This is a genomic window from Caulobacter sp. BP25 (assembly GCF_002737755.1).
In the GTDB taxonomy this organism is placed as follows: domain Bacteria; phylum Pseudomonadota; class Alphaproteobacteria; order Caulobacterales; family Caulobacteraceae; genus Caulobacter.
The window spans coordinates 57,090-114,080 of record NZ_PEGH01000001.1 but is presented as its reverse complement, the minus strand read 5'-3'; the positions used below and the strand labels follow the sequence as shown (position 1 = coordinate 114,080).

The following is a 56,991-nucleotide window of genomic DNA, read 5'->3' as shown; positions in this document are numbered from 1 at the left end:
AAAGTATTATCGGTTGAGCCGTCGTTTATAACTATTATTTCGATGTTATCGAAAATTTGGTTCTGAGCGCTGGCAATAGTTTTGATTATTGTACGAGAGGCGTTGTAAGCGGGTATAACGACGCTCACAAGCGGCCGGGCCTCCTGGCCTTCCGTCTCGGCGCCCTTGCCCGTCAGTTTCGGCTCCGCACCTGCCGGGGGCATCCGTTTCTCCGCCGTGCGCCGACCTGTCGCATCAAGATGGGGCGCAGCGCGCGATCCCATCCGCTCCCTTAGCAACCGCATAGTCCGAAGTCGGCGAATGCGTCAACAATCCCCAGGAAATCGGCAGGAAATCTAAAATGGAGGTTTCAGTCTATTCGCCATTCTGGATTTGATTTGGAGTTGTTAAGGTTGAAATTCAGGTGAAGCTCATGAATAGGTGGTCCCATGAGCATCAGCGTCTTAGTGGCCGGAGGGGCCGGTTTCATCGGGTCGCACCTCGTTGATCGTCTTCTGCGGCGGTCTGATGTCGAGCGGATCGAGATTGTCGACAATCTATGGACGGGGCGCAGGGAGAACCTGTCCCATATCGACGACCCGAGGGTCTCGCTGACGATCCAGGACATCGAGCGCGCCGACCTTGGTCGATATGACGAGATCTATCATCTGGCCTCTCCGGCCACGCCGCTCTCGTACATGGCGGAGCCCGTTCGCACGATATCGGCGAATGTCTGCGGCGCCATCCACATGCTCCGGGCCTTAAAGCCTGGTGGATTGATCTGCTACACGTCGACGTCCGAGGTTTACGGAGACGCCGAGGTCTCGCCCCAACCGGAGTCCTACCGAGGATCCGTCGATTGCACGGGTCCCCGCGCCTCCTACGACGAGTCAAAGCGCTGCACAGAGGCCTTGCTTCTGGAGGCGAGCCGGGTTCACGGCGTTCGGGTGAAGATCGCCCGCGTCTTCAACACCTTTGGTCCCCGCACGCGACCTGACGATGGTCGAGCGGTCTCCAACTTCATCGCCCAGGCGCTCCGAGGCGAACCCTTGACCGTCTATGGCGACGGCCAGCAGACGCGATGCTGGGGTTATGTGGATGACATCGTGGATGCTCTGGAGCGCTTCTTTTGGCGCGATGGCGTCGAGTTCCCAGGCCCGTTGAATATCGGAAACGACCGGCAAATCTCGGTGGCGGATGTCGCGCGCTACATCGCGGCCAATTACGGCGGACAAGCAGGGGTGAATTTCCTCCCCCCTGTTCCCCAGGATCCTGACAATCGGCTGCCAGACCTCGCCCTGGCGCGCGCGCATCTGGCCGGTTGGCGTTGCCAAGTTTCATATGAAGAGGGAATAGACCGGACGGTGGAATGGTTCCGGCGCGAGCTCGCCGCGACGTGTGATCCGCGTTCGGGCCTGCATAGGGTCGGCGGGATCGTTTGAGCTCCAACTGGCCTGACGGATCACTCCCAGCATGACATCCTTGGCGCCCAAACTGGTCAGCGTGGTCATCCCCGCTTACAACGCTGCGTCAACTCTGGACCGTACGCTCAAGTCGGTCTGTGATCAGACATACGCCGCGCTGGAAATTCTCGTTGTCGACGACGGGTCTCAAGATGAGACCGCCCAGATCGCTCATCGGTGGGCGGCGCGCGACGGCCGGGTTCGCCTCCTGACGCAGCCAAACAGCGGCGTAGCGGCGGCTCGTAATCTGGGCGTTGCGGAGGCCAAGGGCGATCTCATCGCGCCTGTCGACGCGGACGATCTATGGGCGCCGGAAAAGATCGAGAAGCAGCTGGCGGCCCTTGAGGCCTTGCCGGAAGCGGCGTTGGCTTACTGCTGGTTTGCCCTGATAGACGCTCATGACAAACCCATTAGGGGCAACTCCACGCCGACCTATAGCGGCGATGTCCTGCGCCATATCTGTCGGGGCAACTTCATTGGCAACGGCAGCGCGCCGCTTATTCGCAAGGCGGCGATACTAGAGGCGGGCGGCTATGACTCCAGTCTAAGAGCCCAGCGGGCTCAGGGCTGTGAGGACTACTTGCTCTACTATCGCATTGCGCGGAGCCACCCTTTCGCCTGTGTGCCGGAAGTTCTCCTGGGTTATCGGCAAACCCCCGACAACATGTCGGGGGACGTTCTGCAAATGCTCCGCTCATGGGACCTTGTGCGCGAAGAAATGCTGCGCGAGTCAGGTTCGCAAAAGCGCGATATCAAGGCTGCGGACGCGAGTCTGAAGATCTGGCTTTTCGCTCGGGCCGTGTCGGCGCGACGCTTCGATGCGGCCAGCAAGATTGCTCAGGGCCTCCTGCGATCGGCTCCGTCTCTCTTGCTCTGGTTCTTGGCGAAGAGAGCCCTTGGTCGCATCCTGCGGCCATTGCGGGGCCTTCGGTCCAAGACCGCGTGGCCTCTAGGGAGGTCGACATAAGCGATTTCGGCAAAGCGCCCTCCCTCGCATGGCTAGAGGCGATACGGCCGCTTTTGCGGCTGAACGCGCGCGAGGTCGGCCTTCTGCCTCTGGTTCTTCTGTTGGGCGTCGCCGCGTCACTCGCCGAGAGCCTCGGGATCAGCTTCGTCGTCGTCTTTCTCTACGTCGCGATCGGCGATGGCGCCGGGGCTTCTGGCTCGGCGAACCCTCTTCTTCGCGAGGCCATGGCCCTCACCCACGGATTGGGCGGAGGGGCCGCCGCCATTATCGGCCTGATCCTGGTCTTCATGCTGGCCCGGATACTGTTCACGCTCGCCTACAACCTCGTCACGAGCCGCATCAGAAACAGGATCAGCCAGAAGACGCGTGAGGAAATATACCGGCAGTATCTGACGGTGTCGTATCAGGACATCGCAAGATCCCGCAGGGGAGACCTTATCAACACGTTGGCCACCGAAAGCTTCGTGGCCGCTGAAGCCTATTTCTGCGCCGCTCAGATTGGCATCAGTCTCGGCGCGGCTTTGGTGTTCTGCGCGTTCCTGTGCGTTCTCTCATGGCAGATCGCCGTGATCGCGCTGCCCACGGCTCTGCTGGTGTTGTTGGCCGTGCGCCTCATATCGTTCAGGACCCGTCGTCTGGACGAGACGATTTCTCAGTCCTACCGCAACCTCTCTGGCCAGATGGTTTCGGCCATTCATGGCATGAAGACCTTGCGAGTCTTCGCTTTGGAAAAGCGATATGAGGCGTCCTTCAAGGAGGCGTCCGGCGAGGCGCGCCGATCCGCGGTGGCCGCCGAACAGCTACGCGCGATGCTCTATCCGTTGGGCGAGATCAGCTATCTGGTCTTGCTCGGCGCGATAGCTCTTGCCGGTGGACGCCTGGGCATAACGACCTCCGTCATCATCGGATCGGTGGCGCTTCTGTACCGACTCCAGCCGCATCTCCGGGAGCTCGAGCAAAGTCTGATGCGCTTGCTTGAGATCCGCTCCGTACTCACAAGGCTCAGTGACGCTGTAGGAGGTATCGGCAGGCGATATCCGGAGCCGGGGCGCTTGTCTTATGCCGGCTTTCAAGAGGACGTATCTTTCGAGGGCGTGACGTTTCGCTATCCCGGCGCCGAAGAAGACGCTCTGCGCGAGGTCGGGTTTTCGATCCGGCGCGGCGAGGTGACAGCTTTGGCCGGGCCTAGCGGCGCCGGCAAGACCACGATCGTCAACCTGCTGATGCGTCTTTACGATCTGCAGGCTGGCGTTATCCGGGCGGACGGGACGCCTCTCACCGAGATCAAGCGCGAGGACTGGCTGTGTCGTATCGCCGTGGCAGGCCAGGATGTCGAGCTGATGGACGACACGGTCGTCGAGAACATCCGCCTTGCAAGGCCCGACGCCAGTTTCGAGGACGTGCGGCGCGCCGCGGCGGATGCGGGCGCGCTAGAGTTTATTGAAGCCCTGCCGGACGGCTTCGACCAGTGGATCGGAGAAGGTGGCTCCAGCCTATCGGGGGGGCAACGTCAGCGCTTGGGACTCGCCAGGGCTCTGCTGGCGGAGCCTGATATCCTGGTGCTTGATGAAGCCCTGAATGCGGTGGACGGCGCGCTCGAGGACAGGATTCGAGAGGCGGTGATCGCCCGTTTCCGCGAACGCGGCGCCGTATTGCTGATTACCCACCGTCTGGACAGCCTGCTGGACGCCGACCGCGTTGTCTGCCTCGATCACGGGCGTGTCGTGGAGGATGGCGCGCCCAGAGCACTGCTCGCCAGGCCAGGCCCATTCAGTCGCATGTTGGGGCGAAGCGCTTAATCTAAGTCTCGAGCAACGCCACCCGAACGTCGCTTTGCCGGACGCGCACCATCCGTGTTTGGCTTGGATGAGTTTGGCTTGGTCGCGCCCATCGGTCGCGAGGGCCTGGCGGGATTGCTGCATCCGGGCTGGAGACGATTGCCTGCCGCTGGAGGTGGCTCGGTTTTGAGTTTGAGGACAGCGTTAGCGGGTCGCGTTGGTCAGTTTCAATGGGGTGGAGCCGGACTGTATTGAGTCGTCGCTACAGTGCGGAGGCCTTGACAGCGCGGCGCGAACGCCGATGGACGTCCGATCAATAGATCTTGGATGGTTCGATAATGATACCGCTCAGACAAGTTATCGTTGTCGCAAGTGGAACAGAGCCGCGAAGTTCTTTTCGTCTGAAACGTGCATTTTATCACAATTCGCGGGCGAAAAGGATGATTTTTAGACTTAACGAGCCTGCCCGCCATGCGTGTGGGCGCCTGCCAATAGGGCTTCGGGTGTCGCCAGATCGCGCAAAAAAACATCTGATCGCGAAAAAAGGTTGGTTAACAACCCACGCGAGCGGTTGTTCGATGAGCGTCGATTTAGTAAAGGCTTTCTAAATCATCGGGCAAAGACCCGGACGCAGAGACTGGTGGGGACCACGTGCTGATCGTATCTAATCCGACAGCGGAACAGCTATCGCGCGCCGTGCAGGCGTCGCCGGTCGCGAAGGATCCGCTTAAGCGAGCGATGGACATCCTGGTGGCGGGGGGCGCGTTGCTCTTTTTCGCGCCGCTGCTCGCGCTCGTCGCCGTCCTGATCAAGCTGGAGTCGCCGGGTCCGGTGCTCTTCCGCCAATCGCGGGGCGGCCTGAATGGCCAGGCCTTCACGATCTTCAAGTTCCGCTCGATGCGGTGCCAGGAGAACGGCTCCAAGGTCGTCCAGGCCAAGCGCGACGACGACCGGATCACCACGGTCGGCCGGATCATCCGCAAGACCAGCATCGACGAGCTGCCGCAGCTGCTGAACGTCCTGCGCGGCGACATGTCGATCGTCGGGCCGCGTCCTCACGCCCTGGCGCACGACGAGCACTACGGCGCCCAGATCGCCAACTATCACCTGCGCTTCCGCGCGCGTCCCGGCCTGACGGGCCTGGCGCAGATCAAGGGTCTTCGCGGCGGCACCACCGAGGTGGAAGCCATGGCCGCGCGCATCGACGCCGATAACGAGTATATCGAACGCTGGACGCTGAGCGGCGACATCAAGATCCTTCTGATGACGGTGCCGCACCTCCTGATGGCTGAAAACGCCTACTAGGCGCTAAGCCGTGATGGCGGGCGCCATCACGGTCGGGGGAATAGCATGCAAAGCGTATTGGTAACCGGCGGCGCGGGCTATGTCGGCTCGCACTGCTGTATGGCCTTGGCCGAGGCGGGGTTTAGACCCGTCGTGTTCGATGACCTCTCCAACGGCCATCGCGAGCACGTCCAGTGGGGACCGCTAGAGCTCGGCGACATCCGGGACGCCGCGCGTCTGGACGCGGTGTTCGCCGCCCACGCGCCCGTGGCCGTCCTGCACTTCGCCGCCCGCATCGAGGTCGGCGAGTCGGTGAGGAATCCCGGCGCCTTCTTCGACAACAATGTCGGCGGCGCAATTACCCTGATCGAGGCCGCTCGCCGCGCCGGCGTCAACGCCATAGTCTTCTCCTCGACCTGCGCCACCTTCGGCGATCCCGTGAGCTTGCCGATGGCCGAGAGCCATCCTCAAGCGCCGCTGAATCCCTATGGCCGCAGCAAGCTGATGGTCGAGCAGGCCCTGGCCGACTACGACCGCTATGTCGGCTTCCGCAGCGCCGTGATGCGCTACTTCAACGCCGCCGGCGCAGATCCTGAGGGCCGCATCGGCGAATGGCATGAGCCAGAGACCCACGCCATTCCGCTGGCGATCCAGGTGGCTCTGGGCCAACGGTCTCACTTCACGATCTTCGGCGACGACTACGACACGCGCGACGGCACCGCGGTGCGCGACTACGTACACGTCCTAGACCTGGCTGACGCCCATGTGGCCGCCTTGAAGCGCCTACTGGCCGGCGGATCGTCCGAGGCGTTCAACCTCGGCACGGGGACCGGCACGACGGTGCGCGAGCTGGTCGATGGCGTTGGACGCGTCACGGGCAAGCCGTTGCCGTTGCAGATGGCGCCGCGCCGGCCGGGCGACGCGCCGATCCTTGTCGGCGACAACGCCAAGGCGCGCGAGAAGCTGGCCTGGTCGCCGTCTCGCGATCTCGACACCATCCTCTCCAGCGCCTGGCGCTGGCACCGAGAACAGGTCGTCAAATAATGGCGATACAGACACTCAATTGCCTCAACAAGACGAGCGCTGACGCTTGGCGTCGCTCAAATCAGATCAGGAAGCATCGATGCGCGTAGCGATGATTGGCACGGGTTATGTGGGCCTGGTGTCTGGGGCGTGTTTCGCCGACTTCGGTCACGTGGTGACGTGCATCGACAAGGACCCCCGAAAGATCGAGCGGCTTGAGCGGGGCGAGATCCCGATCTTCGAGCCGGGGCTGGATGACCTGGTGGCCCGCAATGTGCGTGAAGGCCGCCTGTTCTTCACGCTGGACGGCGCCCAGGCGATCAAGGACGCCGACGCGGTGTTCATCGCGGTCGGTACGCCGACCCGTCGCGGCGATGGCCATGCGGACCTGTCCTACGTCTATGCCGCGGCCGAGGAGATCGCCGGCCTGATCGACGGCTTCACCGTCGTGGTGACCAAGTCGACCGTGCCGGTGGGCACCGGCGACGAGGTCGAGGCGATCATCAAGAAGGTCCGTCCCGACGCCCAGTTCGCCGTGGTGTCGAACCCCGAGTTCCTGCGCGAGGGCGCGGCGATCGAGGACTTCAAGCGTCCCGATCGCGTGGTCGTGGGCACCGACGACGAGCGGGCCCAGGCGGTGATGCGCGACCTCTACCGTCCGCTGTCGCTGAACGAGACCCCGATCGTCTTCACGGGCCGTCGGACCAGCGAGCTGATCAAGTACGCGGCCAACGCCTTCCTGGCGATGAAGATCACCTTCATCAACGAGATGGCCGACCTCTGCGAAAAGGTCGGGGCCGACGTCCAGTCGGTGGCCAAGGGCATTGGCCTTGATAAGCGGATCGGATCGAAGTTCCTGAACGCTGGTCCCGGCTATGGCGGCAGCTGCTTTCCCAAGGACACCATCGCTCTCGTCAAGACCGCCCAGCAATACGGCGCGCCGACCCGGCTGATCGAGACCACGGTCGAGGTCAACGACGCCCGCAAGAAAGCCATGGCCACGAAGGTCGCCGACGCCATCGGCTCGACCGACCTGTCGGGCAAGACGATCGGCGTGCTGGGCGTGACCTTCAAGCCCAACACCGACGACATGCGCGACGCGCCCAGCCTCGACATCCTGCCGGCCCTGCAGGCCATGGGCGCCAAGGTCCAGGCCTTCGATCCGGAAGGCGCCAAGGAAGCCGCGCACATGCTTGAGGGCGTTGAGTTCAAGGCCGGCGCCTATGAAGCCGCCGAGGGCGCCGACGCCCTGGTCATCCTGACCGAATGGGATCAGTTCCGCGCCCTGGACCTGGACCGTCTGAAGCTGCTGCTGAAGGCTCCGGTCGTGGTCGACCTGCGCAACGTCTACAAGCCCGCCGAGATGGTTCGGCACGGTTTCACCTACGCCAGCATTGGGCGCGGCTAGCTATGTTACGAGTGCTTCTGATCACAGAGCCATCAGGTGGGGGCTCTGGACGTCACGTCGTTGATCTAGCTGAGGGCCTATGCGCCCTAGGTCACGAAGTCTCTGTAATATACTCTTCAACTCGCGCTGAGCCACGCTTTAACAGCGAGCTACACGCGTTGCCTCTCCGTTCGATTCGAGACCTACCAATGAAGCGGTCCGTTGGGCCGTGGGACCTAGGCGCGGCATATCGCCTTGCGCAAATGATACGTAAATCGGGTCCGTTCGATATTGTGCATGCCCATAGCTCAAAAGCGGGAGCGTTGCTTCGATTGGTGGCTCCCCGTGGCAGCACGCGAATTTATACTCCTCATGCCTTCAGAACTATGGACCCAACAATGGGGGCAAAGGGGCGCGTCGTTTTCGGCACTATTGAGGCTATTTTGGCTCGATACTTTACCGACGCCTTGATCGCGGTGGCGCCAGAAGAAGTCCAACACGCTCATTCGCTGGGCGTTCCTCCCGACAAGATACATCTTGTAGTCAACGGGGTTACGCCAGCCCGCGAAATTGATCGAGAGGCTGCGCGCTCCGAACTTGGTATCGCGCCGGGCGAGCTTGCTGTTGGGTTCGTTGGGCGTCTAGCGGACCAAAAAGATCCTCTTCGCTTTGCTCAGGCTTTGAAAATTGCCCGCGAGTCCAACTCACGGCTCCGAGGCATAATCCTCGGGAGCGGAGAACTGGCGTCAGCGGTCAAGTCAGCCGGCGGTGATGCTGTGACTATTTTTGAGGGCTGCAACGCGAGGGATTTTCTTCCGGCCTTCGATCTATTCGCTATGACCAGCAAGTATGAGGCGATGCCGTACGTCCTGCTCGAGGCATTGCAAGCGGGTTTGCCGATCGTTTCTACGCAGGTCGGCGGAGTGTCGATAACAGTACGAAATGGTGAGAACGGATTCGTGGTCCCGGTTAGCGCGTCTCCGGAAGAGCTAGTAGGGGCAATCTTGAGCGCTGCGGCCGACGAGCAGCGTAAAAAATTCGCCGCCGTTTCAAGCGAAATGGCGTCGCAATTTGGTGCTGATAAAATGGCGAAAGAAACCAATGCGGTTTATAGCAGCGCTATTCGGGCCAGGGCCAAGTCATGACTGTCAATTTAGTCGTAAATGCACGTTTTGCGACACGACAGCTATCGGGCGTCGATCGGGTCGCGGTGGAGCTGACTAAGGCGCTACTAGCGCTAGGCAGCGAGGGCGTGTCCCTGAGCGCAACGGGCCCAAATGCTGACGTGGTTACGCCGCTTCCCATTAACATCGAACGTGGCAGATTCCGGGGGCATATCTGGGAGCAGATCGAGCTGCCTATCAGGCACTCGAAGGACTACTTGCTGAATTTATGCAATACAGGTCCGGCTGCCTTCAGAAATCAAGCCGTAATAATTCACGATGCTCAAACATATCTGGAGCCAGGCGCCTATTCTTGGGCGTTCCGGTCTTGGTATAAATTGTTACTTCCGAGGTTGGCGCGCCGAGCGCAATTGGTATTAACTATTTCCGAATATTCTCGAGCGAAACTCGAACAGTTTGGTGTAATTCCGCCGGGTAAAGCTCGGATCTTGCCAAATGGCGCTGATCATATTCTCTCCATCGAGTCTGATCCTAATACGCTTGCGCGCTATGGGCTCGAGAGGGGGGCTACCTTCTCGCGATTGGCAATCTTAGCCCCCACAAGAACTTGGCGATGTTGATGCGAGCTGCAGCGGACCGTCCTGCAGGTGCTCCACCTCTAATTGTCGCGGGGGGCGGTAATAGTCGCGTGTTTGCGGATGCAGGCCTTAGTCCACCGCCTGGCGTCCGCCTTATTGGTCGGGTTTCTGATGAAGAGCTTCGTTCGCTTTATACAAATGCAATAGCATTCGTATTCCCCTCTCTTACCGAGGGGTTTGGATTGCCGCCCCTAGAAGCGATGCTTTGTGATTGTCCCGCCATCGTTTCGAGCGCTGCGGCAATACCGGAGGTCTGTGGCGAGGCGGCTCTCTATGTAGATCCGCAGGACCAGGCAGCATGGACACGGGCGATGATTGACATTGCTCAATCGGCTGATCGCCGTGAGGCGCTGATTGTGGCGGGGCGAGAAAGGGCGGGCCAGTTCACTTGGGATAGGTCAGCGAGGCTTCTTCTAAAGTATCTGGAAGAGGTTACTGAATAATACAATGTTTGTATTTGCTCTATAGCTGCGCGGGAGGATATTTTGTCTCCGGAAACATCTGACGGAAAATCGGCTGGGCAGATTATTTCTGTGCAGCAGATGCGTTTTCTCGCTGCGGCTCTTGTTCTTATCGGTCATACGCTTCACGAGGTCTATGACCAATTCGGCATGTCCCAGAACTACGAAAAAATGTTTGAGTGGGGAGTTGGGGTCGACATATTTTTTGTAATAAGTGGATTCATTATGTATTTGACTTCCGCCAGTTTCGTAGGAGTCAGGGGTTATCCGGTTGAATTTCTAAAAAGAAGGTTCGAAAGAATTGTTCCGCTGTACTGGCTGTTCACTTCTTTGATGATAATTTCATCTTTTGCTGTGCCGTCTGCTGTGACGCATGGTAATTTGTCAATATTTCATGTGATTTCTTCGTATTCATTTGTGCCTTGGCCTAGAGCCGATGGCGCGATCAGGCCGGTTCTAGCGCTTGGCTGGACACTAAATTATGAGATGTTCTTCTACATAATGTTTGCAGCGATGTTGACCTTTAAGAGGTCAGTATTTTTATATGTTCTTTCATTGATATTTGTAGTGCTTTCTGTTTGCCATAACTTCGTGCCTGAGCAACTTTGGATTATTGATTTTTGGACCAATCCTATCGTTCTGGAGTTCCTTGCCGGCGTCTGGTTAGGTTGGGCATTCAAGAGAGGGTTGCGTATTCCGGGTATCGCTGGCCTAGCTCTAATGCTTTTAGGTATATTGGGATTGGTCGTAGCGCACTCATGGCCCATTGAGCGCGTTCTGAAAGCTGGTCTACCAGCGGTGCTAATTTTTGCAGGATGGACGTTCCGTCCGAATAGCGGGAATAGTATTGTCGGGCGATTTGCGGCTTATGGGGGCGACTTATCCTACGCTATATATCTTTCGCATCCATTTTCTCTAAACGTTGCCGCTCTAATATTTCATAGATTAGATATGAATAGCCCTTGGCTCTTTTTCTTCTCTTCAATTGCGGCGGCGGTGTGCGCGGGTGCCCTTGTTCACCATACAATTGAGCACCCCTTAATAAATTTCTTCCGGCTAAGAAGGCAAAGAGATCGTCCGTCCGGTGCGCGACTTGAAGAGATGGGTCGGTAAACTGAATGCGTATTCTGTTACTAAATGCTCTTTATCCGACACCGATGCACCCGAAGGTTGTCGGCGGTGCGGAGCGATCGGTGCGCAATCTTGCGGAAGCGCTAGTTGCCCATGGACACGACGTGGAGGTTATTAGAGCGGCGGCTCCTTCCGGTGTGCTTACTCGAGAGGTAGTGAATGGCGTTGTCGTTTATGCTGCCCCCAGTAAAAATCTTTACTGGCCTTTCGACGGGAAGGAGAGGTCTCCTTGGTTGAAGTTTTTATGGCACTTGATCGATGATTGGGGGTGTGCTCCTCCGATCGTTACGGAGCGTCTTAGAGAATTCAAGCCTGATGTTATGCATACCAATACCTTAACTGGACTGACCACGAATGTGTGGAGTCTGGCAAAAAGATTTAATGTGCGCGTCGTTCATACTTTGAGAGACTATTATTTAATTTGTCCAAGGTCCAAGTACTATAAGAATGGGTCAAATTGCGACGGTCCCTGCAAAGACTGTTCGCTTCTGACAAGTCGCCGGCGCCAAAAAACTCGTGTGCCTGATGCGGTAGTCGGGAACAGCCTAGCGACACTCAATCTACATACAGCCCTGGGGCTGTTCGGCGGCGCGCGAATTCGAACCGCGATCGGTAGCCTAGAGGAATCTGGCGCGAGGCCTTTGCCGCCTCGAGATCGTAGTGGGGATTCGAAGCTCCTTTTCGGCTATATTGGACGGGTGACTGAGGAGAAGGGCGTTGAGCAGCTGGCGAAGGCGTACGGCCTTTTGCCGCAGGGAAGCGCGGGGTTGGTGATTGCCGGTGAGGGGGACGCTGGGGTGCAAGACCGACTTATGCGGCTCTCTGGTGGCCGGGAAATCAATTTCATGGGGTTTGTGCCGCCTCGCGAGTTCTATGAGGCGGTCGATATCGTTGTGGCACCTTCACTTTGGCACGAGCCATTGCCGCGATCGGTGATCGACGCCATAAGTTATGCTCGGCCTGTCATTGGTTCCAACCGCGGGGGCACTCCGGAGGCGATGGGGGAGCCCCCTTATGGCTGGATTTACGATCCATCAGAGGAGGATGGGCTGTTGAAAGCTTTGGAGGCCTCTTTGGCCGGGGGGCTTCCCGTCCTTGAACGAAAACGAGAAGATAATCTTCTCTCTTACCTGCGCGTCTATAGTGATGAACAATAAAATCATTCACCCAATTCTTTTTAGTCTTGGGCTGGCGCTGAGTGCAACTTTTGCCTCCTTGTTCCCTCATCCGCTATTTTCTCTAACAGCATTTGTTCTGTTTGGCCTATTTGTATCTTCTATATACATGGTTGATAAGTATTATGTAGTATGCATGTCCCCGCTTTTATTCTTCTGGGTGACTGAATTGTTCTCGGGCATGTTCATCGAAAGTGGGGCGGTAATGGTGGAGACGCGATCCATTGGTGTTTCTACTGGCGCGTTTTCTAGGCTGGCTTTTTTCTATTCAGGATTCCTTATTCTTAGCTATTTTGTATGGTCGATATTTGCTGCGAATTTCAAGACTCGTGTCGAGTTGGCTTCGAAGAAAGAATTTTTGGCGATTCCGGGTGAGCGAGTTTTTCTACTCTGTGTGATATTGCTCCTCTCGATCTTCTTTGTGATTGGGTTCCTGAGGGGCTTTCCTGTATTTTTGGGGGCGGATCGCTTTGCTTACCGCGCAGGTTTCGGATCCACGGCTCTTTCATCATTTCTAGATAACCGAATTATTATATTCGCAGTTCTAGGGGGTATTTTCGCTTTTGGGAAAGAGAGGGCTTTTTCGGCGGTTATTTTTGGTGCAACGATAGTTGTATCTATTCTATTTGGCGAGAAATTTACTTCTATCGTCCAGGGGTTCTTGTTCTTCCTTATTCCGAGCGCACTTGCTCGCCTGGCCCGTCGGGGAAGGCTGCCCTTGACCCAGATAGTAATGCCGTCGTTGGGGGTGTTGCTCGTTACTGTTCCAGCTGTGCTAGTCAATTATGGTCTCTTGGACGAGGGGGCGGATATCGCTTACCAGCGCATGTTCAATCGCGCTGCACTCCAAGGGCAGCTCTGGTTTCTAGCGGATCAGAACTTTGCGAAACTCATCAACTTTGACGCTGCCTCGATCTCTTCTGCCTTAAGGTCGATCGTCAATGTTGCTTACCAATCGCCTGGAATGGCACCTGATCACGGCATGTATTACGTCATGAGGCCGTTCACGGACTCATGGACGATGTATTGGGTGCAGTATGCACAGGGTGGTTTCGTCTTTGCTCACATGCCCTATTGGCTCATGTCGTCCGGATATTTCGGCATGTCGGTGGTCGGATTTCTTAGCGTTCTGATGTTTTCTTGGTGCTCGTACAGAGCATTTTTGGCACTCGTGGACCAGAATTTGATCGAGTCAATTATCTGGTTTAAGGTTTTTATCTGGCTTTGTGCTGGATTCACTATGGGAAATATATGGTTCATATTTGGAGTGAAGTCGATTGTATTGATCGTTGCTGCGCTCGCTTTCCGCCGCATATCTAGTGGAAGCACAGTTGAGCTTGCAGTGAAGCCTTTTGGGGCCACACATAATGTTTAGCGCCAATATCGCGGCCGATTTCAGGGCAAACTCTTACTCGCCCTCCTTGCTTGGTTTTCTGAGAGGGTGGTTCTTTTCGCCCGCGTTGCGATTGCTCATCCTGTTCCGACTGGCTCGTTACCTTCAGAATGAGCGTATCCCACTAATCCCAAAGGTTCTTTGGCGTTGGTCTGTATCCAGCTCTGGCTGCTATTTTTCTTTGGAAGCTGAGATCGGTGGAGGAATCTGTCTGCCGCATCCAACCGGAATTGTGATTGGAGAGGGTGTGGTGATAGGTACGGGGGCGACTGTCTATCAGAACGTCACCATGGGGCGCGCGCAGGTCGACGAGCCAAGCTATCCGGTGCTGGGCGATCAAGTCGTTGTGTATCCGGGCGCAGTTTTGATTGGCCCAATAAATGTCGGTACAAGAGCCATAATAGCAGCCAATGCAGTTGTTCGACAGGATGTTCCTGCTAGATCATTGGCTGTTGGCGTGCCAGCTCGGATTATTACTCGAGAATGAAATGATGCGCCGAGGGCGTAATTGTTGATGCGAAAGGCTGTCGGTTGGGAGTTTTTATTGAGGATTTGGACTGTTGGGTACGCCGAAGCGGTAGGGAGCCGTCTGTTCTGAATCGCGTGCGAACCTTTCTTCTCACGCCGGGACTCCACTTCATAGCTGCGCATCGTTTGGTAGGCTTGGTCCGCAAAGTTCCGATCATCGGTCGGCCGCTCAGCTCGATTACTTGGGTGTTGACTTGTAATATCTTTCGCTGCGAGGTCGCCCTTGGGACACAGCTCGGCCCAGCCGCCTACATCCCCCATCCGTACGGGATAGTGGTCGGTGATGCGACAATTGGGCGAAATGTCACGATTCTTCAGAACGTGACTATCGGTACTGCCAGTCGTTCCCGCCGAGACACTCCAATCATTGGAGATGACGTTTTCATAGGTGCGGGAGCAGTGATTATCGGCGCGGTGAAAATCGGTCCTGGTGCATCGATAGGTGCGAACGCAGTTGTCGTGAAAGATGTTCCGGCTGGAGCGTCAGCGATCGGTGTGCCGGCACGAGTGAAGGAGTGACGTGACCCCCTGAAACTCCTCCAGGAATAATTAGAGTCCGCCCCAGGAAAGGGACGGACGAATGAAGCGATCACGGTTCACGGAAGAACAGATCATCGGGATTCTGCGCGAGCAGGAGGCGGGCGTGCCGGTGGCGGACCTGTGCCGCAAGCACGGGCTCAGCTCGCCGACCTTCTACAAGTGGAAGGCCAAGTACGGCGGGCTGGACGTGTCGGAGGCGCGGCGGCTCAAGGCGCTGGAAGACGAGAACGCCAAGCTCAAGCGGATGCTGGCCGAGGCGATGCTCGACAACGTCGCGCTGAAGGATCTTCTGGGAAAAAAGTGGTGACGCCCGCCGCGCATCGGGAGGCCGCAGCCTATCTGCGGTCGGCCTACGAGATGAGCGAGCGGCGGGCGTGCCGGGTGCTGGGCGTGGATCGGACGAGCGTGCGCTATCAAGCCACGCGGCCCGACGACGGCGTCCTGCGCGAGCGGCTGAAGGCCCTGGCCCAGGAGCGACGCCGGTTCGGCTATCGCCGGCTGCACGTGCTGCTCAAACGCGAGGGCCACGCGGTCAACAAGAAGCGGGTCCAGCGACTGTATCGCGAGGAGAAGCTGACCGTGCGTCGGCGCGGCGGGCGCAAGCGCGCGATCGGAACGCGGCGGCCCCTGGAGGTCCCGCTGGCGCCCAACCAGCGCTGGAGCCTGGACTTCGTGTCCGACCAGATGACCGACGGCCGCCGGTTCCGGATCCTGACGGTGATCGACAACTGCACGCGCGAGTGCCTGGCCCTGGTGGCCGACACCTCGCTGTCGGGTCGGCGGGTGGCGCGCGAACTGGACGCCATCATCGCCCAGCGTGGCCGGCGGCCCGACACCATCGTCAGCGACAACGGCACGGAATACACCTCCAACGCCATCCTGGCCTGGGCCGACGACAGCGGCGTGGGCTGGCACTACATCGCCCCGGGCAAGCCCCAGCAGAATGGCTACAATGAGAGCTTCAACGGCCGGCTGCGCGACGAACTGCTCAACGAGACCCTGTTCCGATCCTTGCCGCACGCCCGCGCCGTGCTGGAAACCTGGCGGCGCGACTACAACGAGCGGCGGCCGCACTCCAAGCTCGGCTGGATGACACCCAAGGAGTACGCCAGCGCCTTCTGCGGAGAGACCGGCCGGCACGCTGCGCAGGCTGATCGCTCCGCGCACCGGCCTCTTGCCACCCACCAACACCAAGGCTCAAATCAACCCAGGACTCTCGTTATGGCTGGATGAGAAATGGGGGTCACGTCACGCCTAACCGGCGAGAAATCCCGGCCCGACCTGGTCCAAGGTTGGGGGCAAGGTCAGGTGGAGGTCGTCCACGCCATCACGTCGGAGAGCGAGTCAGTTGAGCGTTGCTCGATAGGAGCCGGAGTGTGATCCCGCTGGCAAGTATGATGGTGATAGAGCTTGAAGCCAAGAACGCGGCAATTACAGATGGCGCATCTTTGTGCCCAATCGCGAACGTAAGAGCGACGAGAGCCGACATAAGGATAATGTCAAAAGTCGCTGTTAACATTATTAGCGAAATTTTCTTAGCAAGGTGAGCTGCGAGCGGGGCCAGGTTAATCAAGATGGCTCTCACGGCAAACAGGATCGCAGCTAATATGCCCGGCAGGGCAAAGCTGGGCTGGAACGCCGGTGGAGCAATTATCGAGATAATTTGAGGCAGTAGTAGGGTGGCGACGATAGTGCTGCCAAGTACTACGATGCAGGCGATTTCAACAATATAAAGGCGTTGAAGCATCGGTTTGGCATAAGCGAAGCCTCCTTTGTCGTATGCAGCAACTACGGGGGGATAGAGTACGCCGTGTAATGCTGCAGTGACGACCGAGAATGGGCGTTGCATTAGATCAAACGCCATGAGCGCGCTTGCGCCAGTCACGCCCGGTGCGATCAGTGTTATCGCGTATCGAGCGGCAAGGGTCGCGCCGAGGTGTAATACTGACGCTGCCGCAGCTGGAGCACCATATTTGACATGCGCCAGTATCAATGCCTTTGACGCTTCGCCCCAGGGCGTTTCCCTGAGTGGGCGGTCAGATGCCAGAGCAATGAAAAGTGTAACTAAGTAGCCGCTCAGCACGCCGCACAAGGCTCCGATGGCCGTGTGAGTAAGCGTTGCGCCCGTAATACCGCCAACCAAAAGTAGGGAGGCCCGTATCGCTTGCCCCCTGGAGAAGAGGCTTAGGTCGCCACGAAAGCGCGCTAGCGTAAGCTGGAGATCAGTCGCTCCTTGAGAAACTGCGAGTAGCGCGCCAATGATTATCACGTCTGCGGAAATACCGCCCAGCAATGCTGACGCAGCTGCAAATAAACCTACAAGCGCCGAAATCGCAAATGCTGTAGCGAGACTTGCGAGCTGCTTTGGGGACTCTTTAGCGGCGGGGCCTGGGTAGAACCTCGTCGCGGCGAGCCGAACCCACTCAAAGGCACCTATCGCGGCAAACTGCGCCGTAGCCATAGTTAGTGAGAAGTGTGCGTACTCAGCATTCTTCAGAAACCGCCCCACTAGGAGGACAAGCGCGAGTGCAGCGATGGCTTGATAGCCATACGATGCCATGGCGGCAAATCGCCTGCCCAATCTACCAAAAAACTTCATTGCGGGGAAAAATCTAGTTTCCAATCAACAAATCTTTTTAGCCCTTCAGCGAGTTTAACTTTCGGCTTGTAGGCACATAGGGCGTGAATTTTGTCTATATTGGCGAAGGTTGCGGGAACGTCGCCAGGTTGCATCGGGCGGAATATCTTCTTTGCTTCGATGCCAAGAGCGGTTTCCAGAGTAGTTATCATATCCATCAGGCCAACTGGATCGTTGTCACCAATGTTATAAACTTCGTGAATACCTGGGGATGGGGGGTGATCTAGAACGCCTAAAATACCGTCTACAATGTCGTCGATATAAGTAAAATCACGTGCCATCTTGCCTTGCCCGTAGACTTCAATGGCCTCGCCTTTCAGCATCTTCTCAGTAAAGCCAAAATAGGCCATATCCGGCCGGCCCCAGGGGCCATAAACCGTAAAAAAGCGCAAACCTGATTGCGGGAAGCCATAAAGGCGCGCGTAGCTCTGGCTGAGTAGCTCGCATGATCGTTTTGTCGCTGCGTACAGTGATACGGGCGTCTCAGCTGGATCGGTCTCGCGAAAACCATCGGAGTTGAGGGGGCGATCACCGTAAACGCTACTCGATGACGCGTAGACCAGATGTTCAACTGGGGCATGACGGCAAGCTTCAAGCACGGATAGGTGACCAGCTAGGTTGCTGCGTTCATATGCGAAGGGGTTTTCAATCGAGTAGCGGACGCCCGCTTGAGCGGCCAAGTGGACTATACGTTTGGCACCCGAGGCTTTCACCAGTGAGGCGAAGGCTTCATGCTCTGCGATGTCCATGCGGACCATTTTGAAGCCCCTACGTGCTTCTAGACGGCCAGCTCGAGCATTCTTCAGAGCCGGGTCATAGTAAGAGTTGAAGATATCAACACCTATTACTGTCTCGCCTCTATCCAGCAGGCGCTCCGCGACGTGCATACCGATAAAACCTGCAGCACCAGTCAGCACGATTGGCGGGTTCATTATGTCAACTCCAAGTGGGCGGACGTCATTTTTGTTAGACAAACGACCGTTGCGTCGCGTCGGCCCATCTGCGCAGGCCATTTCGAAAAGCCTGGTCGGCAAGCAAGCCGTTCTCAGTGGCCCACCCCGGATACACATAGGTCGAGCGCACGAGCTTGGTCACGCGATCGGGGTGAATGCCCAGGCCAAAGCCCTTGAACGTCGCCAGGGTCTTGGCCGCGCCCATCACCACGCCTTGGGGGACGTCGTAAAGCTTGGCGGACGGGAAATAGTTGTCGCGCAGGCTGGTGACGATGGTCTCCAGCGTCGGGCACTCGGGATAAGCCCCATTGAGCAATTCGTAGGACGAATCCGTCGCGCCGGCGGCCAGCACGAGGTCGAGCAGGTCCTCGACGTAGATGCACGACTTGATCGTGTCTCGGCGGCCGGGGAAGACGAAAAAGCCCTTCTTCAACAGGGCGGCCATGCGCGCGAAGTTACCGCCTTCGCCGGCGCCGAACACGACGGCGGGACGGACGATGGTGAGCTTGCGATCGGCGGCCTGGCGCAGCCAGCCCCGATGGATCTCTTCGGCCATCAGCTTGGACTTGCCATAGGCCGACACGGGCGCGGGTTCGCTGGTTTCGACCTTCTTCTCTTCCGAGGGGCCGTAGATCGAGATTGAGCTGGTGAAGGTGATATGCTGGACGTTGTCCCGCTCAGCCAGCTTCACGGCTTCGAGCGCTCCCCAGACATTGGTGTCGTAGTACTCGTGATCCGGGTGTCCGGGCGTTGTGTGGACGGCGGCCAAATTGTAGATGCGATCTATCTTGGGCAGGTTGAGCGCGCTTAAGCGCCGCACATCGTCCCGCACGTATAGGGCCCCGGGCAGTTCTTCGCGCGGAGGCTTGAGATCGAGGCAGACGAGCTCAGCGCCCATATCGGCCAAGCGTCGAGCCAGATGGGTTCCGATGAAGCCGGACGCGCCAGTGACGAGGGCGCGTTGGCCCTGCAGATTAGTCATGGTTCTGTTAGTCCCCACCGCCGGTTTGGCTGATTTCTAGCCGCGCACTTGTCGCGCGCCTTTATGACGCCATTACTCGAAGTTCAGCGACAAGCGCGACAAAAAAACGAACATGCTGGCCCTCTTCGAGCCATTTGCCGCCGAGATAAGACTCGGAGGCTAATCCGAGGCAAATGCTAGGGGCGCTAAACCAGAGACAAGCTGCCCATAGGTCCAGGCCCACCGGGGTAGATCTTCTCGATTTGATCCGGGCGCATTCCGTACACTCGCTGGATGATCGAAGAGATCATGGCCCGGTTGTCGGTCAAGACTGGCAGGTCGCGGCTTTCATTGAGAGACTTTGGCGCGAAAGCCACCTGCTCTCCCGCAAATCGCCCTCCTTTCACCGCGCCGCCGAGCACCCAATAGACACTGCCGTGTCCATGGTCGGTGCCCCTGTCGCCGTTCTCCTTGAAGGTGCGGCCGAATTCCGAGATCACCACCACGGTCGTCTTCGACCAGGCCTCCGGGCCGAGGTCTTCAGCCAGCGCCGCGAGGCCGCGACCCAGTTGACCGATCCGGTCCGCCAGCACCCCTGTAACCCCGCCCTGATTGACGTGCGTGTCCCAGCCGCCGACATCGAGGAAGGCAAGGTTGTAGTCCGTCTTCATCAGCCGGGCGACGCGGCGGGCGGCCAGTTCGAAGCCGCTGGGAGAGACTGCGTTGCGGTTGGCCGCCGCCATTTCGCCGGCCAAGGCCGCGTAGGCCTTGTCTCGAGCGGAGAAGCCCTCAGCGACCGCCGCCCGCAGGTCATGGTCGCGGTACATCTCCTGGATCAGCTTGGCCTGCCGATCGTCGACGCCGGGCTTGCCAACCGACGTGATCGCGATGTTGGGCACGGACAACGGCCCCTGGAACGCCAGGGGCGGCTGAGCGGTGAACGCGATCGGGCGCCCGCCTGATAGCTCTTGGGCCAGGCGACCCATGAAGCCGGAACGATAGTTTCTGGGACCGCCCACCGGCTGGCCCAGTTCGATGGTGTCCTGGGTCTCGAAGTGGCTGCGGGTCATGTCATCGGTCCCCGCGAAGGGCACGAAGGCGATCTGCTTTTTCACCCAGAGCGGATAGATGCTGTCCTTCAGCGCGGGGTGCAGGCTCCAGTCGGCGTCGAGGGGCAGGGCGGCGTTGGGATTGGCCGGATCCGGACGCGCGATCGCGATGGTCGGGCGGCTTTCGTAGTAGAAGTCGCTGGAGGTGGGGATCACCACATTGATGGCGTCGTAGCCGCCGCGCAGGAAGATCACGAGCAGGCGCTGGTCAGTGGCCGGCGCGCTCCATGCGCGACCGCCCACTGCGGTCGTCGTCGCGGCGAGGCTCCCGGTCAGAAAGTGTCGACGATGCATGGCGGCGGTCTCATCGATGCAGGAACTCGGGTGACGACAGGAAAAGGGTGTTCCACTCCGCCGGCGACCGAGCCTGGGCCAGGGCCGACCGTGTTTGAGGGGAGAGGTTCTTTTCCAGCGTGGCGTAGAAGAGCGCGTTCTGAAGCTGAGGAAAGGCGGGTTGATCCTCGGCGCCCGGAGCGCTCGGTTTGAAGAGACCCGCCGAGTTGGAGCCGATCTGGCGGGCCACCTCGAACATGGTCGTGAGCTGGCCCGGGCCAGACCACGCCGCGTCCTCCAGCGGATAGCCGTCGGGCGTATCGCGGTTGTAGAGGCCTTGGCCCATTCGGTTGATCCAGCCCTGCAGCGGCGCCGTGTTGGCGATCGGGCGGCCGTCATAGGCCAGCCGCACGGCCGAGACCGCGTAGTGGATCGGATCCTTGATCTTCTGGCCCAGCGAGGCCTTGAACGCCGAGGACTCAAACAGCACGCCGAGCACCTCCGCGATGTCGCCATCGTCGCGCAGGAACGTCTTCGACATGCGATCAATCAGCTCTGGCGGCGCCTCGCCCATGAAATAGAGCGCCAGCTTGCGCGACAAGTGCCGGGCGGTCGCGGGGTGAATGGCGAGCGCGTCCAGCATCTGTTCGAATTCCGAAAGTCCCGCTCCGCCGACCTTGCGGCCCAGGATCACCTTGTCACCAAAGTCGTGGCGCGCCGGATTGAATTCCATCAGGCCGCGCCGGACATAGAGCGCCTGCTGTTCAGGCTTCAGCTTGGGCGTCTCGGGCAAGAGGCTGACGCCGACGCCCGTCAGCACGCGCGCCATTTCCTCGACGTCCTTCTGGCTGTAGCCGGAGCCCACGCCCATCGTGTGCAGCTCCAGGATCTCGCGGGCGTAGTTCTCATTGACCCGGCCGACGGCGTTCTGGTCATTGTCGAGATAACGCAGCATCGCCGGATGCAGATCGGCGGCTTTCAGAAGATCGCGGAACTTGCCGAGGGCGTGGGGACGGATCGCCTGATCCTCGTAGTCGCCGATCATCGCCCGGATGTCGCGCTTATCGGCCTGGACGTTGAAATGGTTCATCCAGAACCAGGTCATCTGCTCCTGGAGCTGATGGGGCGAATAGAGGTCGCGCAGCAACGACCGCGCGGCTGCCTGCTGCTTCAGGTCGTTCATCGTCTTCCCATAGGCCTGCTGGGCCGCCTGGCGCGCGCCGGGGTCTTGCAGCTTGGCGGCCGCCTTGTTCTCGGCGTCCATCGCCACGGCGATCTGCGCCATGGACTCGCGGGATATGCGCAAGCCGTCGATCTGAGCCTGGATCTCTGGAGGGAGCTGAGCGGGGCTCTTGGGGCGAAGCTGGCTCTTCAGCCAGCGATCGGGCCCCAGGCGCTCGATGTCGGCCGCTTCCCGAGACGTCTGCCCCCAGGTCAGGCGGTTGATGAGAGCGACATTGTCCAGCGCGCCGGCGACGGCGGGCATGCTCGACGTGGCGGCGAAGAAGCAAGCAGCGATGACAAGCCAGAGGTGGCGCATGCATGGGCCTCGATCAGCGGCTGCATGTTCTAACGCGCCAAGGGCTGTTTCAAGGCGGAGCGTGGCCACCGACTGGACGTGATCTGGGCTCGGGCCCTTATCCCATGTCGACTGGAAAATCGTTGTCGCCGCCACGGCAGAGATCGGGCGGCCGCTAACCTGATGAAGGCCTTTGACGCTATGGTGCATCGAGGAATGAGGATTCGATGCCAACTGTGCTCGTTACCGGCGGAGCCGGCTATCTAGGCTCTCACGTTTGTCTGGCGCTGTCCGAGGCCGGCTTCACGCCCGTGACGTTCGATGATCTTTCCAACGGTCACCGCGAGCATGTTCAGTGGGGGCCGCTGGAGCTGGGAGATATCGGCGACGCGGCGCGTTTGGATGATGTCTTCGCCCGGTACCAGCCCGTGGCGGTTCTGCATTTCGCCGCCCGTATCGAGGTGAGCGAGTCAACGCGCGATCCGGGCCCATTCTACAAGACCAACGTCGCGGGCACGATCACGCTGATCGAGGCCGCGCGTCGGGCCGGGGTTAACGCCCTGGTTTTCTCGTCGACCTGCGCCACGTTCGGCGATCCTGGGACGCTGCCGATGGGTGAAAGTCATCCTCAGGCGCCGCTAAACCCTTACGGCCGTAGCAAACTGATGATCGAGCAGGCGCTCGCCGACTATGATCGCTACACCGGCTTCAAGAGCACGGTGCTGCGATACTTCAATGCCGCTGGGGCCGACTCCGAGGGCCGGATCGGGGAGTGGCACGAGCCCGAGACCCACGCCATCCCGCTGGCCTTCGAGGTCGCTCTTGGCAAACGCCGCCGGTTCACGATCTTCGGCGACGACTACGATACGCGTGATGGGACGGCCTTGCGCGACTATGTCCATGTGCAGGATCTCGCGGACGGCCATTTGGCCGCATTGCGGCGACTGCTGGCCGGCGGCGCATCCACCACATTCAATCTGGGGACGGGCGCGGGGACGACCGTGCGTGAATTGATCGAAGGTGTCGAGCGGGTGATTGGTCGGGCCCTGCCCACGGAAATCGCCCCTCGGCGGGATGGGGACTCGCCAATCCTGATCGCCGACAGCGCCAAGGCGCGCGCTGAGTTGGGCTGGACGGCAAGGCGGGATCTGGACGCGATCCTGTCGTCCGCTTGGAACTGGCATCGCTCGCTCGCCGAACGGGACTTGGTCTCCTAGGCGTCCATCCGATCGCATGGTGGCGATCTATCCGCGTTGCCCATCTCTCTCCCGCTGGTCGGCCGCAAGCCACCGGACGTCGTGGCGATCGCTGCGGCGATAGGGGGGCGCCGCCACCGCGCTCTGTCGTGTCTGCCCTCGGCCGTGGAGGCCGGCGAGCCTTAAGATGCCTATGCGGCGGGGTCCTCATCCCAACGGAAGGGGGCGTGAAACGGGCCCGCTTCGAGCTGCGCCATCCGTGCGCCCGAGGCTGCGGCGGCAGATGGCGCTGAGGCCCCAGCAGGCGCCGCCCCGCGACCGTCGTCGGCACTAAGCGACCACCCCTCGAACGCCTTGAGATCCTGCTCGCGATTCACGCGCCGCATCAGGGTCTCAAACAGGCCGCGCCATGCCGGGTCCTTCTCCGCCGCATCGACCAGCAGGCTGCCAATGATGACCTTGCGCCGCGTGTCTCTTTTGCGCTCGGCGGTCGTCTCCCGCGCGGCGGCGTTGTCGCTTCGGGCCTTGGCCTGAGCCGCCAGCCGTTCGCGGCGCTCGAGCCTCTCAGCTTCAGTTCTGGCCATCCTCGGTCTCCGATCTAGCGGCGAGACGACACGCTATCGAGCCGTCCAATAACCACTTCTGAACCAAGATCGTCAACCGCAACACGAGAAAGATATTTTGAGTGCGCGCTTATACGTCGTTGGAACGACGTCGCTTGAAGGCTAAGGTTCGCGGGTGGCGATCTATCATTTCAGCGTCAAGATCATCAGCCGCGCCAATGGCCGTAGCGCCGTGGCGGCCGCCGCCTATCGCGCGGCGTCAGCGCTGCATGATCTGCGCATCGGCCGCACCCATGACTTCACCAACAAGACCGGCGTGGTGTGTTCCGAGATCCTGGCGCCGGCCGGATCGCCGGCGCGCTGGAGTGACCGCGAGACGCTCTGGAATGAGGTCGAGAAGCAGGAGGCGCGCAAGGATGCGCAGCTGACGCGCGAGGTGGAATTTGCTCTGCCTCGTGAGCTCGATCAGGCCCAGGGCGTAGCCCTGGCGCGGTCGTTCGTAGAGCGTGAATTCGTCGCCCGAGGCATGGTCGCTGACCTGAACGTTCACTGGGATTTCGATGACCAGGGCCAGCCCAAGCCGCACGCCCACGTCATGCTCAGCCTGCGCGAGGCGACGCCTGAAGGGTTCGGGCTGAAGGTCAGAGCCTGGAACGATCGCGGCATGCTGGAGTCCTGGCGCGAAAGTTGGGCCAACCACGTCAATCAGCGGCTGGCCGAACTCGACATTGATGCGCGCGTCGATCACCGGAGCCTCGAGGCTCAGGGCCTTGATCTGGAACCTCAGCAGAAGATTGGCGCCGCCGATGCCGGCCGTGCGGCGCGCGGGGAGGAGGCCGACCAGGCGCTGCGTCATCGCGAGATCGCTCGGCGCAATGGCGAGCGGATGATCGCCGATCCGAGTCTGGCGCTGGAAGCCATCACCCAGCAGCAGAGCACCTTCACGGATCTGGACCTGCAGCGGTTCGTGCACCGCCATAGCGACGACAAGGCTCAGTTCGATCAACTGGTCAGGGCGGTGAAGGGCGCGCCGAACCTGGTCGCCCTAGGCAAGGATGGCGCGGGGCACGAGCGTTACACCAGCCGGGCGATGCTTGAGGTGGAGCGTCGCCTTGAGCAGGACGCGACGATGCTGGCCGAGCGCAAGGGGCATCGAGTGTCGCCAGCCGCGTCGCTGCGCGCGCGCGAGGGCTTGGGCGTCACGATGAGCCATACCCAGGCGGCGGCCTTCGACCACGTGCTGGGCGCGCAGGATCTTGCCCTGGTGGTGGGCTATGCCGGATCGGGCAAGAGCACGATGCTAGGCGCGGCGCAGCGGGCCTGGACGGCCCAAGGCTACCGCGTGCGTGGCGCGGCGCTGTCGGGTATGGCGGCCGAGGGGCTGCAGAATGGGTCCGGCATTCCGGCCCGCACCATCGCTAGCCTGGAACATGCCTGGGCGCAGGGGCGTGATCCCCTGACCGCTGGCGATGTTCTCGTTATCGACGAGGCCGGCCTGATCGGCTCTCGCCAGATGCAGCGGGTGCTCGCCGAGGCCACGCAGGCTGGCGCCAAGGTTGTGCTGGTGGGCGACGCCGAGCAGTTGCAGGCCATCGAGGCTGGGGCGGCGTTCCGGGCGCTGACCGAGCGCCACGGCGCCGTGGAGGTCACCGAGATCCAGCGCCAGCGCGAGGGCTGGCAACGTGACGCGACCAAGGCCCTGGCGACCGGCCGTACGCGGGAGGCGCTGGAGGGTTACAAGTCCGCCGGCATGGTGCGCGGCTACGCCACGCGTGAGGATGCCGCCAGCGGGCTGGTCGCCAGCTGGGCCCACGGCCGCCACGAGCAGCCTGAGCTCAGCCAAGTGATGCTGGCCCACACCCGCGCCGACGTGGCGCGCCTCAATGAGTTGGCGCGCGAGCAGCTCGCCGGCGAAGGCGTCCTGGGCGCTGGCCAGCTCGTGGCGACGGAACGCGGGGCTCGCACCTTTGCTCAAGGCGACCGGGTGATGTTCCTGCGCAACGAGCGTTCGCTGGGCGTCAAGAACGGGTCCTTGGCGACGCTGGTGTCGATCGCTGACGATCGAATGGTGGTGCGTCTGGATGGCGAGGATAACCGACGCCTTGAGGTCGATCTCAAGGCTTACAACCACATCGACCACGGCTATGCGGCAACTCTGCACAAGAGCCAGGGGATGACCGTCGATTGGGCGCATCTGCTGGTGACCGACGGCCTGGATCGTCATGCCGCCTATGTCGGCCTCAGCCGCCACCGCCAAGCCGTCACCGTGCACTACGGCGCCGACGACTTCCGATCCTGGGACGAGGTGGTGCGGACGCTGGGGCGAGACCGGTCCAAGGACACGTCGCTGGACTATGCCGCCACCTTCGCCGAGCGGCGCTGGTTGCCGGCCGAGCCCATCCGGATCGTTAAGTCGATGGTTGCCGAGCTGTGGGAGCGCGCCAGCCGCTTCGGTGAGGGGATCGGACTTGGCGCCGCGGAAGTCCGATTGCAGGCACCTACGAGCCATAACGCCAGCGAGGTCTCCGAGAGTCCACATGACGAGGTGCTGGGGGCGCGTGAGCAGATCGGGTCCGATCTGCCACTTCCGAAGCAGGCTGACGCTTTCGTGGATGAGTGGTCGAAGCTCAATAGGGCTTGGGATGCTTCGCCGGACGACCCGGCGGTCGAGGCTAAGGTCATGAGGTTGATCGGCGAACTTGAGAAGGATCCCGCCCTGCAAGGCGCTTTAGCGTCGCGCCGCGCCGAGCTGGGACTTGCCGGGCCGAAGGGGTGGGGCAGCTTGTGGGGCGAGCTGAAGCGCAAGGTCGAGAACGAGCGGGACAACGATCTGGAGATCTGACGAGCGTCTCTTGGAAAGGGAGAAGGTGAGGGAGGGGGAGAGCGCAATCGCGCTTTTCAAAGGACCCTCGGATGAAAGTTCCTCCAACCCTCTGGCCTGCACCCGACGCCGACTGGCGTCTGCCGGTCGATCTGATCGAAACGATCCAGAAGACCATCACCCAGCCGATGCCGGCTGACCTGTCCAAGCAGCAACGCCACGACCTGGTGCAGAGGCGGGTGACCCAGCTGGGGCGTGACCTTGGCTACGAGGCCAGGATCGAGGTGTGCACGGGGCACCGCGCCATGATCTACCAGGGTCGGTTCGACGTGGTCTGGTTCGCGCCTGAGGCGCGGAAGACCATCGTCTTCGAGATCGACAGCTGCTGGAGGGAGGAGTCGATCGTGAAGCTGGCGCGGGTGCCCGACGACCGGCTGCGGCTCTGGATCTACTACGGCAACAGGTTCATCCCCGCCGATCCGGTCGATCCGGGCCTGCGCAAGCTGAATATCCTGCGGATCGACCCCGAGCACATCGGCTTGCCAGGGCCGCGGAAGGCCGAGCGCCTTAGCGCTGGCAAGTGGCCGGAGGCGCTCTATCCTGGATATGCCGATCACAGCGCGCGCGGCGGTCGGCCTGGCATGGTGATGTGAGCATGGAGCATGACATGATGGACTCGCGATCCAATCCTAACATGGCCACCCGCTCGGAACTCCCGGGCGACCGGATGATCGCCGCTCTGGAGGCTTCAACGGATCGGATGATTGCGTGGAAGGGCCCCATCTGGCGCCTCTGCTTCGGCGCTGTCGCGATGACGACAATCGCGTTGGCGGTTCTTGTTTTCGTGAGCCGTGCGTAGGCCGGGCAACTGCCGCCTTAGGCTTTTCAACAGGGGTGAGGTTTCGACCCATGGTTACAAAGCATGACGAAGACGAGGCCTGGATGGGGGCGGCCGATGCCTTCCTCGACCAACGGGTGTTTCGACTTGCCTCGGAGCACTTTGACGCTTTCGCGCAAGCGCTAGATAGCCCGCCGGAGCCAGGTCCAAAGCTCAAACGTTTGTTGACCAGGACGCCGCCCTGGAAGCGTTAAGCTTCCATCTTGGTCGCTTCACATCTTGGCTTGGCTGCAGGCCGCCATGAACATGACTCCAATCGGCCATTGAAAATGAGTCGTCTCGGCGCAGGAGATAGCTCTGTTGGGCGTCAAAGTAGCTGCAGAGGCCTCAGGGCTAGATGCTCGGCGGCAACATGAGTGGCTGGGCGGCAGCACCGCCCAGCCGGTTGTTTTAGGTTTGCTGACGGACAGCGGCTTGCCGCAAAGACTCACCGCATCGTAGCGCCAAAATCATCCAAGATGAGCAGCGGCGCCTTGGACAGAGCATTGCGCATCCGGACGATCGAGCCGTCGTCATGGGCAATCTGCAACTCTTCCAGAAGCGGGCCTAGTCGATGGTAATTCACAGAAAAGCCGTTCTGGACGGCCTGCATCCCGAGAGTGCAGCTGAGCCATGTTTTGCCTGTGCCCGTGGAGCCCGAGATCACGACGTTCAGATGGTTCTGGATCCATGCCGGGCTAAGTAGTTCGCCGATGACGGCGCGATCGAGGTTGCGCCCAGACAGATAGCCGAGGACTGCGCTGCTCACGCCAGGGACGACTGGCCCTTGGCCGGCGCAGATGTTCAGGTTTCGCAGCCGGCCAGCTGCGGGGTTCACTGCCTCGGTCGAAAGCGGCCGAAGGCGCCAACGATTCAATGTTCAGGGCCCGCGCCGCCTGATGTCGGCCATGCGCAGCGGAGTCTCGGGCGCTCGAAAGTGGTAGGATGGACTAGCGATTTTCCACCTCTACGCTCTATCGCGCGGCAAGACGTTCAACATCGCCTTGCGCATGTAGGTCTACAACACCAGCGCGCTGGATGTGTACCACCAACGGATTGCCGGATAGATTAACTTCAATATCCCAGCGCTATGGACTTGAGATTCAAGTAAATGCTTCTCAAATTTATGGATCGAATGTCGCATGGCGATATGTCGCAACCGGAATGAATCCGCAATGCGGTAACATCCCCTCCACCATCACGACTGAATTTTTGAAGGTCGCGAGTAATGGGAACGAATGGGGAGGCAACATGAGAAACCTATATTTTACTGCGGCGATCGCGCCGCTTCTGCTTACTATGCCTACAGGAGGGCAGGCGGCCGAGACAGTCGTGGCTGTCGAGATCGGCGCCCAAGGCGCTAGCGCTGAAAGGGATGGCGACGCGGCGAATAAGCCGGCCGCCGCGTTGATGACGACCGGCGTCGCCCGCGCGCGCGGTCGCCTCGATAGCGCCACGTCGACTAGCGTCTTCTCCGAGACAGACATCGAGAAGCTGGGTGCCCGCTCGGTCGCGGAGATTTTCCGCGCCATTCCGGGCATGCGCTCCGAGAGCGCGGGCGGCGACTCCTCGGCCAATATTTCGGTGCGCGGCTTGCCCATCGCGCTCGGTGGTTCCAAGTTCCTGCAAATCCAGGAAAACGGCTTGCCGACGCTAGAATTCGGCGACATCGCCTACGGCACGGCCGAGCAGTTCCTGCGGGCTGACCTCAATCTGCAGGGCCTGCAGGTGATCCGCGGTGGTTCAGCCTCCACTTTCGCCTCGAACTCGCCGGGCGGCATTGTCAACCTGATTGACAAAACCGGCGAGACCGCAGGTGGCGCAATCCAGGCGTCGACAGGTGTCGACTTCAACATGAAGCGGATCGATTTCGACTATGGCTCGCCCATCGGCGAAGGGTTGCGCTTCCACGTCGGCGGCTTCTATCGCCAGGGGGAAGGCCCGCGCCAAACGGGTATCGACGGCTTCAAGGGCGGCCAGATAAAATTCAACGTCACCAAGGATTTCGCCGGCGGCTACATCCGCTTCTACGGCAAGCTGTTGGATGACAAGGGCACGCCCAGCCACTACATGCCGGTCAAGGTTACGGGCTCCAACAGCGATCCGAGCTACGAAAGCCTGCCGGCTTTCGACATCAAGACCGACGCAGTCCAGTCGCGCTATTTCGGCAGCTTCCTGAAGTTGGACGGCAACAACCAGCCGGTTCGCAACTCGTTCAATGACGGCGTGCATGCCAAGGCCAAGTCTTTCGGCGTTTCAGGCAAGTTCGAGGTCGACGGCTGGACGATCAACGAGGCGTTCCGATACGCCGATCAGTCCGGTCACGTGGTGCAGCCTTACTACACGCCAAACACGATCCCGGGCCTGCCAGCCTTGATCAATTCGGCGTCGTCCATCATGGGCATGATGCAGGCCACCAGCATCAGCTACGCCAGCGGTCCCAACGCCGGCCAGACCATCGCCAACCCCGCGTCGTTGAACGGCAATGGGCTCCTGGCGGTGATGACCCTGCAGGACACGGACCTCAACAGTCTCAATAACGTCACGAACGATTTGCGCGCCAGCAAGGAGTGGAAGCTGGGCGCTGGCGACCTGACCTTCACCGCCGGCCTCTACAACTCGTCTCAGGACATCGACACGACGTGGCGCTATCTCACCATGGTCACGGATGTGAAGGGGGGCGGCGAAGCTAGCCTGATCAACATTTCGGCCGGACCGGTCTCGCTCACCGAGAACGGCGTTCTTGGCTATTCAGGCGTCTTCATAGGCGGTACGCGCAACGACCGCTACGACCTGAACTACAGGGTCAACGCGCCGTATGGCTCGCTGAATTACACCGTTGGCAAGGTCTCACTGGGCGCCAGCGTGCGCCGTGACTCCGGCACGGCCAAGGGCTCCCTCGCGGGTACGACCTTGCCAGGCCGCACCAGGTTCAGCAGCTTTGATGTTAATGGCAACGGGACAATTTCGCTTCCCGAAACCAAGGTCAGCATCATCCCCTACAGCCAACCGGCCGTTGTCGACTACAGCTACAACTATCTGTCCTACTCGCTCAGCGCCAACTATCGTATGTCGCAGAACTATTCGATGTTCGCCCGCTATTCAAAAGGGGGGCGTGCGAACGCGGATCGGATCCTGTTCGCGAACTATGTTTCGCCGACCAGCGGCCGCCTGCTTGTCAAGGACGCCGCCTATGATCCTGTCCAGCAAGCCGAAGGCGGCTTTAAGTACCGCAGCGAAAACATCGAGATCTATACGACCGGCTTCTGGGCCAAAACCAGCGAACACAACATCAACCTGGACAGGTCCTACCGGGCCTATGGCCTGGAGTTGGAAGCCGCCTACCGCCGTGGCATCTTCTCAGTGACTGGCGGTGCGACCTACACCAAGGCCGAGATCACTCGGGACGCGTTGAACCCCGCCACCGTCGGCAATTCGCCAAAGCACCAAGCGGACCTGATCTTCCAGGTGACGCCACAGATCCAGACCGAACGCTTCACCGTCGGCGCCAATATCCAGGGCACGACGGACAGCTTCGCGGGCGACAATAGCGGTTTGAAAATGCCAGGCTATACCGTGGTGAATGGCTTCGTGCAGTATCGGCCGAAAGATCGGCTGTTGCTGAGCTTGAACGTCAACAACATGTTCAATACGCTCGGCCTCGTCGAGGTCAATGACACCGTCGTTCCGGCCAACAATATAACGACCGCGCGCGTCATAGATCCGCGAACAGTTGCGGCGTCGGTTCGAGTGGCCTTCTAAGGTGGTGGCGGGGCCGGAGCCGAACAGGCGGCCGGCCCTAGTCATCTTCGTCTCGCGGCAGCTCGTGGGGCACGCAGCCGCCAACGTCGCCCGCTGATCTTAGCCCAAGATTCCGACCGTCCGCTGGCAGCCAGGTTCTTCCACTACCGTATTCGCGGACCGCGTCGCCCCCACCCGTGGCGACTGGCCCTTGAGGTCGGTAGCAGGACGCCGAAGCTTGCGCCCGGACGATCGTCCCGGTTTCTAGCGATGATCGCCCCGTCATGAGCCTCTGCGAGCTTCGCGGCCAGCGCCAAGCCAAGGCCGCTCCCAGGACGTCCGTGTTGCCGATCCGCAGCTCCGCGCCAGAACGGCATGAAGAGCTTATCAACCTCGGCTTGATCGAAACCATCACCCTCGTCGATCACAAGAACCTGGACGAGGTCCTGCTGGAGTGCGGTTGCGACCGTCACTGCGCCTCCGATGGGAGAGTGTTTGATGGCGTTGGTCAGCAGGTTTGTGAACACCTGGGTCATACGGATCGGGTCGCAGACCGCCGTCGAGGATTCATAAAGTTCGATGAAATGGACCTCCCGTCGCTCAGCTTCGCTCCTAAGGTCCGCGACTGCGGCCCGGAGCACCTCATCGACGCGCACAGGACGCAGGTCTAAGTCGAGCTCGCCGGCGTCGGCATGAGCGAGTGTCTTGAGGTCCTCGACCAACCGCGACAGTTGCTCGACTTGCCGCAGCAGCCGATCAGCCTCACCAGTGACGGGGGCGATAACGCCGTCGGCCAGCCCGTGCAGCCGTCCCTTGAGGATCGTCAACGGCGTACGTAGTTCGTGGGCGATGCCAGCGGTCATGATCGTCCGTTCGCGCTCGTAGAATTCGATCTCCGCGGTCATGCGGTTGAAACTGTCGACCAGATCGGCGATCTCGCCCGAGGCTCCGTGGTGACGGACCCGCACCATCCGTTCGCCGGCCGAGACCCGTACGGCCGCTTGGGCGACTTCGGCGATGGGGCGGCTGATCCGGCGGGCCAGCACGACGGCCACACAGCCACCGGTCGCGGTCGAGACCAGAGCGATCATGCTGATAAACCCAAGATTGCTGAGGTCGGGCGCGCCGCCGTAACGATCATAGAGTTCGAAATAACGATCGCTGCCGCGCTGGTTGGCGTCGATCAAGCTTTGCAGCTCGGCGCGTACCTTGGGCGGCATGCGGTGGCTGGCGTCGTAGAGCTGATAGTAGGTGGAAGCATAGTAGGCCGCTAGTCCTACCCCCACCGTGATCAGCGCGGTCAGGCCCGCCAGCAGCAGCAGGCGCGTGACGATGCGGTCTCTTACTGGGGCCATAGTCGATATCCCACGCCACGGACCGGTTCGATCATCGCCCCGCAGCCTGCGCCGGTCAGCTTCTGACGAAGCTTCGACAGATGGCTATCTACGACCCTATCGTATGCTTCGCTATCGGGAGCGGCGGCTTCCAGCAACTCGGCGCGGGAAAAGGCTCGCCGCGGCTGGCGCGCCATGTGGGCCAGGATTTCAAACTCCGTCGGCGTAAGCGGCAGCCGGTCCTTGCGTCCTAGCGCGTCCAGGCAAAAGGCGATCTTCGCGTCCAGTTCGATCACGAGTTTGCCGACGCTCAGGACTCGTCGGTGCGTCGCGCCCTGAGCGCGGCGAAGAACGGCGCGCGCGCGCTCGACGACCTCGGATGGGTTGAAGGGCTTAACGACATAGTCGTCGGCGCCGACCCGAAGCGACGAGAGCTTGGTGACTTCATCATCGTGCGCGGTGACCATGATCACGGGGGTGTCGAAGCGGCGCCGGATCGTGGTGAGCACTTGCACGCCGTCTCCGCCTGGCAATCCGATATCGAGTAGAACCAGGTCGGGACAGGTCTGTGCATGTTGGCGTATTGCGTCCTGCACCGTGGTCGCGCGCGTCACCTCGAACCCGCCGCGTTCCATGTAGGCGGCCAGCAGGTCGGCGATCTCGCGCTCATCCTCGACGATCAGGATACGATTACCCATCGGTGGTCCTCCGACCGTCTGTCTTGGACGCATTTCATGGAGAGATCATGGAGGCGCGTCTCAATCGCTCCTCCATCAAGCCCCCCTCGGGGCTCCATCTTCCTCCCGCACCTTCCGTCTCAACGTCGACCGCTTGGAGGTCGTCGAGCAGCGAAGGTTTTGCAACATGACACGACTGACCCACGGATTCATGCTGGTTTCCCTTACGGTCATCTCATTGTCCGCGGCCCAGAACGCAGCGGCTCAGACCCAGGGGCAAGCGCCGGCCGAAACGGGTCTTTACGCCGTGGGCCGGGTCGGCGGCGTGGTTTCCCCCAAGCAGGATATCGACGTCGACAACCTCTCGGCCGCCTTTCCCAACGACGCCAAGTACAAGACGGGCCTGACCGGTGAGATCGGCGGCGGCTACGACTTTGGTCGCTTCCGCGTGGAGCAAACGATCGGCTACGCCAGCAGCGACGTGAACAGCGGCAAGCTGGCCTCCAGCGGCTTGAACGGTGACGGCCGCACGCGATCCCTGAACATCATCGTCTCCGGCTATCTCGATATCCCGGTCACCGATCGGATCGTGCCCTACGTCGGCGGCGGCGCGGGCGCCGCGCGTGTTGAGACCCGGCTTACGGGCGTCGGCGCCCGAGGTCTGACCACCGGATTCGACGGCAAGGACTGGGGGCTGCTTTGGCACGCCGATGCCGGTGTCGGCTACCGCCTGAACCCAAAAATGACCCTTGAGTTGGGCGCCCGCTACTCGCAGGTCAGCCGGCTGAAGTACGACGGCGTCAACGCCGCGGTTGGGGGGGACTTCCAGCCCAAGCTGAGCAGCGTCTCGGCGACGGGTGGCCTGCGCTACGTATTCTAGCGCAGGCGTTCCTCCCGGCGGCCGCCCCGACGTCCCCACCTCCCCCCGGGGGGGCGGCCGTCCCACGCTCGCGCGCAATGCGCACGAGTCCGGAATGGAAGAGAGTTTCATGTCCAAGATGACGTCCCGGTCTGGTCTGATCATGAGCCTGGCCCTGGCGAGCGCCGTGCTCGGCGGATGCGCCGTTTCCCGTCCCGCGCCCTATAAGGAATTGGCCTCCTCGGGGCGACTGAGCCCGAACTTGAACGACCGGTCGGGAAGGGCGCCCTACAGCTTCTCCAAACCTGTCGACTGGACGAGCCGCTATCACAGCGTTCTGATTGATCCGGTCGTGATCTATCGCGGCGCCGATCAGCAGTTCGAAAAGATTTCCGACGCCGACAAGCGCGAATTGGCGACCTACATGCGCGATCAGTTCTCCGCACGCCTTAGCGAGAACTACAAGCAGGTCGAACAGCCTGGCCCAGGCGTTCTCCGCGTCAGCCTGACGCTCACCGGCGCCAAAACCACCAAGGCCGTAATCGGCGCGCTAGCGCATTTTGACCTGGCCGGCGGCTCCTACAACGCCGTGCAGGCCGCGCGGGGGCGTGAAGCTGCCCTGACCGGCTGGGTCATGTACGCCGTTGAGTTGCATGACGCCGCCAGCGGCGAATTGCTCGGCGCGGAGATTGTCAAACAATATCCCAACGCCATGAATATCAAAGCCAGTGTCGGAGCCCTGAGCGCGGCTAAGGCAGGTGTTCGCAAGGGCGCCGACGATCTCAACCAGCGTCTAAGCGGCCGGCGCTCCTGACAGATGGTCGGGGTCAGATGCGAGCCGAGGTCGAAAGGTGAACCCGCTGGCGGTGGGCGACCTGCTCTTGAACACGCGATGCGCCAGCCTGGGTCTGTTCGGTAAGGGGCAGGGCGTGGTGGCCTGGTCCAGCCAGCCGTCCTGTTGTCCTCGCGCAGGCTACCTGAAAGATGAAGGAGGCCGCGCTCCAGATCCTTCACCGCCGCATCATGGGGCCTGAGGCCGTTGGTCGCCATCCATTGTGGTTCCATGGGCCGCTCGCGCGGCAATCTCGTCAGGAGCTTCTTGGCCGCGTCGACGTCTCAGCGCCGCTGAAAGAGGACGTCGAGCGCCCGACCTTCGTCGTCCAAGGTTTGCCATCGGTAGGCTGCTTGCCACCGGTCTTTCCAGACCATTCATCAATATGCCAGCGCGGCGACGACGAACCCAAGTCGCTTCCCACAAGCATTGTGACTGCGATACGGGATATTGCGTTTCCGCCAACGCGCGACCGCACAGCATTTTCGCTCTCTCGCCAGTTGAGTTGTTGGGGCTGCTCTGACGTGGTTAGCAATTAGTAATGCATAAATATCGCGCATTTTTGGGCCGGTCATAACGCGCCGATTATATCGAGAGGCGTGCGACATTCTGCGACATTTCTCGGATCTATGAGTTGCTTCACTGTCGTCGGCGAGTGCCGATTGAAAGTGAAAAATAAAGCGACGGCTATGTCGAAGACGCGAAACCAGAAAGCTTCCGTAATCGCGTCGCAATCACGGCAAGGGTGAGAATCTCGGGTTACGGGATTTTGGCTCGATTAGAGCGCGCAAAGCAGACAATCAAAATAGGGGAAACGTCTTGAACAAGATGGCATTGCTCATTTCTGTAGCTTCTTTCGCTTTGGCCGGTGTCGCCAGTGCAGAAGAAATCACGCAGGCTTCGCCAAAGGATGGGGCCGCCAGCAACTCGGCGGAACAAGGCGCCGCGCCCAAGCGCGAAGCGTTCACGACTGGCGTCGCCAAAGGGCGTGATCTCCTTGACACGGCTATTTCCGCGAGCACGCTAAGCGAGGCAGAAATTCAGAAGATTGGCACCCGCTCCATTGCGGAGGTTCTGTCCAACATTCCCGGCATTCGATCGGAGACCGGCGGCACGGACGGCATGACCGCGATCACCATTCGCGGCCTTCCCCTTTCGGGCGATGGTTCCAAGTTTCTCCAGATTCAGGAAGACGGACTGCCTGTCGTCGAGTTTGGCGATATCCATTTCGCCCCGACGACGATGTTTCTGCGGACCGACCTGAGCCTGTCGCAGGTCCAGGCTATCCGCGGGGGTTCCGCCTCAACCTTCGCGTCCAATTCTCCTGGCGGCATCGTCAACTTCATTTCCAAAACCGGCGAGGAAACCGGCGGCACGTTTCAACTGTCGTCGGGTATTGATCACGAACTTGGTCGCGCCGATTTCAGCTATGGGGGGCGCCTTAGCAGCAGCTTGCGCTTCAACATCGGGGGCTATTACCGTCAAGGTGAAGGGCCTCGGGCCACCGGCTATGACGCTTTCAAGGGCGGGCAGATCAAGCTCAACGTCACCAAGGAGTTCGATCATGGCTTCGTGCGCATCTACGCCAAGCTCCTGGACGATCGCGAACCCGGCTATGGCCTCGTTCCCATTCGTGTGACCGGCTCCAACGCCAAGCCGAGCTACGCGCCGTTACCCAGCTTCGATCCACGTCGCGACACGATGTCGTCGCGGTACATCAACTCGTTTCTAGCGCTTGACCAGAACAACAATCCTCACACGCTTGACGCCCATGAAGGCAATCGCGCCAAGGTGAGGTCGATCGGGTTTGAAGCTCAATTCGACGTGGCGGACTGGACGCTGTCCAACCGGCTACGCTACGCCGAGGTTTCCGGTAGCTACAACGAGAACCTGCCGGCGATCACCTTGCCCGCCAGCGTGCTTCCCATCGCGTTCGGCGCGGGTCCAGGCACCACCGCCCGGTTCGCTAGCGGACCCAATAGCGGGCAGTCCATCGGTGACCCGGCGACGCTCAACGGCAACGGCCTTCTCGCGCGCGGTCTCTACATCAATTCGAAATTGAACAGTCTGGACAATGTGACCAACGATTTCCGCGCGAGCCGCGTGTGGAATGCTGGCGCGGGGAAGATCACGACGACGGCCGGCCTCTACGCCTCGTCGCAGGATCTCAATATGATGTGGACATTCCTGTCGCCGATCACGGACATCGCTTCAGGCGGGAATAGCCACCTCATCGACTTGTTCGCACCAAACGGCGCGAGCATCACGCAGGACGGCATGCTGTTCTACAGCCTACAACTGGGCCCCTCGAGCTACCACCAGTACTACGATGTAAACTATCGGACGGTCGCGCCTTATGGCTCGGTGAACTATCAGCTGGGGCGCCTCTCGATCGGTGGCAGCCTGCGCTACGATTTCGGCAAGGTCAGCGGCGCGGTGTATGGCGGCGATCTGGGCGGCGGAAGAACGAGCATAACGCCAACGGACCTTAACCGTGATGGTGTGATTTCCGAGCGGTTCACCGCGTCCTTGCCGCTGTCGCGCCCGGGGCCGGTGGCGTATAACTACGGCTATGCGTCGTACTCCGTGGGCGCGAACTATCGTATCAGCGATCCGATATCGGTGTTTGGCCGATACAGCCGTGGTGGCCGCGCCAGCTCTGACCGGGTGCTGTTCCCCCCTCGCTGAACGCGAACACCGGCAAACTCACCGATCCAGCGTTAGAAGAAAGCCCGGTGAAGCAGGCCGAGTTGGGGGCAAAGTTCCGTCGCGACGGAATCTCATTGTTCGCGACCGGGTTCTGGGCGTCGACAACCGACAAAAACTACCAGATCGCGTCCGACGCCACCGGCGCCACCGTCGTGCTCCCCATCGATCGCTCGTACAGCGCGAAAGGTGTCGAACTCGAAGCGCAACTCGAACGCGGGCCCTTCAGCCTGAGCCTCGGCGCAACCTATACCAAAGCCAAGATCGACAGCGACAAGGGCGACGCCACCGCAGCCGGAAATACGCCCCGGCACCAACCGGACCTGATCTTCCGGGTCATGCCGCAGTATCAGTCGCGCAGGGTCTCTATCGGCGCGAACATCCTTGGCACCACCAGCAGCTTTGCGCAGGACAGCAATCTGCTCAAGCAGTCTGGCTATGTGGTGGTCAGCCCGTTCGTCCAGATTCGCCCCGTCGACCGTGTTGAACTCGCGTTGAACGCTTACAATGTGTTCGACAAGCTTGCGCTGGTCCAAGTCGGCTCCGCGGCGATTCCCTCGGGGGGCGTCGCCAACGCCCAGGTGCTGAACGGCAGGACGATCACCGGTTCGGTGCGGTTCACCTTCTAGGGAGCTAGCCGATGAACTCCTCAATGGCTAGGTCCGACTAGCCGACGCGATCAAGGTCCGGGCGGGGTGGAAAGGCGACCATCCCGCCGTGGGCTTGGCGCAGGCCTTGAAACTGACTTTACGATGGCCTCGCCGCGAGGCCTGGAGGATCTCGTGGCCAGCGGCGCGTCATCGGGTCAGGGGCGCGTTCAAATCGGTCATCACCGCATCTGAGCGAACGGGCGCGGCGCAAGGCGAGGATCGTCCAGTTCAGTACAGTGATCATCGGTGACGTGACCGGCAACGGGACCGAGTTGATCCAGTTCGACGCGGAAGGTCTCATCGCGCGGATCACGGTGTTTTGGCGACCGCTGCGCCTCGGGCTGGCCGGTCACGCGCGTTTGGCGTCATCGCTCGGGAGGGACCCGGTTATCTGACGTGTCGCGCGGGTTACAGGCGCGCGGAGCAATATTGACCGACTGGTGCGACGTTGTGTCAGCACGGGCGTCGGAGCGTCAGGAAGCTGAAGCGGCGCTAATGTCAGGAAGTGGCGCTGGCCTTCCGCGGTTCGAGGTCACACGTGGTACAGGGCTTGTCTTTGGCCTGGTTTCCGGACGGCGTGCCAGGCCGAAGCAGATTCTGACCCCAATATAAGGATATTGCTCATACGAATGTCCTTGCGAGGCGACTAATCCAAGCGCTCGCTCGGGCATTGCTTGAGCCGGTCGATCATCCATCGGCCGGCGGGGCCTGGAGGCGCGGCGGTTCGATAGACCGCCGACATCGGCATCAGGAAGCCGTCGGCGGGCATGTTCTCAATAGAGAGTTCGACCAGTCTGCCTTCGGCGATGTCCTGGCGCACCGCATGGAGCGGCATGCTACCCCAGCCAAGCCCGCCGATCAGGAAGGCGTGCTTGGCCGACAGGTCCGCCAGCTTCCAGGTCGATACGGACATCACCCCAAACTCGCGTCCGGCTGACAGATCGGAGCGGTCAGTCAGTACAAGCTGAACGTGGCGTTTCAGTTCGTCGCGTGAGATGGCCCCCTCATGACGTGCTAGCGGATGGCTTTCCGCAGCGACCATGATGCAACGAATGCTGGTGATCCGTTCCGCTGTGAGGCCGTCCGGGAGCGTCGGCAGCGAGCCGACGAAGCCGAAGCTTGCCTTGCCTTCGAGAACGGGCTGCACCGCCGCTCCGAGCGCCTCGACATATAGGCGAAGCGGTGTGACCGGAAATGCCTCGCGAAACTCCTTGGCGACCTCGGCCACGCGCTCCAGGGGAAGGAACACGTCTATCACGGCGGTCAGTTCGGGCTCGAGACCGCCGGCGATGCCCTTGGCGCGCGCTCGAAGGTCATCGACCCCGGCTACGATCGCGCGAACATCGTCCAGAAGGACGCTGCCCTCTGCGGTCAGTCGCGGGTATCGGCCGCTGCGATCAAACAGTTGAACGTCGAGCTGGGCCTCCAGATTGGCGATCGCCTCGCTAATGGCCGACTGTGTTCGGCGCACGCGGCGGGCCGCGGCGGAGAAGCTTCCCGCGTCGGCCACGGCCACGAAGATGCGCATCTGGGCCAAGGAAAGGGCGTCTGCCACTGTCGTTTCTCCTATCGGATCGGGCGATGGCTGGCATCGGATCTTCGTGGCTGCCTTGAGCCGGGCCGGGATGCAATCTCGTGACCTGTGGTTAGGGGCGCCGAGACGGTGCGACCCGACCGGTCGCGGATCAGGGAAGGACCTCGCCATGCTCCACACTCATGAGGGGCGCATCGCAGTTGTGACCGGCGCTGGTCGCGGCATCGGCTCGGCCATCGCGCTGGGTTTGGCGCAGCGGGGCGCCAAGGTCATCGTCGTCGATCTCGCCCAGCCAGACGATACGGTCGCCGAGCACGGACGTTAAATTCATCGAAGAGGAACTGACATGAGCAACCCAACCGCTGTCGACCTGCTGCGCCGCAGCCTCGACACCTTTTTGGCCAAGGACATGAAGGGGTGGAGCGAGCTGTGCGCCGAGGACGTTATCGCCGAATTCCCTTTCGCGCCTGAGGGCTCCCCGGCGCGCATCGAAGGGCGCGCGGCGCTCTATGAGTACCTGCGGGGGTATCCCGACGCGATCGATGTGCGCGCTTTGCCAACCCTGAAGACCTACGCGACCGATGACCCGGCCGTGGCGATCGCCGAATGGAGCGCGTCTGGCCAAGTGCTGGCCAATGGCAATCCCTACGAGATGCGCTACGCCACCTTCGTGACCTTCCGAGACGGCCTGATCGTCAACTATCGCGAATACTGGAATCCGCTCGCGTTCCTCAACGCCATGAGCGGCGCCCGCTTCGACGGCTAACCGAGACGGCGAAGGAGCTGGAGGGCGCGCGCGACGCGAACGCCCTCCAGCCTCGGTGGCGCCTAGAGTTTGATGAAGTTGTGGGTCGACAGCGCGCCGAACGGCAGCGACGCCAGCGGGCCGCCGACATCGAGCGCGCCCAAGTCCACGGCGAAGAACTCCATGGCCTCGATCAGGCCGCGGACCTTCGCCTTCGCGTCGGCGTCGTCGCCGGAGTAGAATAGCACGCGATTGCCGCCGGCGGTCTTGGGCTCGGGCAGGACATTGACGTCTAGGTGGTTGAACGCCTTGACGACCCGCGCGCCCGGTACGAACTGGCTGAAAACCTCGCTCGAGTGCTTGCCGCCCAGGTCCACGGCCTTGATGCCATAGGCCGCGAGCGGATTGGTCGGGTCTTTGGCGTCCGGCGAGTTCGGATCGAGGAACTCGACCGGATTGGTGCCGTCGACGACGATGCGGCCGTTCCAGGCCGGTAGGGCCGTGAACACCTTTTCGGCGTCCGTCCACCGCACTGCGGCGAAGACGATCTCGGCCTGCGCGGCCTCCTCGACCGAGCCGGCCTTGATGGAGGGGCCCAGTTCCTCGACCAGCGAGGCCAGGGACGCGGGGCCGCGGCTATTGGAGATCGTCGCGGCAATGCCTTTCTTGGCCAAGGCGCGCGCGATGTTCGAACCCAGGGCGCCAGCGCCGATGATACCGATGCTCATGTCTATTCCTTCGACTTGGGGGCGTGAAATAAGAGCCGCCAGCGCCCCTCAAGGCTGAACGGTCCGTGGCGTAATTTCAGGCCTGTGGGGCGCTGAAACGATTGTGTGTCAATGTCGTAGTGACATTTAAGGGCAAGCCTTCACCACACCAGGGGGATGGAGAACTTGCCAAGCTTGGCGACATCGGCCGCGATGTCGGCGATCGTCGTCTTGGCCAGTTCGGCCTCCATGGCTTGGCGCGCCCGGTCGAGTGTGGGTTGCAGGGCGTCGAGTATGTTTCCACCCACCGCGCATCCTTTGCAGGGCGGCGTGCGGTGGAGCGAGAACAGCTCCGTATCCTCGACGGCATTGTAGACATCCAGAAGGCGAATCTCCTCGGCAGGCCGCGCCAGCATCGCGCCACCGCCAGCTCCGAGCTGCGAGCGGGTGAGACCCGCTTCGCTGAGGCGTGACAGAAGCCCGCGAATGACGACCGCGCCGGTGTTGGCCGAAAAGGCCAAGTCTTCCGAGCGCAGCGGCTTTCCGCCGCTCACGGCGAGCGCCGTGAGAGCGTGGGCGGCGACTGCGAAGCGGGTGCTGGTTGGCATGTCTAGTTCCGTTTGTGTGTAACCATCACTATGACATACTTGAGGGTCGGGCAAGACCTATTTTCGCCGCGCGACGAGAAAATCGTCTCTGGGCTTAGGCGACGCCGAGTGGTCAGGCGTGAGTTGAGGTCGTGTTTGCGCCGTCGGCCTGAATCCTGCGCCGTTCCCATTCCACCAGGACGTCGAGGAAGGCGCTGACACGAGCGCGTCGAAAGCGCGTTGCCGGGGTAACAGCGTAGATGCCGCCGCTTTCCAGTTTCCAATCCGGCAGCAAGCGCACCAATCGCCCGTTCGCCAGATCCGCCTGCGCCGCATAGTCGGGCAGGACCGACACGCCGACACCCGAGCGCACCGCCTCCAGCGCCCCCAGGGTGGCGTCGATCACCAGGCTCGGGGAAAAGCGCACGGATCGCTGGAGTCCCTCGCCGTCATAGAAGGTCCAGCCCACCGGATCACGCAGAAGGCTGTTTGCCACGAAGGGGAGGGCGGCGATTTCGTCGAGCTTGGCTCCATCCGCGAGGCGCGCGGCGAGGTCTGGCGTGCCGACCAGGATCTGCTGGAATGACCCAATGCGCCGAGCGCGAAGGTTGCTGTCGTTCAGCCAGCCGACCCGGATCGCCAGCTCGATATCCTTCTCGACGGGATCGAGAGTCTGGTCGCTGATCAGGATATCGGCGGCGCAGGCGCTATAACGCCGCTGGAACTCGGCGATCGCCGGGACGACCACAGCGACCCCATAGTCGAAGGGCGCGGTCAGGCGCAGCATGCCGCTGGGCGCGCGATCGTCGGCTTCCAGGCCATCGAAGGCCTCCTGAGCCTCGGACAGCACGCGGGCGCAGCGCTCATAGAAGGCGCGGCCTTCCTCTGTGGGGCGGACGCTGCGCGTGGTGCGCACCAGCAAGGTCGTCTCGAACGCCTGCTCGAGCTTGGCCACCTGCTGGCTGACCACGGCCTTGGTGATGCCTAGCCGCTGCGCGGCGGCGGTGAACGAGCCGGTTTCAACGACTTCGGCGAAGTAGGCCAGCCGCTTGAGATTGTTGATCCCGCGATTGGCGCTATCCGGTTGATTGTATGCTTTGGGCATACAGAATGTCTATTTTCCCGATCTTTGAATCGCAATGGGCGAGGCGCATCTTCATCGCGGACTTGGAGCCGCAGGATGACCAACCGCTTCATCTATCTGTTCGATCCGCTCTGCGGCTGGTGCTACGGCGCCTCGGCGGGGATCAATGTTCTCGCCTGCCGGCCTGATGTTACGGTGGATCTGCTGCCGACTGGCCTGTTCGCCGGCGGCGGCGCTCGCGGGCTCGATGCAGGCATGACCAGCCACATCTGGGCCGCCGATCAGCGCATCGCCCAGATGACGGGGCTACCTTTACCGAGCGCTATCGCGATCAGGTGGTCGCCGCCGGCGGCCGGCTCGACAGCGGGCCTGCGACCCTGGCCCTGACGGCGGTGTCCCTCTCGGCGCCGGCGCGCGAGCGCGAAGCGCTGAGCGCCATCCAGACCGCGCGCTACGTCGACGGGGCGGATATCACCGATGCCGCCATTTTGATCGAGATACTCGCCAGCCTGTCTCTGGCCGATGCTGCAGCGATGATGGCCGAGCCTCAGGCCGCGCTGGTCGCCGCCGATCAGAGCCGCATGGCCTACGCACAGACCTTGATGCGGCGCTTTGGTCTCAGCGGCGTTCCTAGCCTCATCCGCGACGATGGCCAGGGCCTGGCCCTGGCCGACGCCAGCGCCCTTTACCGCAATCCGCTTTCCCTTCTTTTGACGGCTAGCGTCGCTTGATGCCCCGCACCGCCGTTTCACCCTCAACAGAGCGACCGTTTCCCATGCCCACCCGGAGAATGATGATGACGATGATCGCAGGCGGCGCAGCCGCAATCCTGGCTGGCCAGAGTGACGCCCTGGCTGCGGGCGGCAAGCTGGAATGGAAGGCTTTCCCGGCCGGTGAAAACGGCTTCTTCCGCGCGCCGGTGCTGGTCTGGGGCTCTACCGAGGCCGTGCTGATCGACGGTGGCTTCACGCTTCCCGATGGCCGGGCGCTGGTCGAGGCGATCAAGGCCACGGGCCGCAAACTGACCACGATCTATGTCAGCCAGAGCGACCCGGACTATTACTTCAGCCTGGGACCGATCAAGGCGGCCTTCCCGGACGCCAAGGTGCTGGCGGCCTCGGACACGATCGCGGCCATCCAGGGCAATGTAGAAAAGAAGCTGGCGACCTGGGGACCGCAATTGGGAGACAACGGTCCCAAGACCCTGTCCGACATCGTCATGCCCACCGCCTTTGATGGCGAGCATCTGACCGTCGACGGCCAGGCGATCCAGATCGTCGCGGCCGAGGGGCTGGCCAATCGTCGCTACCTTTGGGTGCCGTCGTTGTCGGCCATCTTCGGCGGCGTGCTGGTGTTCTCGGGCGTCCACGTCTGGACCGCCGACACCGTGGGCGCGGAAGGCCGTGCGGCCTGGGTCAAGCAACTCGACGCCATGCTGGCCCGCAAGCCGGCCGTGGTCGTGCCCGGTCACATGACGCCTGCGGCGCCGACCGGCGCGGCGGCCTTGACCTATACGCGCGACTATCTGCTGGCCTTCGAGCAGGAACTGGCCAAGGCCAAGGACAGCGCCGCCCTGATCGCCGCGATGACCGCCCGCTATCCCGACGCGGGCATGGGCGTGGCGCTGCAGATCGGCGCCAAGGTGGCGACCGGCGAAATGAAGTGGGGCTGAGCGATGGTTTCCAACAAGGACATCATCCGGGCCACCTATGAGGCCTCGCCCGAGCAGAAGGGCCAGCGCCTGCAAGCCGCGCTTGCGCCCGATGCGTCTTGGACCGAGGCGGCTGGCTTTCCTTATGCCGGAACCTATGTCGGCTTTGACGCCATTGCGGCCGGCGTCTTCCGGCGCCTTGCCACCGAATGGGAGGGCTATGATGCGAAGGTCCACACCTATCTCGAGGACGGCGACACGGTCGCCGCCTTCGGGGTCTATTCGGGAACCTACCGCGCCACCGGCAAGGCGATGACCGCCACCTTCGCCCACCTCTACAGGTTCAAGGACGGCAAGATCGCCACGATGGAGCAGATCGTGGACAGCGGCATGGTGCTGCGAGCCCTGACCTAGCCCGCCGCCTGAAGCCGCCATCCGCCTGGAAGACACTCAGAATGATCAAGACCCTCACGCCCGTCGCCCTGGCCCTGTCGCTTCTGGCCGCCGGGCTGTCGGCTCCGGCCTTCGCCCAAACCCCGCCCTCCGCGCCGACCGCCTATGAGGTGGTCAAATCCCAATACGCCGCCAATGCGCGGGGCGACCTAGACGGGATGCTGAGCACCCTGGCGCCCGATGTTCGCTGGACGGAAATGGAAGGCTTTCCTTACCACGGCACCTACATTGGCAAGCAGGCCATCGTCGACAATGTCGTCAAGCGCGTCGGCAGTGAGTGGGACAACTACACCTTCACCCTGGAACGGCTGATCGACGCGGGCGACGTGGTCGTCGGTATCGGTCGCTATTCGGGGACCTACCGCAAGACCGGCAAGTTCATGACCGCGCGTGTCGCCCATGTCTGGGAGGTCAAGGACGGCAAGATCAGCCGCTTCGAGCAGTTCGCCGACACCTTGCTGATCGACCGGGCGGTCAGCGGCGGGCGATAAGGCCAGTCCTTGCGCGCGCCCGTCGAGGCTCTGGGCCAATGGGCCTTTGCGCATCTGACGGTGGTCAACCGGGCGCGCGCCGACTTCGATTAGCGACGCGCCGCAGACGACGGCTCCTAGGAGGAGGGGGCGGTTGACAGGCCGATCCTGCGGAGTCTGTATACGAGCGTATACATCGCCTGGTGAACGGGCGTGTCTGGGAGGACGCCATGCGGACCACGGGATCGCCTTATCGCAAGGGACGCGCCGTCGAAGGACGCTTTGACGCGATCGTTGTCGGATCGGGTATGGGCGGCCTTAGCGTCGCCGCCATCCTGGCGCGTGAAGGCCAGGCGGTGCTGCTGCTGGAGCAAAGCAGCGTCGTGGGCGGGATGACCCAGTCCTACCAGCGCGACGGCTATCGCTGGACGGTGGGCCTGCACTATATCGGCGACGTCGCCTCGCCACGCACCATGACCTATAAGCTGTTCGATTACGTGACCGGCGGCGGCGTGCGCTGGGCGCAGATGCCCGAACTCTTCAACCGCATGGTCATCGACGGCCGCGAGTACCAGATACCGGCCGGCGAGGCGCGCTACGCTGAGGCCCTGAAGGGCTACTTCCCGGCCCAGACCCAGGCGATCGACGACTATCTGGCGCTGGTGCGGCAGGTGTCCAAGGCATCCGCGCCCTTCTTCGCCCAGAAGGCCCTGCCCGAGACCATGGCGCGGGCCGTGCTGGAGCAGGGCTGCGGTCCGTTTCTGGCCCAGGCCGATCGCCTGACGATTGATGTCCTACGTGATCTGACCGACGATCCCGAACTGATCGCGGTCCTGTGCGCCAACTGGGGCGACTACAGCCTGGAGCCCTCCAAGAGCTCGTTCGCCATGCACTGCATGCTGGCCAAGCACTATATGAACGGCGGCAGCTATCCGGTCGGCGGTGGAGCCGCCTTCGCCGAGGCCATGACGCCGCTGATCGAAGGCGCCGGAGGGCGGGTGCTGCACGGCGCGGAGGTCGCCGAAATCCTCGTCGACAGCCGGCGCGCGCGCGGGGTGCGCATGGCCGATGGCGCCGAAATCCTCTGTGATACGGTCATCAGCAACGCCGGGGTCCAGAACACCTTCGGCCGGCTTCTGGACGTTGAGACCGCGCGAGCCGCAGGTCTCGACGCCAAACTGACCCAGGTTGTCGACACCTACGCCGTCGTCGGTCTCAATATCGGCTTCAATCGGTCGGCGGCCGAACTGGGCTTCAGGCCTGCCAATATCTGGGACCACCCCACCGCCGACCTGCAGGCCAATCTGGAAGCCCATCGCGCCGACTTCGACGCGCCCTTTCCCTGGAGCTTCATCACCTTCCCGTCGACCAAGGACCCCAGTTGGGACGAGGCCTATCCGGGCAAGGCTACGGTCGAGATGTACGCCTATACCGACTATCGGCATTTCGAGCGCTGGGCAGACACCCGCTGGATGAAGCGTGGCGACGACTATCTGGCGCGCAAGGCCGATATCCAGGCGCGCCTGCTGGAGCGCCTATTTCACTTTGCGCCGGCGGCGCGCGATGCGGTCGAGTGCGTGGAGGTCTCCACGCCGCTCACCTATGAGACCTTCGCCAAGCGCCAGCGCGGCGGGTTCATGGGGATCGAAAGCTCGCCCCAGCGCTTTCGGCAGGACTGGCTGCGCGCCCGAACGCCGATCGAAGGACTCTGGTTGACCGGACAGGACGTCTCGACCGACGGCGTGATCGGCGCCCTGGCCGGCGGCGTGATCTGCGCCTCGGCGATGCTGGGCAGGGACATGATGAGCCAGATCCGCCAAGCGTCGGGGGCCCCGGCGTGACGGTCGCCGCCGACATCCCTCTGCGGGAACGGATCTTGACCCTGGCCCTCGACCGCTTCCTGCTGCCTGGGCACGAGCAGTTGTCGATGCGCCAATTGGCTGGCGAACTGGGCGTCACGCCGATGGCGCTCTATCGCCACTTCCAGAACAAGGAAGACCTGCAGCTTCATCTGCTACAGGCTGGATTTACGCGTTTTGGCGGTTACCTCGCGCGGAGTGAAGCCGGGGTCACGCCGATCGAGCGCCTGGAGCGGATGGCGGAGGGCTTCACCGCATTCGCGATCGAGAACCCCGGCTATTTCGAGCTTCTCTTCCTATCCAGCCGCACTCTTCCAGGGTTGCGCGATCGTGAAGCCGTCAAGGCCGTGGCGCTGCCCACCTACCGCGTCCTCTTGGAAGCGACGCGAGCCTGTATCCGTGCGGGGGACCTGCCGCCGAGCGAAGCCCATGAAACCGCGCGCGATGTCCTCGCCTTCTGTGTCGGACAGGCAGCCCTGTATGTTTCCGGGATCATGAACTGGTCGCCCGAGGCGGCTCGGTCGGCGGCTAACAACGCGTTCGCACGCTATATTATGCGCCTCCGGAGCAGGCGCTAAAGCGGCGCTCGTCAGGCCAAGCGCGTCGGCAAGGTCTAACCAAGCGCGGCCTTGACGGCCGGCGCGACCTCAGCGCCAAGCAGTTCGATCGAGCGCTGCATGGCGCGCGTTTCCAGCATCGCCGAACTCATCTGAAAGGTCAGGCGGGAGATGCCGCCAAGCGCCTTGTCGGCGGCCAGCACCTTGTCGCGCACCGTCTGAGGACTCCCGATCAGGAACGCCCCGTCTGGACCGCGCATCGCATCGAATTGCGCGCGGGTCGCCGTTGACCAGCCGCGTTCGCGGCCAATCTCGGTGAACATGTGCGCCCACCCTGGGAAAAAGGCGTCGGCGGCCTCTTGGTCGGTCTCGCCGACGAAACCCATCGCATGGACGCCGACCTTGAGGGTGTCTGGCCCATGGCCCGCACGTCGGCCGGCTTCACGATAGAGATCCACCAAGGGCCGGAAGCGATCAAAGCTTCCACCGATGATCGCCACCATCAAAGGCAGGCCCAGGGTTCCCGCGCGAACGAACGACTGCGGTGTGCCGCCAACCCCTAACCAGATCGGCAGTTTGGCTTGATGCGGTCTTGGAAAGACGCCCTGGCCGGTCAGCGGCGGTCGGAAACGTCCGCGCCAGGTGACGCCGACCTCGTCGCGCAGCTTCAGAAGGAGATCGAGCTTTTCGGCGAACAGGGCGTCGTAGTCCTGCATGGCAAAGCCAAACAGCGGGTAGGCTTCGCCAAACGAGCCGCGCCCAACAACGATTTCGGCTCGCCCTTTTGCGATCAGGTCGATGGTCGCGAAGTCCTGGAAGACGCGCACGGGATCGGCCGCGCTAAGCACCGTCACCGCGCTGGTGAGGCGGATGCGCTTGGTGCGGGCCGCCGCCGCCGCCAGGATCACGGCCGGCGCGGAATCAAGAAATTCCTTGCGATGATGCTCGCCGATACCGAACACATCCAGCCCGACGCGATCAGCGGTCTCCACCTCAGCCAGCAGGGCTTCCATTCGGTCGGCAGCCGAAACGGTATGGCCGGTCTGCGGGTCTGGGATCGTGGCCGCGAAGCTGTCGATACCGATTTCCGAGGTCGCTCCTTAGAAAGATTGTGGCCGGCGTCTTGGTCAGACCGGCGCGGAGGGATGGTGTCAGAGCATGGGAGCGACCGCGAGCATGAGGTCAAGCAACCCGATGCTCGCGGTCTTGGTCTGCGCGGGACCGCGGCAGATCCAATGGCTTGGCGATCAGGCCGCCAGCGCTTGAATTTGCGCTTTCGCCCCGGCGATCGACGCGGCCTTGGCCTCCTCGCCGAGCGCCAGACCTTCGGCGCGGACGACCGTGACATTGGTCAGGCCGATAAAGGCCAGGACGCTGAGCAGGTAGGTTTCCTGATGGTCCATGGCCGCGCCCGGCGCGTCGCCCGAGTAGACGCCGCCGCGCGCCGAGGCCACGAAGACCGTTTTGCCGGTCACCAAGCCTTCGGGGCCATTGGGGCCGTAGCGGAAGGTGCGGCCCGCGACGCTGACGCGGTCGACCCAACCCTTCAGCTGGGTGGGGATGCTGAAATTGTACATCGGCGCACCGATCACGATGATGTCGGCGGCGAAGAGTTCGTCGATATAGGCCGCGCCGGTGGCCAGGTCCTGACCCAAGGCGGCATTGCCAACTTCCCCGCCTTGGAAGACGGCCATGTGAGCGTCCGACAGGTGCAGAGCGGCGTCGACGACGAGGTCGCGTCGCACCACCCGAGATCCGGGATGAAGCGCCTCTTGACGCGCGACGATGTCGGCGGTCAGCGCACGGCTTACCGAATAGCCGCCGAGAATGCTGGAATCGATATGCAGGATCGTCTTCACGGAATGGTCCTCCGGCCGCCGTCGCGGGCGGGTCTGATGCGAGACAGAAAAGTCTTGATCGCGTTGAACATGGCGGAGGATTCCCACGGCGGATGGGGGCGCGAAAGCCGGTATGTTGTGATGTTATCTATCGGGAAAGCCGATGGATTAGCGCCAGCGTGCGCTTTTGAAGCTGGCTCGGCTTACGCTGAACGCGCGCGCAGTGCGGTGACGTAAGTCGCCTTGCTGGAGGCGCGCCGATGTCAGCTTCTCTAATCGGGCATCGGGGTCAAGCTCGTTGATCTAGCGGCCGGGGTCGTTCACGCGGGTCACGCTTCTCTTCGCAGTCTGGTGGCTCCTTGCGAGCGGAGCCGCTGCACGCATGCATGGGAACAGGGTCTGGAGAGCCTTGCTAATGGACGCACTTTTCAGGTGCAGCAGACATTTTCGGCTTCATCCATCCCGTCGTCCGCATGGGACGATCCGGCCAGGATCTTGAGGGTGGGCTATGAGGGTCAGGTCATGCCGCAGCCTCCGATCCGGGGCGGAAGTCTGAGCCATCGACCCACATGCGGTGCAGGACGACAGCGATCTTGCGGGCCAGGGCGACGATGGCGCGCCGACGGCCCTTGGTCTTCATCAGCTTCACGCCCCAGGCTTTCAGGCTCGTCCATTTGATCGAGCGCATCAGCATGGCGTTGGCCGCCGCGTAGAGCGTGGCGCGCACGTCGGCGTCGCCGGCGTGGGAGATGCGGCCGGGGTTGTCCTTCTCGCCTGACTGGAAGCGTCTGGGCGTCAGGCCAAAGTGGGCGCCGACGGTGCGCGAGCTCTTGAAGCGGGCAGGGTCATCGACGGCGGCCTTGAAGCTGAGCGCGGTGATCTCACCCACGCCCGGCACGCCCATGAAGCGCTGGCAGACCGGATCGGCATGGGCGGCCTTGCGCACGCGGCGATCGAGCTCGGTGAAGGTGTCGAAGAGGACGCGCCTGGCCTGCAGCATCGGGAGCATCGCGTGACTCAGCGCTGGATCGCTCTCGATGGTGTCGCGCATGGCGATGTCGAAACCGCCGCGCGACAGACGCAGTGGCAACTTCACGCCGAAGATCTTCAGCAGGCCGCGGATCTCGTTCTCCAGGTCGATGCACTTGCGCTGCATGACCTTCCGGCACGAGATCAGGGCACGCAGGTGATGGCTCTCGACGCTCTTCACATGGACCCGGCTGTACCAGCCTGAACGCAGGATTTGGGCGATGCCGCGGGCGTCGTGCTTGTCGGTCTTGTTGCGCATCGCCGACAGCGCCGCGTTCACCTGGCGCGCCTCCATGCACACCACGTCGAAGCCGGCTTCGGTCAGCCCGTAGGTCAGGTGCTGGGTCAGCGTGCCGGCCTCCAGTCCAACTTGGTGGATCGGTTCGCCGAACTCGCGCAAACAGCGGACCAGGCCTGGAACCTCGGAGGGCACGGACCGCTCGAGGCGCACCTTGCCGTCCTGATCGATGATGCAGATCGCCACCGACCGCAGCGACACATCCAACGCAGCGTAGAACATCGTCGTCTCCCTTCGTCTCGGCTGAAAACAGAGACCTTACTGGGGAGCTTGATCCTTCACAGGTCCGCCCGATTACGCATGCTCATGGCGCTGCCAAGACCAAGAGCCTCCGGATTGGCGCAACTGGGCTTCTGATGAGCGCGAATTAATTTGCTGCCGGCCCAGGTTAGTCGATGCTCGCGCCAAAATATCGCCGTGGGGGACAACTGGTGGGAAAATTTGGAGCGATCGGCGCGATCGTGCTGACGGTGTTGGCTGTCAGCGCGCCGGCCGGGGCCGAGGAGGCTGCTGGCAACTGGACCGGTCGCCTGCCGTCGGGCTTCAAGGTCAGGTTGCGCATCGACAAGGCGGCGACCGGCTATAATGGCGTTCTGATCAATCCGAGCAACATGGAGACGACCCTTGAGTCTGTGGCTTCTGACGGCACACAGCTGAGCTTCGCCGTCGAGAAACTGGGCCTACGCTATGACGGCGCCTGGGACGAGACCGGCAAGGGATGGCGAGGCGATCTCGTCTTCCAGGGCAGCCACCCCTTGCTGCTGCAGCGCGCCGTACCCGAAAGCACACCCCCCAGGGTTCGCAAGCGTCCCCAAGAGGACGCCATCGCGTCCGGTCCGCGGCCCTATGTCGAGCGGGAGGTCGTGTTCAGGAACGGGGCGACGGGGATCGACCTGGCAGGCGCGCTTAGCCTACCCGAGAGCCCGGGACCGTTTCCGGCCGTAGTCCTGGTCTCGGGGACGGGCCCTAACACGCGCGACGAGGAGGTCGACGGACACAAGGTCTTCACCGTGCTGGCCGATGCGCTTGCACGACGGGGCTTGGCCGTGCTGCGTTACGACAAGCGGGGCGTTGGTGGTTCCGGCGGCGTCTATCGGGACGCCACCACAGCCGACTTCGCGACTGACGCCGCCGCCGCAGTTCGGTTTCTGAAGGCGCGCCCTGACATCGACCCGCTCCGCGTAGGCGTCTTAGGTCATTCCGAAGGCGGCGTGATCGCGCCTCTCGTGGCGGCGGCAGATCCCGAGGTCGCCTTCATCGTCATGATGGCCGCGCCGGCCATTCGCGGCGACAGGCTGTTCGTGGCCCAGTCGGCCAAGGTGGCCAGGCTCTACGGAGCGCCGGAAGCCTATGTCGCCGGGCGACAGGCTCTTGATCGAGACCTTTATGCAGCAGTCCTCGCCGCCCCAACCGCCGAGGCTGCGCGTGCTGGGGCCAAGGCGATTATCGTGCGAGGTGTCGAGAGCAAGCTCGTGGACCCCGGCGAGGCCGAAGGTTTGGCCAAGAGCATAACCTCGCCATGGCAACGCCACTTCCTGGGTCACGATCCCGCGCCCGTCCTGCGCGGGCTCAAGACCCCGGTGCTAGCGGTATATGGTGGGCTCGACGCCCAAGTCCCGGCCGCCGACAATGTGTCTGTCGCGCGGGAGGTCTTGAAGGGCGGACGGGACGCCTCGGTCGTCGAACTGCCTGGCCTCAACCATCTGCTCCAGCGGGCGGAGACCGGCAGTCCGCAAGAGTACGCCGAAATCGATGAAACCATATCTCCCCAGGCGCTAGACCTCATGGCCAGTTGGATCGTCGATCGCATCCGAAAAGGAGATGCGCCAGCGGCGCGATAGCAAAGCCGACGCTCTCCGCAGGGCTGGCGTGCGTGTAGTTGAAGGTGGCGCTGAGCGCGGTGAAAACAGCGGCCGGAACGTCAGGTTTCTGGAGACAGTCCGGGGACCGCTTATGTTGAGGGTTTCGGATGCCGGCCCGTGCACGAGGTGGGCCGCCGGCTTTGAGGGCCGGCTTCCGAAAGCCTTCAGGGGAGGAAGCCGCGCTCAGCGGCCCGGGCGTGTCAGGCTATGGCGATAGCGCTTGTCGCTGCGGTGCTGACGATGGCCCAAGAGGTCTGGACGGTGGCCACTAGGAGCCCAAAACGTCCAACATGTTGGGCCCCTAGCGGTGCAAGGCGCCGACATTGGGGGTGGCAGGACGGCGCTTGAGGCGGGGCTGGACGCGAGGCGCAGCGGGTCTTGCGCCAAGGCCGGGGGCAATGGCGGGAATAGGCGCGGACGATCGTCGCAGCCGGGCTCATGAGCTGTCGCACCACAGCGGCGCGAGTGGGCGGGCGCACCAGGCGCCGCCGCGGCCGATGACCTCGATGATCCGCACGACGCCGCCGCATGGGCAGACCAGGGCCGAGGGGGCCTTGGGCTCGGAGGGCTCGGGAGTGGCCTCGTGGACGGCGGCCGGATGCGGTGTTCGCTCCAGGATCAAGGCGCGCAGGGTCTCCAGGGGCACGGTGTTGGGGCCCTTGGCCAGCAGGCCATAGTGGCGGATGCGGTGGAAGCCGGACGGCAGCACGTGGATCAGGAACCGCCGGATGAACTCGGCCGGCGCCAGGGTCATGGTCGCCATCTTCACCGCGCCGGTGGCGGGGTTGGCGCGGCGATAGTCCTTCCAGCGGAAACGGACGACGCGGTCGTCCAAGCTGACCAGACGGTTGCTGGAGATGGCGACGCGGTGGGTGTAGCGGGCGAGGTAGGCCAGCACGGCGGCCGGCCCACCGAACGGCGGCTTGGCGTAGACCACCCATTCGGCGCGACGCAGCGGCGCCATGTATGCGGCGAGGGCCTGGGCCTTGGTCAGGGCGGCGAGGTCGCCGAAGAAGCGCAGCCGCCCTTGCGCGTGGAGGGCCGTGAGCTTCTCCAGGAACAGCCGCCGGAAGAACCGCGACAACACCCTCACGGGCAGGAAGAAGCCCTTGCGACAGGCGATCCAGCGCCGGCCGTCGGGGGAGAGCCCGCCGCCAGGGACGATGCAGTGGACATGGGGGTGATGGGTCAGGGCCGAGCCCCAGGTGTGGAGCACGGCGATCAGACCCAGCCGCGCGCCCAAGCGCTTGGGATCGGCGGCGATGGTCCGCAGGGTCTCGGCGGCGGCCTTGAACAGCAGATCATAGACCACGGCCTTGTTGTGGAAGGCGATGGCGGCGATCTCTCCTGGCAGGGTGAAGACGACATGGAAATAGGGCGCGGGCAGCAGATCGGCCTGACGTTCGGCCAGCCAAACCTTGGCCGCCGAACCCTGACACTTGGGGCAATGGCGGTTGCGGCAGGAGTTGTAGCTCACCGCCAGGCGCTGGCAGTCGTCGCAGCGCGCGACATGACCGCCCAACTCGGCGGTGCGACAGGCCTCAATGGCCGACATGGCCTTGAGCTGACCAAGGCTCAGGTGTCCGGCATGGTCACGGCGATAGGCCGGCCCATGGGCGCGGAAGATGTCGGCCACCTCCAGGGATGGCCGGGACATGGCGACTGGCTCAGGCGGGCGGCGGCCGCAGCAGCGACAGCGGACTCTTCACCGCGCCCAGGGTCTTGATCGCCACGCGGGTGTAGCGGGCGGTCGTATCCAGCTTCTTGTGACCCAGCAGCGCCTGGATCACCCGCACGTCGGTCTTGCGCTCCAAGAGGTGGGTGGCGAACGAATGGCGCAGGGTGTGCATCGACACCCGCTTGCCCAGGGCCGCCGTCGCCGCGGCGGCCTTACAGGCCCGGTCGAGCTGGCGGGCGGTGACGGGCTGTCCGGGGTCACGCCCTGGGAACAGCCACCCCTTGGGCCTGGCTGACAGCCACCAATCGCGCAGCAGGGCCAGGAGGTCTGGCGATAGCATCACATAGCGGTCCTTGCGGCCTTTGCCCTGCTCGACGCGGATCAGCATGCGGGCGCTGTCTATATCGCTGACCTTCAGGTGGGTGATCTCCGAGACCCGCAGGCCACAGCCATAGGCGATGCTGAGGGCGGCCTTGTGCTTGAGGCTGGGCGCGCAGTGCAGGAGCAGCGCCACTTCCTCGGGGCTGAGCACTTCGGGCAGACGGTCTTCCTTGCGGACCGTGGCCAGCCGTTCGCCATAGCCCTGGCGACCCAGTGTGATCTTGAAGAAGAACCGCAGGGCCGAGACGCTGGCGTTCATCTTGGCCGGCGAGGCGCCGGCGGAGGCCAGGTGCAGCTGGTATCGTCGCAAGTCCTCGGGCTCGGCCTGATCGGGCGAGCGACCGAGGAACCGGGCGAAGTCGGCGACGACGCGCACGTAGTCGCTCTGGGTCTTCTCGCCGAACTGGCGGATCGACATGTCTTCGATCATCCGCTGACGCAGCGGGGTCGTGGGTGCAGAGCTCATCAGGGGTCTCCTGTCTGCAGGGTTGACCCCTGATCTTCAGACAGGACGGGCAAGGCGCCGCCACTTCAGGCTCAACTACGGCGCCAGCGCCGGTCACCCATGCCGCGCGAGCGGCTTAGTCCGATGGCGCTCAACCGAAAACGTGTCGGACATTCGAGGCGCAATCCGCGATGGCCCGTCAGGTTGGGCCAGGGCGCCCATCACTCCTTAAGGTAAAGCCATTGAAGGCCCTGCATCAGGCCGATCGGGAAGGTGGTCTCGTGGAAGCCGTCGTCCACGACGTTCGTCTTGATCTCTAGTCCCGGATAGGCGCGGCTTTTCAGGAGCGTCGTGAGCTGAGCCTGGTCGGCGACCATGTTAATGTCGCAATCAGCGCATCCGCCGGGACCGGGATGTTCGCGCGAACCCGTCGCCAGATAGATCCTTGCCGGCAGATCCTTGTGGCTGGCCGCGTAGGCCGCCTCGCTTTGCAGGATCGCCCGGTCGGCGAACCAGATCGAAGGGCTGGTGAGGATGTAGCTGCGAAAGAGCTCCGGCTTATGGAACGCCACCCACAGTCCAAAGAGACCGCCATAGGACTGCCCCGCCAAGGTACGGTCGGCGCGGTCGACGCGATAGCGCGTTTCCACCAGCGGCAACACCGCCTGTCTCAGGAAGGTCAAATAAGCTTCGGCGCCGCCGGTAACGCCGTTGATCTCATGATCGCGCCAGGGGGTCAGGTCGCGCCGGCGGCTGTCTGCGGGAACCTCGCCGCGCGCGTATGAAAGGCCCACGATGATGAACTCACGGAACCGCCCGTGATTGAATGGGACCCGCGTCAGGCCTGAAGCGACCTGGAAGGTGTAGGGGCCGTCGGTGAGATAGAGCACGGGATACCGACGGCCAGCGTTCTCCGGTTTGTCGTACCCAGGCGGCGTCTTGACGTAGATTTCGTAGTCCCGACCCGACGCCGTCGCGCGCAGTGGGATCACCGTGCTGTTCTCGATGACGAAGCCGCCGGCCGCGCTCGGAGCCTTGGCCTCCACCGCGCCGGCGGCTCCCTCGGCGACGGCCCCCTTGATGGTGGTGGGGCGTCTTACGTCACCGCACGCGCTCAACACCATGGCCGCGAAGACGATCGCCGATCGTAGGGAGAATCGCATGAACGCCACCTGACGCTATTTTGAGGAGACCAGATCGATAGAGTTTAGGCGCTCCAGGGCGAGACGCCGA

The 56,991-nt window shown here is 62.2% G+C and carries 54 protein-coding genes (1 of these 54 cut by a window edge); 34 read left to right on the top strand and 20 right to left on the bottom strand.

Annotated features, from left to right (window positions below):
- Positions 1-203, bottom strand: partial view of a glycosyltransferase family 2 protein gene (locus CSW59_RS00535; RefSeq protein ID WP_161495004.1) — the 5' end (the start) only. Its footprint begins 778 nt before the window's first position; the window shows 203 of its 981 coding nt (coding positions 1-203); its start codon is at positions 201-203; its stop codon lies beyond the left edge, outside the window.
- Between the two features lie 225 nt (positions 204-428).
- Here CSW59_RS00535 and CSW59_RS00530 point away from each other — a divergent pair, with 225 nt between their 5' ends.
- From CSW59_RS00530 to CSW59_RS00460, 15 genes are all read left to right on the top strand, one after another.
- Entirely contained in the window at positions 429-1,421 is a 993-nt protein-coding gene (locus CSW59_RS00530) for an NAD-dependent epimerase/dehydratase family protein (protein ID WP_099442205.1), read from the top strand.
- A gap of 40 nt (positions 1,422-1,461) precedes the next feature.
- Positions 1,462-2,409 (top strand): glycosyltransferase family A protein, encoded by a 948-nt coding sequence (locus CSW59_RS00525; protein WP_161495003.1) that lies wholly within the window; start codon positions 1,462-1,464, stop codon positions 2,407-2,409.
- A 53-nt stretch (positions 2,410-2,462) separates the two neighbouring features.
- Complete coding sequence (locus CSW59_RS00520; protein WP_161495002.1) at positions 2,463-4,208, top strand: ABC transporter ATP-binding protein; 1,746 nt, start codon at positions 2,463-2,465, stop codon at positions 4,206-4,208.
- 630 nt (positions 4,209-4,838) lie between these two features.
- On the top strand, positions 4,839-5,492 hold the full coding sequence (locus tag CSW59_RS00515) for an exopolysaccharide biosynthesis polyprenyl glycosylphosphotransferase (protein ID WP_099442202.1): 654 nt from the start codon (positions 4,839-4,841) through the stop codon (positions 5,490-5,492).
- Positions 5,493-5,537: 45 nt separating this feature from the next.
- Positions 5,538-6,515, top strand: a complete 978-nt coding sequence (gene galE / locus CSW59_RS00510; RefSeq protein WP_099442201.1) for a UDP-glucose 4-epimerase GalE — start codon at positions 5,538-5,540, stop codon at positions 6,513-6,515.
- A gap of 79 nt (positions 6,516-6,594) precedes the next feature.
- Positions 6,595-7,902 carry a UDP-glucose/GDP-mannose dehydrogenase family protein gene (locus CSW59_RS00505; RefSeq protein WP_099442200.1) on the top strand — a complete coding sequence of 436 codons (1,308 nt, stop codon included), beginning with the start codon at positions 6,595-6,597 and terminating at the stop codon, positions 7,900-7,902.
- Positions 7,903-7,904: 2 nt separating this feature from the next.
- The gene (locus CSW59_RS00500; protein ID WP_099442199.1) at positions 7,905-9,026 is read left to right on the top strand and encodes a glycosyltransferase; all 1,122 of its coding nucleotides are present in this window, start codon (positions 7,905-7,907) and stop codon (positions 9,024-9,026) included.
- On the top strand, positions 9,023-9,625 hold the full coding sequence (locus CSW59_RS21685) for a glycosyltransferase (protein WP_099442198.1): 603 nt from the start codon (positions 9,023-9,025) through the stop codon (positions 9,623-9,625). Before CSW59_RS00500 ends, CSW59_RS21685 begins: the two co-directional genes overlap by 4 nt.
- On the top strand, positions 9,586-10,086 hold the full coding sequence (locus tag CSW59_RS21680; RefSeq protein WP_369825728.1) for a glycosyltransferase family 4 protein: 501 nt from the start codon (positions 9,586-9,588) through the stop codon (positions 10,084-10,086). Before CSW59_RS21685 ends, CSW59_RS21680 begins: the two co-directional genes overlap by 40 nt.
- 42 nt (positions 10,087-10,128) lie before the next feature.
- Positions 10,129-11,217 carry an acyltransferase gene (locus CSW59_RS00485; RefSeq protein WP_143754928.1) on the top strand — a complete coding sequence of 363 codons (1,089 nt, stop codon included), beginning with the start codon at positions 10,129-10,131 and terminating at the stop codon, positions 11,215-11,217.
- A 5-nt stretch (positions 11,218-11,222) separates the two neighbouring features.
- Positions 11,223-12,392, top strand: a complete 1,170-nt coding sequence (locus CSW59_RS00480) for a glycosyltransferase family 4 protein (protein WP_099442195.1) — start codon at positions 11,223-11,225, stop codon at positions 12,390-12,392.
- Entirely contained in the window at positions 12,382-13,785 is a 1,404-nt protein-coding gene (locus CSW59_RS00475; RefSeq protein WP_143754927.1) for a DUF6418 domain-containing protein, read from the top strand. Before CSW59_RS00480 ends, CSW59_RS00475 begins: the two co-directional genes overlap by 11 nt.
- Entirely contained in the window at positions 13,778-14,290 is a 513-nt protein-coding gene (locus CSW59_RS00470; RefSeq protein WP_099442193.1) for a serine O-acetyltransferase, read from the top strand. Before CSW59_RS00475 ends, CSW59_RS00470 begins: the two co-directional genes overlap by 8 nt.
- A 116-nt stretch (positions 14,291-14,406) precedes the next feature.
- Positions 14,407-14,850: a serine O-acetyltransferase gene (locus tag CSW59_RS21675; protein WP_369825727.1), complete on the top strand. Its 444-nt coding sequence runs from the start codon at positions 14,407-14,409 to the stop codon at positions 14,848-14,850.
- A 61-nt stretch (positions 14,851-14,911) separates the two neighbouring features.
- Positions 14,912-16,104, top strand: a protein-coding gene (locus tag CSW59_RS00460; protein ID WP_099442191.1) for an IS3 family transposase whose coding sequence is annotated in 2 segments (ribosomal slippage) — positions 14,912-15,170 and positions 15,170-16,104 — 1,194 coding nt in all. Because the reading frame shifts where the segments join, the coding sequence is not laid out codon by codon here.
- A 94-nt stretch (positions 16,105-16,198) separates the two neighbouring features.
- On the opposite strand, the gene CSW59_RS20470 is transcribed toward CSW59_RS00460, so the two are convergent.
- From CSW59_RS20470 to CSW59_RS00435, 5 genes are all read right to left on the bottom strand, one after another.
- A complete protein-coding gene (locus CSW59_RS20470) occupies positions 16,199-17,431 on the bottom strand; it encodes a hypothetical protein (RefSeq protein WP_143754926.1) in 1,233 nt (410 codons plus the stop codon).
- Positions 17,432-17,466: 35 nt separating this feature from the next.
- Positions 17,467-18,441, bottom strand: a complete 975-nt coding sequence (locus CSW59_RS00450) for an NAD-dependent epimerase/dehydratase family protein (protein WP_369825726.1) — start codon at positions 18,439-18,441, stop codon at positions 17,467-17,469.
- Between the two features lie 34 nt (positions 18,442-18,475).
- Positions 18,476-19,444, bottom strand: a complete 969-nt coding sequence (locus CSW59_RS00445; RefSeq protein WP_099442189.1) for an NAD(P)-dependent oxidoreductase — start codon at positions 19,442-19,444, stop codon at positions 18,476-18,478.
- 185 nt (positions 19,445-19,629) lie between these two features.
- Positions 19,630-20,826, bottom strand: coding sequence for a DUF1501 domain-containing protein (locus CSW59_RS00440; RefSeq protein ID WP_099442188.1), 1,197 nt, complete (start codon positions 20,824-20,826; stop codon positions 19,630-19,632).
- Positions 20,827-20,836: 10 nt separating this feature from the next.
- Positions 20,837-22,345 carry a DUF1800 domain-containing protein gene (locus CSW59_RS00435; RefSeq protein WP_099442187.1) on the bottom strand — a complete coding sequence of 503 codons (1,509 nt, stop codon included), beginning with the start codon at positions 22,343-22,345 and terminating at the stop codon, positions 20,837-20,839.
- 206 nt (positions 22,346-22,551) lie between these two features.
- Here CSW59_RS00435 and galE (CSW59_RS00430) point away from each other — a divergent pair, with 206 nt between their 5' ends.
- Complete coding sequence (gene galE / locus CSW59_RS00430; RefSeq protein ID WP_099442186.1) at positions 22,552-23,541, top strand: UDP-glucose 4-epimerase GalE; 990 nt, start codon at positions 22,552-22,554, stop codon at positions 23,539-23,541.
- A gap of 170 nt (positions 23,542-23,711) precedes the next feature.
- Here galE (CSW59_RS00430) and CSW59_RS00425 read toward each other — a convergent pair whose 3' ends face one another.
- Positions 23,712-24,104 (bottom strand): mobilization protein, encoded by a 393-nt coding sequence (locus tag CSW59_RS00425; protein WP_099442185.1) that lies wholly within the window; start codon positions 24,102-24,104, stop codon positions 23,712-23,714.
- A 154-nt stretch (positions 24,105-24,258) separates the two neighbouring features.
- On the opposite strand from CSW59_RS00425, the gene traA reads away from it, so the two are divergent.
- From traA to CSW59_RS00405, 3 genes are all read left to right on the top strand, one after another.
- Positions 24,259-26,925 (top strand): Ti-type conjugative transfer relaxase TraA, encoded by a 2,667-nt coding sequence (traA, locus tag CSW59_RS00420; protein ID WP_099442184.1) that lies wholly within the window; start codon positions 24,259-24,261, stop codon positions 26,923-26,925.
- Positions 26,926-26,996: 71 nt separating this feature from the next.
- Complete coding sequence (locus CSW59_RS00415; RefSeq protein ID WP_099442183.1) at positions 26,997-27,557, top strand: hypothetical protein; 561 nt, start codon at positions 26,997-26,999, stop codon at positions 27,555-27,557.
- Between the two features lie 256 nt (positions 27,558-27,813).
- Complete coding sequence (locus tag CSW59_RS00405) at positions 27,814-27,996, top strand: DUF1778 domain-containing protein (RefSeq protein ID WP_099442181.1); 183 nt, start codon at positions 27,814-27,816, stop codon at positions 27,994-27,996.
- Between the two features lie 233 nt (positions 27,997-28,229).
- Here CSW59_RS00405 and CSW59_RS00400 read toward each other — a convergent pair whose 3' ends face one another.
- Positions 28,230-28,550: an ATP-binding protein gene (locus tag CSW59_RS00400; RefSeq protein WP_161494999.1), complete on the bottom strand. Its 321-nt coding sequence runs from the start codon at positions 28,548-28,550 to the stop codon at positions 28,230-28,232.
- A 269-nt stretch (positions 28,551-28,819) separates the two neighbouring features.
- Between CSW59_RS00400 and CSW59_RS00395 the strand changes: the two genes are divergently transcribed.
- Positions 28,820-31,543 (top strand): TonB-dependent receptor domain-containing protein, encoded by a 2,724-nt coding sequence (locus CSW59_RS00395; RefSeq protein ID WP_201722686.1) that lies wholly within the window; start codon positions 28,820-28,822, stop codon positions 31,541-31,543.
- A gap of 143 nt (positions 31,544-31,686) precedes the next feature.
- Here the strand turns inward: CSW59_RS00395 and CSW59_RS00390 are convergent, their stop codons facing one another.
- Positions 31,687-32,877, bottom strand: a complete 1,191-nt coding sequence (locus CSW59_RS00390; protein ID WP_099442178.1) for a cell wall metabolism sensor histidine kinase WalK — start codon at positions 32,875-32,877, stop codon at positions 31,687-31,689.
- Complete coding sequence (locus CSW59_RS00385; RefSeq protein WP_099442177.1) at positions 32,865-33,554, bottom strand: response regulator; 690 nt, start codon at positions 33,552-33,554, stop codon at positions 32,865-32,867. Before CSW59_RS00385 ends, CSW59_RS00390 begins: the two co-directional genes overlap by 13 nt.
- Before the next feature lie 190 nt (positions 33,555-33,744).
- Here CSW59_RS00385 and CSW59_RS00380 point away from each other — a divergent pair, with 190 nt between their 5' ends.
- The 4 genes from CSW59_RS00380 to CSW59_RS21585 all read left to right on the top strand — a co-directional run bounded on the left by CSW59_RS00380 (position 33,745) and on the right by CSW59_RS21585 (position 38,559).
- A complete protein-coding gene (locus tag CSW59_RS00380) occupies positions 33,745-34,413 on the top strand; it encodes an outer membrane protein (protein WP_161494998.1) in 669 nt (222 codons plus the stop codon).
- Positions 34,414-34,555: 142 nt separating this feature from the next.
- Positions 34,556-35,206 carry a DUF3313 domain-containing protein gene (locus tag CSW59_RS00375; protein WP_201722685.1) on the top strand — a complete coding sequence of 217 codons (651 nt, stop codon included), beginning with the start codon at positions 34,556-34,558 and terminating at the stop codon, positions 35,204-35,206.
- An 846-nt stretch (positions 35,207-36,052) separates the two neighbouring features.
- Positions 36,053-37,912 carry a TonB-dependent receptor domain-containing protein gene (locus tag CSW59_RS00370; RefSeq protein WP_255408957.1) on the top strand — a complete coding sequence of 620 codons (1,860 nt, stop codon included), beginning with the start codon at positions 36,053-36,055 and terminating at the stop codon, positions 37,910-37,912.
- 47 nt (positions 37,913-37,959) lie between these two features.
- Complete coding sequence (locus CSW59_RS21585; RefSeq protein ID WP_201722683.1) at positions 37,960-38,559, top strand: TonB-dependent receptor domain-containing protein; 600 nt, start codon at positions 37,960-37,962, stop codon at positions 38,557-38,559.
- Between the two features lie 667 nt (positions 38,560-39,226).
- Here CSW59_RS21585 and CSW59_RS00365 read toward each other — a convergent pair.
- A complete protein-coding gene (locus CSW59_RS00365; protein WP_099442174.1) occupies positions 39,227-40,135 on the bottom strand; it encodes a LysR family transcriptional regulator in 909 nt (302 codons plus the stop codon).
- Positions 40,136-40,283: 148 nt separating this feature from the next.
- On the opposite strand from CSW59_RS00365, the gene CSW59_RS00360 reads away from it, so the two are divergent.
- The gene (locus tag CSW59_RS00360) at positions 40,284-40,439 is read left to right on the top strand and encodes an SDR family NAD(P)-dependent oxidoreductase (protein ID WP_099442173.1); all 156 of its coding nucleotides are present in this window, start codon (positions 40,284-40,286) and stop codon (positions 40,437-40,439) included.
- Positions 40,440-40,460: 21 nt separating this feature from the next.
- Positions 40,461-40,880 carry a nuclear transport factor 2 family protein gene (locus CSW59_RS00355; protein WP_099442172.1) on the top strand — a complete coding sequence of 140 codons (420 nt, stop codon included), beginning with the start codon at positions 40,461-40,463 and terminating at the stop codon, positions 40,878-40,880.
- Between the two features lie 62 nt (positions 40,881-40,942).
- On the opposite strand, the gene CSW59_RS00350 is transcribed toward CSW59_RS00355, so the two are convergent.
- From CSW59_RS00350 to CSW59_RS00340, 3 genes are all read right to left on the bottom strand, one after another.
- Positions 40,943-41,587: an NADPH-dependent F420 reductase gene (locus CSW59_RS00350; protein ID WP_099442171.1), complete on the bottom strand. Its 645-nt coding sequence runs from the start codon at positions 41,585-41,587 to the stop codon at positions 40,943-40,945.
- Positions 41,588-41,727: 140 nt separating this feature from the next.
- Positions 41,728-42,174: an Rrf2 family transcriptional regulator gene (locus CSW59_RS00345; protein ID WP_099442170.1), complete on the bottom strand. Its 447-nt coding sequence runs from the start codon at positions 42,172-42,174 to the stop codon at positions 41,728-41,730.
- 112 nt (positions 42,175-42,286) lie between these two features.
- Positions 42,287-43,258, bottom strand: coding sequence for a LysR family transcriptional regulator (locus tag CSW59_RS00340; RefSeq protein ID WP_099442169.1), 972 nt, complete (start codon positions 43,256-43,258; stop codon positions 42,287-42,289).
- A 75-nt stretch (positions 43,259-43,333) separates the two neighbouring features.
- Here CSW59_RS00340 and CSW59_RS20850 point away from each other — a divergent pair, with 75 nt between their 5' ends.
- From CSW59_RS20850 to CSW59_RS00310, 7 genes are all read left to right on the top strand, one after another.
- On the top strand, positions 43,334-43,624 hold the full coding sequence (locus tag CSW59_RS20850) for a hypothetical protein (RefSeq protein ID WP_201722682.1): 291 nt from the start codon (positions 43,334-43,336) through the stop codon (positions 43,622-43,624).
- A complete protein-coding gene (locus tag CSW59_RS20845) occupies positions 43,573-43,968 on the top strand; it encodes a hypothetical protein (protein ID WP_201722681.1) in 396 nt (131 codons plus the stop codon). Before CSW59_RS20850 ends, CSW59_RS20845 begins: the two co-directional genes overlap by 52 nt.
- Positions 43,969-44,033: 65 nt before the next feature.
- The gene (locus tag CSW59_RS00330; RefSeq protein ID WP_236632124.1) at positions 44,034-44,909 is read left to right on the top strand and encodes an MBL fold metallo-hydrolase; all 876 of its coding nucleotides are present in this window, start codon (positions 44,034-44,036) and stop codon (positions 44,907-44,909) included.
- Positions 44,910-44,912: 3 nt separating this feature from the next.
- Entirely contained in the window at positions 44,913-45,302 is a 390-nt protein-coding gene (locus CSW59_RS00325; protein ID WP_099442167.1) for a nuclear transport factor 2 family protein, read from the top strand.
- 41 nt (positions 45,303-45,343) lie between these two features.
- Positions 45,344-45,832 (top strand): nuclear transport factor 2 family protein, encoded by a 489-nt coding sequence (locus tag CSW59_RS00320; protein ID WP_099442166.1) that lies wholly within the window; start codon positions 45,344-45,346, stop codon positions 45,830-45,832.
- A gap of 209 nt (positions 45,833-46,041) precedes the next feature.
- Positions 46,042-47,652, top strand: coding sequence for an NAD(P)/FAD-dependent oxidoreductase (locus CSW59_RS00315; protein ID WP_099442165.1), 1,611 nt, complete (start codon positions 46,042-46,044; stop codon positions 47,650-47,652).
- A complete protein-coding gene (locus CSW59_RS00310) occupies positions 47,649-48,248 on the top strand; it encodes a TetR/AcrR family transcriptional regulator (protein ID WP_099442164.1) in 600 nt (199 codons plus the stop codon). Before CSW59_RS00315 ends, CSW59_RS00310 begins: the two co-directional genes overlap by 4 nt.
- A gap of 35 nt (positions 48,249-48,283) precedes the next feature.
- On the opposite strand, the gene CSW59_RS00305 is transcribed toward CSW59_RS00310, so the two are convergent.
- From CSW59_RS00305 to CSW59_RS00295, 3 genes are all read right to left on the bottom strand, one after another.
- Positions 48,284-49,306, bottom strand: coding sequence for an Atu2307/SP_0267 family LLM class monooxygenase (locus tag CSW59_RS00305; RefSeq protein WP_255408955.1), 1,023 nt, complete (start codon positions 49,304-49,306; stop codon positions 48,284-48,286).
- A gap of 168 nt (positions 49,307-49,474) precedes the next feature.
- Positions 49,475-50,086 (bottom strand): FMN-dependent NADH-azoreductase, encoded by a 612-nt coding sequence (locus CSW59_RS00300; RefSeq protein WP_236632123.1) that lies wholly within the window; start codon positions 50,084-50,086, stop codon positions 49,475-49,477.
- Between the two features lie 499 nt (positions 50,087-50,585).
- On the bottom strand, positions 50,586-51,614 hold the full coding sequence (locus CSW59_RS00295; protein WP_099442162.1) for an IS110 family transposase: 1,029 nt from the start codon (positions 51,612-51,614) through the stop codon (positions 50,586-50,588).
- Positions 51,615-51,823: 209 nt separating this feature from the next.
- Here CSW59_RS00295 and CSW59_RS00290 point away from each other — a divergent pair, with 209 nt between their 5' ends.
- On the top strand, positions 51,824-53,233 hold the full coding sequence (locus tag CSW59_RS00290) for a S9 family peptidase (protein WP_161494997.1): 1,410 nt from the start codon (positions 51,824-51,826) through the stop codon (positions 53,231-53,233).
- 457 nt (positions 53,234-53,690) lie between these two features.
- On the opposite strand, the gene CSW59_RS00285 is transcribed toward CSW59_RS00290, so the two are convergent.
- The 3 genes from CSW59_RS00285 to CSW59_RS00275 form a co-directional block, all read right to left on the bottom strand.
- Positions 53,691-54,911, bottom strand: a complete 1,221-nt coding sequence (locus CSW59_RS00285) for an IS91 family transposase (RefSeq protein ID WP_099442160.1) — start codon at positions 54,909-54,911, stop codon at positions 53,691-53,693.
- Between the two features lie 10 nt (positions 54,912-54,921).
- Complete coding sequence (locus CSW59_RS00280) at positions 54,922-55,779, bottom strand: site-specific integrase (protein ID WP_099442159.1); 858 nt, start codon at positions 55,777-55,779, stop codon at positions 54,922-54,924.
- Between the two features lie 200 nt (positions 55,780-55,979).
- The gene (locus CSW59_RS00275) at positions 55,980-56,921 is read right to left on the bottom strand and encodes an alpha/beta hydrolase (protein ID WP_143754925.1); all 942 of its coding nucleotides are present in this window, start codon (positions 56,919-56,921) and stop codon (positions 55,980-55,982) included.
- Positions 56,922-56,991 lie beyond the last annotated feature (70 nt).

What these genes read in the sequence shown, in the direction of transcription:
- CSW59_RS00530 (WP_099442205.1), top strand. Translation starts at nt 429, where the DNA reads ATGAGCATCAGCGTCTTAGTGGCCGGAGGGGCCGGTTTCATCGGGTCG.
- galE (WP_099442201.1), top strand. Translation starts at nt 5,538, where the DNA reads ATGCAAAGCGTATTGGTAACCGGCGGCGCGGGCTATGTCGGCTCGCAC.
- CSW59_RS00505 (WP_099442200.1), top strand. Translation starts at nt 6,595, where the DNA reads ATGCGCGTAGCGATGATTGGCACGGGTTATGTGGGCCTGGTGTCTGGG.
- CSW59_RS00500 (WP_099442199.1), top strand. Translation starts at nt 7,905, where the DNA reads ATGTTACGAGTGCTTCTGATCACAGAGCCATCAGGTGGGGGCTCTGGA.
- CSW59_RS21685 (WP_099442198.1), top strand. Translation starts at nt 9,023, where the DNA reads ATGACTGTCAATTTAGTCGTAAATGCACGTTTTGCGACACGACAGCTA.
- CSW59_RS00480 (WP_099442195.1), top strand. Translation starts at nt 11,223, where the DNA reads ATGCGTATTCTGTTACTAAATGCTCTTTATCCGACACCGATGCACCCG.
- CSW59_RS00475 (WP_143754927.1), top strand. Translation starts at nt 12,382, where the DNA reads ATGAACAATAAAATCATTCACCCAATTCTTTTTAGTCTTGGGCTGGCG.
- CSW59_RS00470 (WP_099442193.1), top strand. Translation starts at nt 13,778, where the DNA reads ATGTTTAGCGCCAATATCGCGGCCGATTTCAGGGCAAACTCTTACTCG.
- CSW59_RS20470 (WP_143754926.1), bottom strand. Translation starts at nt 17,431, where the DNA reads ATGGCATCGTATGGCTATCAAGCCATCGCTGCACTCGCGCTTGTCCTC.
- CSW59_RS00450 (WP_369825726.1), bottom strand. Translation starts at nt 18,441, where the DNA reads ATGAACCCGCCAATCGTGCTGACTGGTGCTGCAGGTTTTATCGGTATG.
- CSW59_RS00445 (WP_099442189.1), bottom strand. Translation starts at nt 19,444, where the DNA reads ATGACTAATCTGCAGGGCCAACGCGCCCTCGTCACTGGCGCGTCCGGC.
- CSW59_RS00440 (WP_099442188.1), bottom strand. Translation starts at nt 20,826, where the DNA reads ATGCATCGTCGACACTTTCTGACCGGGAGCCTCGCCGCGACGACGACC.
- CSW59_RS00435 (WP_099442187.1), bottom strand. Translation starts at nt 22,345, where the DNA reads ATGCGCCACCTCTGGCTTGTCATCGCTGCTTGCTTCTTCGCCGCCACG.
- galE (WP_099442186.1), top strand. Translation starts at nt 22,552, where the DNA reads ATGCCAACTGTGCTCGTTACCGGCGGAGCCGGCTATCTAGGCTCTCAC.
- CSW59_RS00425 (WP_099442185.1), bottom strand. Translation starts at nt 24,104, where the DNA reads ATGGCCAGAACTGAAGCTGAGAGGCTCGAGCGCCGCGAACGGCTGGCG.
- CSW59_RS00415 (WP_099442183.1), top strand. Translation starts at nt 26,997, where the DNA reads ATGAAAGTTCCTCCAACCCTCTGGCCTGCACCCGACGCCGACTGGCGT.
- CSW59_RS00405 (WP_099442181.1), top strand. Translation starts at nt 27,814, where the DNA reads ATGGTTACAAAGCATGACGAAGACGAGGCCTGGATGGGGGCGGCCGAT.
- CSW59_RS00395 (WP_201722686.1), top strand. Translation starts at nt 28,820, where the DNA reads ATGTGTACCACCAACGGATTGCCGGATAGATTAACTTCAATATCCCAG.
- CSW59_RS00390 (WP_099442178.1), bottom strand. Translation starts at nt 32,877, where the DNA reads ATGGCCCCAGTAAGAGACCGCATCGTCACGCGCCTGCTGCTGCTGGCG.
- CSW59_RS00385 (WP_099442177.1), bottom strand. Translation starts at nt 33,554, where the DNA reads ATGGGTAATCGTATCCTGATCGTCGAGGATGAGCGCGAGATCGCCGAC.
- CSW59_RS00380 (WP_161494998.1), top strand. Translation starts at nt 33,745, where the DNA reads ATGCTGGTTTCCCTTACGGTCATCTCATTGTCCGCGGCCCAGAACGCA.
- CSW59_RS00375 (WP_201722685.1), top strand. Translation starts at nt 34,556, where the DNA reads ATGAGCCTGGCCCTGGCGAGCGCCGTGCTCGGCGGATGCGCCGTTTCC.
- CSW59_RS00370 (WP_255408957.1), top strand. Translation starts at nt 36,053, where the DNA reads ATGGCATTGCTCATTTCTGTAGCTTCTTTCGCTTTGGCCGGTGTCGCC.
- CSW59_RS00360 (WP_099442173.1), top strand. Translation starts at nt 40,284, where the DNA reads ATGCTCCACACTCATGAGGGGCGCATCGCAGTTGTGACCGGCGCTGGT.
- CSW59_RS00355 (WP_099442172.1), top strand. Translation starts at nt 40,461, where the DNA reads ATGAGCAACCCAACCGCTGTCGACCTGCTGCGCCGCAGCCTCGACACC.
- CSW59_RS00350 (WP_099442171.1), bottom strand. Translation starts at nt 41,587, where the DNA reads ATGAGCATCGGTATCATCGGCGCTGGCGCCCTGGGTTCGAACATCGCG.
- CSW59_RS00345 (WP_099442170.1), bottom strand. Translation starts at nt 42,174, where the DNA reads ATGCCAACCAGCACCCGCTTCGCAGTCGCCGCCCACGCTCTCACGGCG.
- CSW59_RS00340 (WP_099442169.1), bottom strand. Translation starts at nt 43,258, where the DNA reads ATGCCCAAAGCATACAATCAACCGGATAGCGCCAATCGCGGGATCAAC.
- CSW59_RS20850 (WP_201722682.1), top strand. Translation starts at nt 43,334, where the DNA reads ATGACCAACCGCTTCATCTATCTGTTCGATCCGCTCTGCGGCTGGTGC.
- CSW59_RS00330 (WP_236632124.1), top strand. Translation starts at nt 44,034, where the DNA reads ATGACGATGATCGCAGGCGGCGCAGCCGCAATCCTGGCTGGCCAGAGT.
- CSW59_RS00325 (WP_099442167.1), top strand. Translation starts at nt 44,913, where the DNA reads ATGGTTTCCAACAAGGACATCATCCGGGCCACCTATGAGGCCTCGCCC.
- CSW59_RS00320 (WP_099442166.1), top strand. Translation starts at nt 45,344, where the DNA reads ATGATCAAGACCCTCACGCCCGTCGCCCTGGCCCTGTCGCTTCTGGCC.
- CSW59_RS00315 (WP_099442165.1), top strand. Translation starts at nt 46,042, where the DNA reads ATGCGGACCACGGGATCGCCTTATCGCAAGGGACGCGCCGTCGAAGGA.
- CSW59_RS00295 (WP_099442162.1), bottom strand. Translation starts at nt 51,614, where the DNA reads ATGTTCTACGCTGCGTTGGATGTGTCGCTGCGGTCGGTGGCGATCTGC.
- CSW59_RS00285 (WP_099442160.1), bottom strand. Translation starts at nt 54,911, where the DNA reads ATGTCCCGGCCATCCCTGGAGGTGGCCGACATCTTCCGCGCCCATGGG.
- CSW59_RS00280 (WP_099442159.1), bottom strand. Translation starts at nt 55,779, where the DNA reads ATGAGCTCTGCACCCACGACCCCGCTGCGTCAGCGGATGATCGAAGAC.
- CSW59_RS00275 (WP_143754925.1), bottom strand. Translation starts at nt 56,921, where the DNA reads ATGCGATTCTCCCTACGATCGGCGATCGTCTTCGCGGCCATGGTGTTG.